50 protein-coding genes (1 of these 50 running past the window's edge) are annotated in these 57,671 nt (G+C 41.3%); 43 read left to right on the forward strand and 7 right to left on the reverse strand.

Going from position 1 to position 57,671, the window contains the following annotated elements; all coding sequences use genetic code 11:
* Positions 1-112 precede the first annotated feature (112 nt).
* The 3 genes from htpG to OCV43_RS03275 form a co-directional block, all read right to left on the reverse strand.
* Positions 113-2,209, reverse strand: a complete 2,097-nt coding sequence (gene htpG / locus OCV43_RS03265; protein WP_262623410.1) for a molecular chaperone HtpG — start codon at positions 2,207-2,209, stop codon at positions 113-115.
* Between the two features lie 216 nt (positions 2,210-2,425).
* A complete protein-coding gene (locus OCV43_RS03270; RefSeq protein ID WP_262623411.1) occupies positions 2,426-3,382 on the reverse strand; it encodes a glycosyltransferase family 2 protein in 957 nt (318 codons plus the stop codon).
* Between the two features lie 7 nt (positions 3,383-3,389).
* Positions 3,390-7,637: a 2-hydroxyacyl-CoA dehydratase gene (locus tag OCV43_RS03275; protein WP_227709417.1), complete on the reverse strand. Its 4,248-nt coding sequence runs from the start codon at positions 7,635-7,637 to the stop codon at positions 3,390-3,392.
* 250 nt (positions 7,638-7,887) lie between these two features.
* On the opposite strand from OCV43_RS03275, the gene OCV43_RS03280 reads away from it, so the two are divergent.
* From OCV43_RS03280 to pdxR, 4 genes are all read left to right on the forward strand, one after another.
* Positions 7,888-8,748 (forward strand): cation-translocating P-type ATPase, encoded by an 861-nt coding sequence (locus OCV43_RS03280; protein ID WP_022243109.1) that lies wholly within the window; start codon positions 7,888-7,890, stop codon positions 8,746-8,748.
* Between the two features lie 120 nt (positions 8,749-8,868).
* Entirely contained in the window at positions 8,869-10,539 is a 1,671-nt protein-coding gene (locus tag OCV43_RS03285; protein WP_022243108.1) for a glutamine--tRNA ligase/YqeY domain fusion protein, read from the forward strand.
* A gap of 15 nt (positions 10,540-10,554) precedes the next feature.
* Positions 10,555-11,406 (forward strand): DUF2225 domain-containing protein, encoded by an 852-nt coding sequence (locus OCV43_RS03290; RefSeq protein WP_262623412.1) that lies wholly within the window; start codon positions 10,555-10,557, stop codon positions 11,404-11,406.
* Positions 11,407-11,418: 12 nt separating this feature from the next.
* Positions 11,419-12,828 (forward strand): MocR-like pyridoxine biosynthesis transcription factor PdxR, encoded by a 1,410-nt coding sequence (gene pdxR, locus OCV43_RS03295; RefSeq protein ID WP_262623413.1) that lies wholly within the window; start codon positions 11,419-11,421, stop codon positions 12,826-12,828.
* A 67-nt stretch (positions 12,829-12,895) separates the two neighbouring features.
* On the opposite strand, the gene OCV43_RS03300 is transcribed toward pdxR, so the two are convergent.
* The gene (locus OCV43_RS03300) at positions 12,896-14,122 is read right to left on the reverse strand and encodes an argininosuccinate synthase (RefSeq protein ID WP_022243105.1); all 1,227 of its coding nucleotides are present in this window, start codon (positions 14,120-14,122) and stop codon (positions 12,896-12,898) included.
* A 315-nt stretch (positions 14,123-14,437) separates the two neighbouring features.
* On the opposite strand from OCV43_RS03300, the gene argC reads away from it, so the two are divergent.
* The 12 genes from argC (at position 14,438) to holA (ending at position 27,997) form a co-directional block, all read left to right on the forward strand.
* On the forward strand, positions 14,438-15,493 hold the full coding sequence (argC, locus tag OCV43_RS03305) for an N-acetyl-gamma-glutamyl-phosphate reductase (protein WP_262623414.1): 1,056 nt from the start codon (positions 14,438-14,440) through the stop codon (positions 15,491-15,493).
* Positions 15,494-15,505: 12 nt separating this feature from the next.
* Entirely contained in the window at positions 15,506-15,967 is a 462-nt protein-coding gene (locus OCV43_RS03310) for a GNAT family N-acetyltransferase (RefSeq protein WP_117696967.1), read from the forward strand.
* Between the two features lie 63 nt (positions 15,968-16,030).
* On the forward strand, positions 16,031-17,254 hold the full coding sequence (gene argJ, locus OCV43_RS03315; protein WP_262623415.1) for a bifunctional glutamate N-acetyltransferase/amino-acid acetyltransferase ArgJ: 1,224 nt from the start codon (positions 16,031-16,033) through the stop codon (positions 17,252-17,254).
* A 66-nt stretch (positions 17,255-17,320) separates the two neighbouring features.
* Positions 17,321-18,220 (forward strand): acetylglutamate kinase, encoded by a 900-nt coding sequence (gene argB / locus OCV43_RS03320; RefSeq protein WP_262623416.1) that lies wholly within the window; start codon positions 17,321-17,323, stop codon positions 18,218-18,220.
* Entirely contained in the window at positions 18,213-19,406 is a 1,194-nt protein-coding gene (locus tag OCV43_RS03325; protein WP_262623417.1) for an aspartate aminotransferase family protein, read from the forward strand. Before argB ends, OCV43_RS03325 begins: the two co-directional genes overlap by 8 nt.
* Before the next feature lie 9 nt (positions 19,407-19,415).
* Entirely contained in the window at positions 19,416-20,561 is a 1,146-nt protein-coding gene (locus OCV43_RS03330; RefSeq protein ID WP_262623418.1) for a type 2 periplasmic-binding domain-containing protein, read from the forward strand.
* Between the two features lie 106 nt (positions 20,562-20,667).
* Complete coding sequence (locus OCV43_RS03335) at positions 20,668-21,243, forward strand: ComEA family DNA-binding protein (RefSeq protein ID WP_262623419.1); 576 nt, start codon at positions 20,668-20,670, stop codon at positions 21,241-21,243.
* An 8-nt stretch (positions 21,244-21,251) separates the two neighbouring features.
* Complete coding sequence (locus OCV43_RS03340; RefSeq protein ID WP_118056793.1) at positions 21,252-21,941, forward strand: response regulator transcription factor; 690 nt, start codon at positions 21,252-21,254, stop codon at positions 21,939-21,941.
* 32 nt (positions 21,942-21,973) lie between these two features.
* The gene (locus OCV43_RS03345) at positions 21,974-23,422 is read left to right on the forward strand and encodes a sensor histidine kinase (protein WP_022243096.1); all 1,449 of its coding nucleotides are present in this window, start codon (positions 21,974-21,976) and stop codon (positions 23,420-23,422) included.
* 10 nt (positions 23,423-23,432) lie between these two features.
* Positions 23,433-24,395, forward strand: a complete 963-nt coding sequence (locus tag OCV43_RS03350; protein WP_022243095.1) for a GerMN domain-containing protein — start codon at positions 23,433-23,435, stop codon at positions 24,393-24,395.
* A gap of 187 nt (positions 24,396-24,582) precedes the next feature.
* Positions 24,583-26,976, forward strand: a complete 2,394-nt coding sequence (locus OCV43_RS03355) for a DNA internalization-related competence protein ComEC/Rec2 (protein ID WP_262623470.1) — start codon at positions 24,583-24,585, stop codon at positions 26,974-26,976.
* Between the two features lie 43 nt (positions 26,977-27,019).
* A complete protein-coding gene (holA, locus tag OCV43_RS03360; protein WP_262623420.1) occupies positions 27,020-27,997 on the forward strand; it encodes a DNA polymerase III subunit delta in 978 nt (325 codons plus the stop codon).
* Positions 27,998-28,071: 74 nt separating this feature from the next.
* Here holA and rpsT read toward each other — a convergent pair whose 3' ends face one another.
* Positions 28,072-28,335 (reverse strand): 30S ribosomal protein S20, encoded by a 264-nt coding sequence (gene rpsT / locus OCV43_RS03365; RefSeq protein WP_022243092.1) that lies wholly within the window; start codon positions 28,333-28,335, stop codon positions 28,072-28,074.
* A 192-nt stretch (positions 28,336-28,527) separates the two neighbouring features.
* Between rpsT and gpr the strand changes: the two genes are divergently transcribed.
* The 15 genes from gpr (at position 28,528) to thiI (ending at position 46,400) form a co-directional block, all read left to right on the forward strand.
* Positions 28,528-29,475, forward strand: coding sequence for a GPR endopeptidase (gene gpr / locus OCV43_RS03370; protein WP_022243091.1), 948 nt, complete (start codon positions 28,528-28,530; stop codon positions 29,473-29,475).
* Positions 29,476-29,535: 60 nt separating this feature from the next.
* Complete coding sequence (locus OCV43_RS03375) at positions 29,536-30,837, forward strand: stage II sporulation protein P (RefSeq protein ID WP_022243090.1); 1,302 nt, start codon at positions 29,536-29,538, stop codon at positions 30,835-30,837.
* A 116-nt stretch (positions 30,838-30,953) separates the two neighbouring features.
* Positions 30,954-32,288 (forward strand): MBOAT family O-acyltransferase, encoded by a 1,335-nt coding sequence (locus tag OCV43_RS03380; RefSeq protein ID WP_117840938.1) that lies wholly within the window; start codon positions 30,954-30,956, stop codon positions 32,286-32,288.
* Positions 32,289-32,300: 12 nt separating this feature from the next.
* Complete coding sequence (locus OCV43_RS03385) at positions 32,301-33,188, forward strand: GDSL-type esterase/lipase family protein (RefSeq protein ID WP_227700189.1); 888 nt, start codon at positions 32,301-32,303, stop codon at positions 33,186-33,188.
* A 4-nt stretch (positions 33,189-33,192) separates the two neighbouring features.
* Positions 33,193-35,004 carry a translation elongation factor 4 gene (lepA, locus tag OCV43_RS03390; protein ID WP_022243087.1) on the forward strand — a complete coding sequence of 604 codons (1,812 nt, stop codon included), beginning with the start codon at positions 33,193-33,195 and terminating at the stop codon, positions 35,002-35,004.
* A gap of 17 nt (positions 35,005-35,021) precedes the next feature.
* Complete coding sequence (gene hemW / locus OCV43_RS03395) at positions 35,022-36,209, forward strand: radical SAM family heme chaperone HemW (protein ID WP_022243086.1); 1,188 nt, start codon at positions 35,022-35,024, stop codon at positions 36,207-36,209.
* 206 nt (positions 36,210-36,415) lie between these two features.
* On the forward strand, positions 36,416-37,459 hold the full coding sequence (hrcA, locus tag OCV43_RS03400) for a heat-inducible transcriptional repressor HrcA (protein ID WP_022243085.1): 1,044 nt from the start codon (positions 36,416-36,418) through the stop codon (positions 37,457-37,459).
* 20 nt (positions 37,460-37,479) lie between these two features.
* Positions 37,480-38,133: a nucleotide exchange factor GrpE gene (gene grpE / locus OCV43_RS03405; protein WP_022243084.1), complete on the forward strand. Its 654-nt coding sequence runs from the start codon at positions 37,480-37,482 to the stop codon at positions 38,131-38,133.
* An 18-nt stretch (positions 38,134-38,151) separates the two neighbouring features.
* Positions 38,152-40,032, forward strand: coding sequence for a molecular chaperone DnaK (gene dnaK / locus OCV43_RS03410; protein ID WP_117840941.1), 1,881 nt, complete (start codon positions 38,152-38,154; stop codon positions 40,030-40,032).
* A 77-nt stretch (positions 40,033-40,109) separates the two neighbouring features.
* Positions 40,110-41,288 (forward strand): molecular chaperone DnaJ, encoded by a 1,179-nt coding sequence (dnaJ, locus tag OCV43_RS03415; RefSeq protein ID WP_262623421.1) that lies wholly within the window; start codon positions 40,110-40,112, stop codon positions 41,286-41,288.
* A 236-nt stretch (positions 41,289-41,524) separates the two neighbouring features.
* A complete protein-coding gene (locus OCV43_RS03420) occupies positions 41,525-42,055 on the forward strand; it encodes a molecular chaperone DnaJ (RefSeq protein WP_022243081.1) in 531 nt (176 codons plus the stop codon).
* A 240-nt stretch (positions 42,056-42,295) separates the two neighbouring features.
* Positions 42,296-43,252, forward strand: coding sequence for a 50S ribosomal protein L11 methyltransferase (prmA, locus tag OCV43_RS03425; protein ID WP_262623422.1), 957 nt, complete (start codon positions 42,296-42,298; stop codon positions 43,250-43,252).
* Between the two features lie 5 nt (positions 43,253-43,257).
* A complete protein-coding gene (locus OCV43_RS03430) occupies positions 43,258-43,998 on the forward strand; it encodes a 16S rRNA (uracil(1498)-N(3))-methyltransferase (protein WP_022243079.1) in 741 nt (246 codons plus the stop codon).
* Between the two features lie 30 nt (positions 43,999-44,028).
* Complete coding sequence (locus tag OCV43_RS03435) at positions 44,029-45,195, forward strand: cysteine desulfurase family protein (RefSeq protein ID WP_227709432.1); 1,167 nt, start codon at positions 44,029-44,031, stop codon at positions 45,193-45,195.
* Between the two features lie 17 nt (positions 45,196-45,212).
* Positions 45,213-46,400, forward strand: coding sequence for a tRNA uracil 4-sulfurtransferase ThiI (gene thiI, locus OCV43_RS03440; RefSeq protein WP_117697007.1), 1,188 nt, complete (start codon positions 45,213-45,215; stop codon positions 46,398-46,400).
* A 106-nt stretch (positions 46,401-46,506) separates the two neighbouring features.
* Here the strand turns inward: thiI and OCV43_RS03445 are convergent, their stop codons facing one another.
* Entirely contained in the window at positions 46,507-46,737 is a 231-nt protein-coding gene (locus tag OCV43_RS03445; protein WP_022243076.1) for an HPr family phosphocarrier protein, read from the reverse strand.
* Positions 46,738-46,826: 89 nt separating this feature from the next.
* Between OCV43_RS03445 and mtaB the strand changes: the two genes are divergently transcribed.
* From mtaB to coaBC, 12 genes are all read left to right on the forward strand, one after another.
* Positions 46,827-48,179 carry a tRNA (N(6)-L-threonylcarbamoyladenosine(37)-C(2))-methylthiotransferase MtaB gene (mtaB, locus tag OCV43_RS03450; RefSeq protein ID WP_227700184.1) on the forward strand — a complete coding sequence of 451 codons (1,353 nt, stop codon included), beginning with the start codon at positions 46,827-46,829 and terminating at the stop codon, positions 48,177-48,179.
* A 136-nt stretch (positions 48,180-48,315) separates the two neighbouring features.
* A complete protein-coding gene (locus OCV43_RS03455; RefSeq protein ID WP_022243074.1) occupies positions 48,316-48,579 on the forward strand; it encodes an IreB family regulatory phosphoprotein in 264 nt (87 codons plus the stop codon).
* 10 nt (positions 48,580-48,589) lie between these two features.
* Entirely contained in the window at positions 48,590-49,021 is a 432-nt protein-coding gene (ruvX, locus tag OCV43_RS03460) for a Holliday junction resolvase RuvX (protein WP_118056782.1), read from the forward strand.
* An 8-nt stretch (positions 49,022-49,029) separates the two neighbouring features.
* Positions 49,030-49,290: a DUF1292 domain-containing protein gene (locus OCV43_RS03465; protein ID WP_022243072.1), complete on the forward strand. Its 261-nt coding sequence runs from the start codon at positions 49,030-49,032 to the stop codon at positions 49,288-49,290.
* A 66-nt stretch (positions 49,291-49,356) separates the two neighbouring features.
* Positions 49,357-51,021 carry a ribonuclease J gene (locus tag OCV43_RS03470; protein ID WP_022243071.1) on the forward strand — a complete coding sequence of 555 codons (1,665 nt, stop codon included), beginning with the start codon at positions 49,357-49,359 and terminating at the stop codon, positions 51,019-51,021.
* A gap of 15 nt (positions 51,022-51,036) precedes the next feature.
* On the forward strand, positions 51,037-51,381 hold the full coding sequence (locus OCV43_RS03475; RefSeq protein ID WP_227709435.1) for a YlbF/YmcA family competence regulator: 345 nt from the start codon (positions 51,037-51,039) through the stop codon (positions 51,379-51,381).
* A gap of 15 nt (positions 51,382-51,396) precedes the next feature.
* A complete protein-coding gene (locus tag OCV43_RS03480) occupies positions 51,397-51,786 on the forward strand; it encodes an endolytic transglycosylase MltG (RefSeq protein WP_022243069.1) in 390 nt (129 codons plus the stop codon).
* The gene (locus OCV43_RS03485; RefSeq protein WP_117697016.1) at positions 51,783-52,424 is read left to right on the forward strand and encodes an O-methyltransferase; all 642 of its coding nucleotides are present in this window, start codon (positions 51,783-51,785) and stop codon (positions 52,422-52,424) included. Before OCV43_RS03480 ends, OCV43_RS03485 begins: the two co-directional genes overlap by 4 nt.
* A gap of 35 nt (positions 52,425-52,459) precedes the next feature.
* Positions 52,460-53,686: a peptidase U32 family protein gene (locus tag OCV43_RS03490; protein WP_262623423.1), complete on the forward strand. Its 1,227-nt coding sequence runs from the start codon at positions 52,460-52,462 to the stop codon at positions 53,684-53,686.
* Between the two features lie 3 nt (positions 53,687-53,689).
* Positions 53,690-54,742, forward strand: coding sequence for a lactonase family protein (locus OCV43_RS03495; RefSeq protein WP_262623424.1), 1,053 nt, complete (start codon positions 53,690-53,692; stop codon positions 54,740-54,742).
* Between the two features lie 246 nt (positions 54,743-54,988).
* Positions 54,989-55,834, forward strand: coding sequence for an ECF transporter S component (locus OCV43_RS03500; protein WP_262623425.1), 846 nt, complete (start codon positions 54,989-54,991; stop codon positions 55,832-55,834).
* Positions 55,835-55,839: 5 nt separating this feature from the next.
* Positions 55,840-57,033, forward strand: a complete 1,194-nt coding sequence (gene coaBC, locus OCV43_RS03505; protein ID WP_262623426.1) for a bifunctional phosphopantothenoylcysteine decarboxylase/phosphopantothenate--cysteine ligase CoaBC — start codon at positions 55,840-55,842, stop codon at positions 57,031-57,033.
* An 87-nt stretch (positions 57,034-57,120) separates the two neighbouring features.
* On the opposite strand, the gene aroC is transcribed toward coaBC, so the two are convergent.
* Positions 57,121-57,671, reverse strand: partial view of a chorismate synthase gene (gene aroC, locus OCV43_RS03510; protein ID WP_262623427.1) — the final stretch only. 553 nt of this gene lie beyond the right edge of the window; 551 of the gene's 1,104 nt are visible here — the last part of the coding sequence; its start codon lies beyond the right edge, outside the window; it ends in the stop codon at positions 57,121-57,123.

The raw sequence follows: 57,671 nt of genomic DNA on the forward strand, positions 1-57,671 counted from the left end.
AAAAATAGAAAAATTCATACAAAGAAACGCCAAAACCGACATTTGCCGGAGTTGGCGTTTCTTAATTAGGGACTTATTTTACAGCCCCTTTTGGGTAGTTCTTCTTGAACTTTTATTTTGCCAGCAACATCATGATATCGTTGCTACGCTGGATGAATTTTGTCATAGCATCTACGGATAATGGCTGGTTGCTTAAAACAGCTAAATCGTAAAGCTGCTGACAGAACATTGGTACATGCTCGGAATCTTTGTGATTTAAGATGTACTGGACCAGAGGATGACTGGTATTTAAGGTCAGTGTCTGGTCTGCCGCAAACATGGAAGTATCCATACCGCCCATGCCATTCATGGCATACATTTTCATCATATCCTGCATACGTCTGCCTTCCTCGGAGAGAGTAATAACAGAAGCAATGTCGGCATTTTTCAGTTTGGCAGCTTTAATCGTAAGCTTATCATTCTTTAAGGTATCCTTGAATACTTTGGACAGGGTTTCTTCTGCCTCTTTGGCATCCTCAGCATTTTCCTCTTTCAGGGAATCGGTAAGGTCTGCATCGATTCGCATGAATTTGAATTTCTCATTACGCTGCTCTAACTGGCTGATGAAGGAGGTATCGATATTGTGATTTAAGATAACTGCATCCATGCCCTGTTCCTTGAACATCTTGATATACTGTCCCTGCTGAACCGGATCGGTAACATAGTAAATCGGTTTTCTTTCATCCTTTTCTTCTGAGTTAGAAGCAGTATCAGCGGTCTTATCAGCATCAGAAGCATTGTCAGAAGCGGTATCTTCGGTACTACCTTCCGTATTTTCATCTGCTTTTTCGTCTTCTTTCAGAAGCTCCGGAAGAGTAAGGTACTTATCATCTAAGTTCTTAAAGAGAATGTAATCATTCATCTTGTCACAGAACTTGGTATCTTTTAAGCAGCCGAATTTGATAAATGGGCTGATGTCATCCCAGTATTTTTCGTAGCTTTCTTTTTCGGTCTTGCACATACCGATTAATTTATCTGCAACTTTTTTGCTGATGTAATCGGAAATCTTCTTTACAAAGCCATCGTTCTGCAGAGCACTACGGGAAACATTAAGCGGAAGGTCAGGACAGTCAATCACGCCCTTTAAGAGCATTAAGAATTCCGGAATCACTTCCTTAATGTTATCTGCGATAAATACCTGATTATTATATAATTTAATAGTTCCTTCGATGGAATCGTATTCCGTATTAATCTTCGGGAAGTACAGAATACCTTTTAAGTTAAATGGATAGTCCATATTCAGGTGAATCCAGAATAAAGGCTCTTTATAATCCATAAATACTTTCCGGTAGAAAGTTTTGTATTCTTCGTCGGTACATTCGCTCGGAGTCTTAGTCCACAGTGGGTTCGTATCATTCAATGGAACCGGACGTTTTAAAATCTTAAGCTTTTCGGTTCTTGGAGATACTTCTACGACTTCTTTTTTGCCATTTTCATTTTCTTTTTCTTCTGTCTTTGCTTCTTCAACGATTGTTTCAATGACAGTATCGGTATCTAATTTATCTTCCGGTTGGATGGTCTCATACTGTGGCTCTGCATTTGCCTTGGTCAGATAGATTGGTACCGGCATGAAAGAGCAGTACTTCTCAATGACTTCTCTTGCACGATATTCGTTGGCAAATTCCAAAGCATCTTCATTTAAGAATAGAGTAATTTTGGTGCCGACTTCGGTACGGTCACTGTCTTTCATATCAAATTCTGTACCGCCATCGCATTCCCAGTGAACAGCAGTAGCACCATCTTTATAAGAAAGGGTATCAATGTGAACCTCATCTGCAACCATGAAAGCGGAATAGAAGCCCAGTCCGAAATGACCGATAATCTGGTCTTCGTTGGCTTTATCTTTGTATTTCTCCAGAAAATCGGTAGCACCGGAGAATGCAATCTGGTTGATATATTCTTCTACTTCATCAGCGGTCATTCCAAGACCGTTATCGATGAAGGTAAGGGTTTTATCGTCTGGGTTGACAATAACGTGGATTTCAGGCTTATAATCGGCTGGAAGGGTATATTCGCCCATCATTTCCAGCTTCTTTAATTTGGTAATGGCATCACAGCCATTGGAAATCAGTTCACGATAGAAAATGTCATGATCGGAATACATCCATTTCTTTATAATCGGAAAAATGTTATCGCTGCTAATTGATAAATTTCCATGTTTATTACTCATTTAAAACACTCCTTTTCTTTCTCTATATAATTTCTTGTTCTATTTTGTAGTGTCAGACTACAAATCCTAATAGAAATATTATACTTTGCAAATTTAAAAGTCAATAGAAAATTAGCACTCTTTAGAAAAGAGTGCTAACAAAAATCCGCAACACCAGTATTTATGGGACGCTGCGGATTTCTTAAAAGTTTATAAACTTTCCGTTTAATCATTTTTTCATTCAGATTTAACAGCTTTATCTGGGCTTAAATTGCTTTCCTGGCAGACATAAATTGGCCGTTTTTTAACCTCCATATAAGTGCGGGAAAGGTAGGAACCTAAGATTCCGATGCACAGAAGCTGGATACCTCCGATAAAGATAACGATACATGCCATGGACGGCCAGCCGAAAGCGGAGCCGCCGAATAAAAGCTGCCTTACAATAATAAAGATAATCGCAAGGAAGGAAATGATACACATAAACATTCCGGTAAAGGATGCAAGCTTTAACGGAGCTGTAGAGAAGGATATCATTCCGTCTAAGGAGTAGCGGACCAGCTGGAAGAAAGACCATTTGGTTTCTCCGGCAATCCGCTCTGTATTTTCAAATTCAATCCATTTGGTACGGAAACCGACCCAGCCAAATAACCCCTTGGAAAAGCGGTTGTATTCATTTAATTCTAACAACGCATCCACAAAAGGACGGTTCATCAACCGGAAATCTCTGGCACCATCTACGATATCTGTATCGGACATTTTGCGGATAAGCTTATAGAACATCCGGGCAAAGAAAGAGCGGACAGGCGGTTCTCCTTTGCGGTTTACCCGTCGTGTGGCAACCGAATCATAGCCTTCTTCCCGGATGGCGTGAAGCATCGAAGGAAGCAGGGAAGGCGGATCCTGTAAATCTGCATCCATAATGGCAGTATAATCACTGGTCGAATTTTTCAGACCGGCATAAATAGCCGCTTCTTTTCCAAAATTACGGGAAAAGGAAATATAATATACACTGTTATCGGAAGAAGCAAGTTTTTTTAGAATGGCAAGGGTATTGTCCGTTGAGCCATCATTGATAAACAGCAGCTTAAGAGAAATCTCTGTAAGCTGTTGTCTGATTTTTGAAATCTCTTCGTAAAAATACGGAAGTGCTTCTTCTTCATTATAGCAGGGTACAATAATCGTCATTGTTTGCATAAAAGAATCAATCCTTTGCAAGGTTCTTGTTGGCAGTAGAGAGCATCAGTTTGATACGGTTCAACTGGTTAACCTCACTGGCACCCGGGTCATAGTCGATAGCCACGATGTTAGAAAGAGGGTACTGGTGACGCAGCTTCTTGATAACACCTTTACCAACCACATGGTTTGGCAGACAGGCAAATGGTTGTGTACATACGATATTATTGGTTCCGGTATGAATCAGCTCTAACATTTCACCGGTTAAGAACCAGCCTTCACCGGTCTGGTTACCCTGTGATACAATCTCAGAAGCATATTTTGCCAGTGTTTCAATGTGGGCAGGTGGATCAAAGTGTTCACTCTTTTCAAATTCGTCACGGGCAGCGGAACGGAGCCATTCGAAAAATCTGATACCGAGGTTTGAGACTCTTGCGGATTTCCTGCTCATGCCAAGGTGTTCTGCTTTAAAGTTCTGGTTATAGAAGCAGTAGAGCAGGAAGTCGGTAAGGTCAGGAACAACAGCCTCAGCACCTTCGGACTCCAGTAAGTCTACCAGATAATTATTTGCGGCTGGAAGGAATTTAACCAGAATCTCACCAACGACACCAACCTTAGGTTTCTTAATGTCTTTCATCGGAAGACGGTCGAAGTCACGGATGATTTCACGGCACATCTTTTTGTATTTCCGGTGGGAGACAAAGCCCTTCCTGGAAATAAATGCAATGACACGTTCCTTCCATTTCTCATGAAGTGCATTGGCAGAACCAGGTACTTCCTCATAAGGTCTGGTGCGGTAGAGACAGCGCATGAAAATATCGCCAAACTCCAGGGCATAAAGACCGTGCTGGATAAGCTGTGGTGTAAATTTAAAGCCTGGGTTCTTCTCTAAGCCGCTTAAGTTGATGGAAATAACCGGAACGTTTTTATAACCGGCTTTTTCCAAGGCACGGCGGATGAAACCGATATAGTTGCTGGCACGACATCCACCACCGGTCTGGGAGATTAAAATAGCAGTCTTTGTCATATCATATTTTCCGGACATAACAGCACTCATAATCTGACCGACAACCATAAGGGAAGGGTAGCAGGCATCATTATTTACATATTTTAATCCTACATCTACAGAGTCACGGTTATCATTGTCAAGTACAACCAGATGATATCCGGCAGCCTGGAAAGCAGGCTCTAAGAGTTCGAAATGAATCGGTGACATCTGCGGACAGAGAATTGTGTAACTGTCACGCATCTCTTCGGTAAATACTACGCGGTTAAAGTTAGCGGGAACGATGGTACGTTTTTCCTGACGTTTTTCTTTGACACGGATAGCAGCAAGAAGAGAACGGATACGGATTCTTGCGGCACCTAAGTTATTTACTTCATCAATTTTCAGGCAGGTATAAATCTTGCCGGATTTGCTTAGAATGTCATTGACGCAGTCTGTTGTAACGGCATCTAATCCACAACCGAAGGAATTCAACTGGATTAAATCAAGGTTATCCTGTGTCTTTACAAAGTTTGCTGCAGCATACAGTCTGGAGTGATACATCCACTGGTCCATAACAATAAGCGGACGCTCTACTTCATGGAGATGTGCTACGGAATCCTCTGTAAGTACAGCTAGACCATAGGAATTAATCAGTTCCGGAATACCATGGTTGATTTCCGGATCCACATGATATGGACGGCCGGCAAGTACAATACCACGTTTTCCAGTCTCTTTTAAATATGCTAAAGTTTCTTCTCCTTTGTGCTTGATATCCTCTCTGGCATTGGAAAGCTCCTGCCATGCAGTTTTCGCGGCAGCTTTGATTTCTTCTGCCGGAATGGAGAACTCTTCGGTAAAGGTATGTACTAACTGCTCGGTCAGAACGTCAAGGTTGGTAAATGCCATAAAAGGATTTAAGAAACGAACCTGACCTGAAGTAATTTCATCTACATTATTCTTGATATTTTCGGCATAGGATGTAACAATCGGGCAGTTGTAGTGATTGTTAGAATCCGGGAATTCATTTCTTTCATAAGGAATACATGGGTAGAAAATGAAATCTACCTGATGCTGAATCAGCCAGGATACATGACCGTGGGCAAGCTTGGCCGGATAACATTCGGACTCGCTTGGAATGGAATCAATACCAAGCTCGTAAATCTTTCTGGTTGACTGTGGAGAGAGTACTACTTCAAATTTTAAAGCTGCAAAGAAGGTTGCCCAGAATGGGTAATTCTCATACATATTTAATACTCTCGGAAGTCCTACGGTTCCGCGGGTGGCTTCTTCTTTCTTCAGTGGAGGATAAGCAAAAAGCCGTTCATTCTTATATTCAAAAAGGTTTGGAATATTTTCTTTATTCTTTTCTTTGCCAAGTCCACGTTCACAACGGTTACCGGTAATGTAGGAACGGTTGCCGGAGAAACGGTTGATGGTTAAAAGACAGTGGTTGGTACATCCCTGACAGCGGGTCAGCTTGGTATCAAAGGTCAGTGCATTGATTTCATCAATGGAAAGCATGGAAGTCTGGTAACCTTCCTCATGACGCTCCCTTGCAATTAAAGCAGCACCAAAAGCACCCATGATTCCTGCAATATCAGGTCTTACCGCTTCACAGCCGGAAATTTTTTCAAAGCTCCGGAGTACCGCATCATTGTAGAAGGTTCCACCCTGAACTACGATATGCTCACCTAAATCCTTTGCATCGGAAAGCTTGATAACCTTGAAAAGAGCATTCTTGATAACGGAATAAGCAAGACCGGCGGAAATATCAGCAACGCTTGCACCTTCCTTCTGAGCCTGTTTTACCTTGGAATTCATAAATACGGTACAACGGGTTCCAAGGTCAATCGGATTTTCAGCAAATAAAGCTTCTTTGGCAAAATCCTGCACACTGTAATTTAATGATTTCGCAAAAGTCTCGATAAAGGAACCGCATCCGGAAGAGCAGGCTTCATTTAACTGAACACTGTCAACGGTCTGGTTCTTAATCTTGATGCATTTCATATCCTGACCACCGATGTCTAAGATACAGTCTACATCCGGGTCAAAGAAAGCCGCTGCATAGTAGTGGGCAACGGTTTCTACCTCACCGTCATCCAGCATAAGGGCAGCTTTTAATAAAGCCTCTCCATAACCGGTGGAGCAGGAGTGTACAATATGTGCATCCGCTGGTAATAAGGAATAGATTTCTTTGATGGATTTGATGGCAGTAGCCAAAGGACTTCCGTTGTTGCTGCTATAGAAAGAGTAGAGAAGAGAACCGTCTTCTCCTGCCAGCGCAATTTTGGTTGTGGTGGAACCGGCATCGATTCCAAGGTAGCAGTTTCCTTTGTAAGTAGAAAGATCCGCTGTCTTTACATTGTGTCCGTTATGACGGGCAGTAAAGGCGTCATAGTCAGCCTGGGTTGCAAAAAGAGGCTCCATACGGGCTACTTCAAATTCCATTTTAATATCAGAAGACAATTTGTCTAAAATATCGGATAAATCGTAAGTGACATCTTCTTTATAATTTAATGCAGAACCAATGGCTGCAAACAGATGGGAATTTTCCGGTGCAATAATGTGTTCATCATCCAGTTTTAAGGTGCGGATGAAAGCTTCCTTTAATTCAGAAAGGAAGTGCAGTGGTCCACCTAAGAAAGCAACGTGACCACGGATTGGTTTTCCACAGGCAAGACCACTGATGGTCTGGTTTACGACTGCCTGGAAAATAGAAGCAGATAAGTCCTCTCTGGTAGCACCTTCATTAATCAATGGCTGGATATCGGTTTTTGCAAATACACCGCATCGTGCAGCAATCGGATAGATGGCATCATAATTTTTGGCATACTCATTCAGACCGGATGCATCTGTCTGGATCAAAGATGCCATCTGGTCAATAAAGGAACCGGTACCACCGGCACAGATACCATTCATACGCTGCTCCACATTACCACCTTCAAAATAAATAATTTTGGCATCCTCACCACCAAGCTCAATGGCAACGTCAGTCTGTGGCGCATAGTCCTGTAAGGCAGTAGATACGGAAATAACCTCCTGCACAAACGGAATGCCAAGATGTTTGGCAAGGGTAAGTCCGCCGGAACCGGTAATCATCGGTGCCAGCTTTAAATTCCCAAGCTTATCAAATGCCTTTTTTAATAAATCCGTTAAGGTTTCACGGATATTGGCAAAATGTCTTTCGTAGTCTGCAAACAGCAGCTCGTTATTTTTTCCAAGAACAGCAATTTTAACGGTTGTGGAACCGATGTCTATTCCCAGTTTGTTAAGATTTTTGTTTTCCATAATAATCACCCTGTATTAGTCTGTTACTTCATATTAATAATGTGTTTCATAAATTCCAAAACAAAATCCATTATACGACAGTATTTTTCAAAAAACAATTCCTAATAAAAGAATTTATGGATTGTTTAGAAATAGTGGGGAATCTGAAATTTTTATGAAGAAATCCCAGTGTCGTTGACAAATCTTTGGGGATACTTCTATAATAGTAGATAGATTGCAATAAACTAATTTATGAAATATGAGGTGTAATATGAATTTTTTGAATAAAATGGAGCGTAAAATTGGAAAATACGCCATCCCGAATCTGATGATTTATCTGATTGCAGCATATTGCATCGGATTTGTGATTTATACGGTAAATCCGAACTTTATGTTGATGCTGACCTTAAGCCCTTATCATATTCTGCATGGACAGGTATGGAGACTGATTACCTGGATTCTGATGCCGACAGACACCAGAGTATTCTCACTGCTGATTATGGCGCTTCTTTATTATCAGCTTGGTTCTGCACTGGAACGGAGCTGGGGCACGTTCCGTTTTAATGTTTATATTTTCGGCGGAATGTTATTTACCGTAATCGGAGCGTTTATTTTATATGGAATATATGCAGCAGCCGGAACAGGAAGCTTAGAAACAATTTCATTGATTTCAAGCCTTACTTTCACTACGAATTATATCAATCTGACCATATTCCTTGCCTTTGCGGTCATGTATCCGGAAATGCAGATTTTACTGTTCTTTATTATTCCGGTAAAAATGAAGTGGATGGCAGTGGTATATGCAGTACTGATTGCAATTAATCTGATTTTAACCAGCTGGGGCGGAAGAATTGCTATCATTATGTCTATTTTAAACTTCCTGATTTTCTTCCTGTCTACCAGAAATTACAGAAGGGTATCCCCGAAGGAAATTCACCGGAAGCAGGTATTTAAGGCTCAGATGCGGGAGCCGAGGAGAGGCAGCATGGTGACAAAGCATAAATGTGCAGTCTGTGGAAGAACTGAGCTGGATGATCCAAACCTGGAATTCCGTTTCTGCTCCAAGTGCGATGGCAATTACGAATATTGTCAGGATCACCTGTTTACCCATCAGCATATTAAGCACAGCTAGAAAAGGAAAACGCGACCGGACAACATTTTGACGGAACTCCAAAAATCGTTATTGATTTAGCGGGCGTTTGACTTTATAATAGATATATTAGTGAAGAAACGAACCCAGGAGGAAGACAAAATGGAAAACGAAGCTGTCTCCAAGAATTTTATTGAGCAGATTATTGACAAAGATTTAGCAGAAGGACATTGTAAAACGGTGCATACCAGATTTCCACCGGAGCCAAATGGCTATTTGCATATCGGACATGCCAAATCTATTCTTTTAAATTATGGACTTGCACAGGAGTATAACGGCTTATTTAATATGCGTTTTGACGATACCAATCCGACCAAAGAGCGAAGCGAATTCGTAGAGTCAATCAAAGAGGATATTAAATGGCTGGGTGCGGATTGGGGCGACAGATTGTTTTTCGCATCCAATTATTTTGACCAGATGTATGAAGCAGCTGTAAAACTGATTAAGAAAGGGAAAGCATATGTTTCTGACTTAAGCGCAGAAGAGATGCGCGAGTACCGCGGAACCTTAAAGGAGCCGGGAAAAGAAGATCCGTCAGCCGGTAGAAGTGTAGAAGAGAACTTAGAACTGTTTGAAGCAATGAAAGATGGCAGGTATGCAGACGGTGAGAAGGTATTGCGTGCCAGAATTGATATGGCTTCTCCAAATATGAATATGCGTGACCCGGTTATTTACCGTGTGGCACATATGACTCATCAGAATACAGGGGATAAATGGTGCATTTATCCGATGTATGATTTTGCACATCCAATCGAGGATGCCATTGAAGGAATTACACATTCTATCTGTACGCTGGAATTCGAAGACCACAGACCTTTATATGACTGGGTTGTCCGTGAGTTAGAGTATGAGAATCCACCAAAGCAGATTGAGTTTGCAAAATTATATCTTACCAATGTGGTAACCGGTAAGCGTTACATTAAGAAGCTGGTAGAGGAGCATATTGTAGATGGATGGGATGACCCGCGTCTGGTATCCATTGCCGCTTTGAGAAGAAGAGGCTTTACACCGGAGTCTATTAAAATGTTTGTAGAGCTGTGCGGCGTTTCCAAGGCAAACAGTTCGGTAGATTATGCAATGTTAGAATATTGTATCCGTGAGGATTTGAAATTAAAACGTTCCCGCGTGATGGCAGTATTAGATCCAATTAAGGTTATTATTGACAATTATCCGGAAGATCAGATAGAATACTTTGATGTGGTCAATAATATGGAAAATGAAGCTCTAGGCAGCCGTAAGGTTCCGTTTGCAAGAGAACTTTACATTGACAGAGAAGATTTCATGGAAGAACCGCCGAGAAAATATTTCCGTATGTTCCCGGGTAACGAAGTGCGTCTGATGCATGCGTATTTTGTGAAATGCAACAGCTTTGTAAAAGACGAGAACGGAAAAGTGACAGAGATTCACTGTACCTATGACCCGGAATCCAGAGGCGGAAACAGCCCGGATGGAAGAAAGGTAAAAGGAACCATTCACTGGGTAGCAGCACCAACCGCAGTGAAAGCAGAAGTAAGATTATACGAGAATATTGTGGACGAAGAGTTGGGCGTATATAACGAAGACGGAAGCCTGAACTTAAATCCGAATTCTCTTACCGTATTAAAAGAGTGCTATGTAGAGCCAGGTCTTGCAGATGCAAAAGGATATGACAGCTTCCAGTTTGTACGACAGGGATATTTCTGTGTAGACGCGAAAGATTCAAAAGAAGATGCACTGGTATTTAACCGCATCGTTTCACTAAAGAGTTCTTATAAACTGCCAGCTCAGCAGTAGAGCGGAGGAATAGATATGAATTTATTTTCTGGATTGGAAAAATTCGGAATAAAGGCAACTGACAGTACAGACCTTTATGCCGATGAGAAAGCAGCAGAAAAGAAAACAAAAGAAAAAGTAGAAACAGCCGTAGTACAGCCAAAGGAAGAGGATTTCCTTTTAGATAAGACCGTGCGCTGCCCGGTATGTGATAAAGAATTTAAGACGAAAATGGTAAAAGTCGGTAAGGTGAAGCGATTGGAGCCGGATGCAGATTTGAGACCGAGACAGCAGTATGTGGATTCTTTGAAATATGATGTGGCATCCTGCCCGAATTGCGGATATACTTCACTGAATCGTTATTTTGAACATATTACCATGGGTCAGATTAAATTGATTAAGGAACAGATTAGCCGGAATTTTCATCCGCAGGCACCATCTGACGATGCAACATGGGATTATGATAAGGCAATTGAAATGCATAAGTTATCCCTGTTTAATTCGATGGTAAAGAAAGCGAGAACCAGTGAAAAAGCATATAACTGTCTGATTCTTGCATGGTTGCTTCGCACCAAAGCAGAGGAATTAGAGACTGCCGGTAAAAAAGAAGAGGCAGCAGCCTGCAGACAGGAAGAGGAATCTTTCTATAAAGAGGCCTATGATGGCATGATGAAGGCAGTAAGTACAGAGATGTTCCCGATTTGTGGAATGGATCAGAGTACTATGGATTATCTTCTTGCAAATATGGCATTCCATTATAAGCGGTATGATGTAACATCAAAATGCTTAAGCCGTGTTTTGAGTTCCGCAAGTGCAAATCGTAAGATTAAGGATAAATCCTTGGAATTAAAAGAAATTATTTTAAAAGAGCTTAAGAAAAACCGATAGGTGGATAACGGGATGAAGGAATTATGGATTGATTTACAGCCGGATTCTCCACGCGCACTTTATGAGCAGATTTACGAATATATTCGTAAGGATATAGCAGACGGTAAGATTTCCCCGGGGGAAAAATTACCGTCTACTCGTTTTATGGCCAAAAATCTGCAAATCAGCAGGAGTACCGTGGAACTGGCATATGAACAGCTTACAGCAGAGGGGTATATTGAACCAAAACCCTGTGCAGGCTATTTTGTATGCGATATCAGCATGCTATATCAGCTGAGCCGTGGACAGGAAAAGCCAGAAGAGGGAAGACTCATGGAGCGGCAGAAAAAGCAGTATGAAATCAGTTTTTCTCCATATGAGATTGACCGGAAGCATTTTCCCTATGGAATATGGTATCGGATGCATAAGAGTGTAGTGCCGGAGGATAACCCGGATTTATTGCTTTCGGGAAATCCGAAGGGAGAACTGAATCTTAGAACGGCAATCAGCCGCTATCTCTATCAGGCGAGAGGGGTAGTCTGCGATGAAAAACAGATTCTTCTTGGTGCCGGTAATGAGTATCTTCTGTTATTGTTAGCTCAGATTATGGGGCGGGATAAGAAAGTGGCAATGGAGAATTATACTTATTTGCAGGCATATTATACTTTCTGTAATATGGGATATCGGGTGCTGGCAGAAGAAATTGATGAAGATGGAATTTGTATGGAGGCTATCCGGAAAGAAAATCCGGATATGGTTTATGTCATGCCATCCCATCAGTTCCCGTTGGGAAATGTCATGCCGCTGCGAAGAAGGCTGGAACTTTTACAGTGGGCGTCTGAAGGAGAAGAACGTTATATCATAGAAGATGACCACGATAGTGAGTTCCGTTATAAAGGAAAGCCGATTCCGGCTTTGTGGGGAAATGATACCGGAGAACATGTGATTTATATAGGAACTTTTTCAAAAAGTATTGCCCCATCTCTTCGAATCAGTTTTATGGTACTGCCCCATTCCCTGATGGAGCGGTACCACAGTTCCTGTGGTTTCTATGCCTGTACGGTGCCGCGGAACAGTCAGGAAGTATTGTGCCATTTTATGGAAGAAGGGCATTTTGAACGGCATCTGAACCGTATGCGTAATAACTATAAGAATAAGCACGATACTTTTATGCGTCTTTTAAAGCAGGAAGACTGGGTCTGCCGCATTTACGGTGATAATGCCGGCTTGCATGTATTGGTAGAACTGGAAGTGAAGTGGAAGGAAGAAGAGGTGGTAGAGCAGGCGAGAGAGCAGCATATTGAAATTCATGGACTGGGTGAATATGTGATTCAAAAGCCAAAGGAAAAGAAAGTTCCGACACTGGTGCTTGGATATGGTAATCTGACAGAAGATGAAATGGAACAGGGTCTTGCTGTATTAAGAGAGATTCTGGATAAATAAAAAAGACATTACATATCGGCGGCTGTCGAATGTAATGCCTTTCTCTTTTGTGTTATGTTAGAAAATACTATTTCTGGTTATTTTTTTCTAATTCCTGCATTTTCATAGCACGAACTTTTAATGGAAGACCAAACAGCGTGATGAATCCATCTGCATCATGGTGATCATAAAGGTCTCCGGTTGTAAAGCTTGCCAGTGACTCACTGTAGAGAGAGTATGGAGAAGTTGTTCCGGCTTTGATGATGTTTCCTTTGTAGAGCTTGAATTTCACTTCACCGGTTACATATTCCTGGGTAGACTCAACGAATGCCTGAACTGCTTCACGTAAAGGTGTGAACCATTTTCCTTCGTAAACAATCTGAGCCATACGATTGCCCATATCTTTTTTAACATCCATAGTAGCACGGTCTAATACGAGTTCCTCTAACTGACGATGTGCTTCCATCAGGATAGTTCCGCCAGGAGTTTCATATACACCACGGGATTTCATACCAACAACACGGTTTTCTACGATATCGATGATACCAATTCCATGTTTGCCGCCTAAACGGTTTAATTCACGGATGATATCGGAAACTTTCATTTTCTTTCCATTAACAGCAGTAGGAACACCTTTTTCAAAGGTCATGGTTACATATTCGCCCTCATCCGGAGCTTTTTCCGGAGAAACACCAAGAACTAAAAGGTGGTCATAGTTTGGCTCATTTGCAGGATCCTCTAACTCAAGACCTTCGTGGCTGATGTGCCATAAGTTACGGTCACGGCTGTAGCTCTGGTCAGTAGAGAATGGAAGATGAATGCCATGTGCTTTGCAGTATTCAATTTCGGATTCACGGGAATCCATTTTCCATTTGTCATCACGCCAAGGAGCAATAATTTTAATATCAGGAGCAAGTGCTTTGATAGAAAGCTCGAAACGAATCTGGTCATTTCCCTTACCGGTTGCACCGTGGCAGATAGCAACAGCATTTTCTTTTCGTGCAATTTCAACTAATTTCTTGGCAATACCAGGACGAGCCATAGAAGTTCCTAAGAGATATTTGTTCTCATATACGGCATCTGCCTGAACACATGGAACAATATAGTCATCACAGAATTCATCTGTAATATCTTCAATATATAATTTGGTTGCACCGGATAATTTTGCTCTTTCATCAAGACCGTCCAGCTCTTCACCCTGTCCGCAGTCAACACAGCAGCAGATTACTTCATAATCATAATTTTCTTTTAACCATGGGATGATAGCGGTTGTATCAAGTCCACCAGAGTACGCTAAAACAACTTTTTCTTTCATAATAATAGGTATCCTTTCTTCAGATGTTTTTTAACTAGGACTAATATACAACAAAAAAATTAAATACGCAAGCGAAAAAATATACATAATATACTTATAAAAATGCATAATTATATACAAAGGGTACATATTTATGTATAAAAAACGGATAATATAATAATAAAAGAAGACTTATAGAATCACAAATTAACTGAAAAAGCGTGAAAACAGAAAATAATACTTGCATAATGTATAAAACGAATGTATAATTATGCACTGTAAATGGCATGCAAATTTCGTGTGTGCCATAATCTTAAGAAGAAAGAAGATGTAAAAATGATTAAAGCAGGAATTATCGGAGCAACCGGATATGCAGGAGCAGAACTGGTAAGGATTCTTATGGGACATCCTTCCGTAGAGATTAAGTGGTATGGCTCCAGAAGTTATATAGATAAGAAGTATGCAGATGTTTACCGTAATATGTTTGAAATCGTAGAGGATACCTGCCTCGATGATAATATAGAAGAGCTGGCAAAGCAGGTGGATGTTATCTTTACAGCAACACCGCAGGGTTTCCTTGGCTCTGTATTGAATGAGAAGATTTTATCCGAGACAAAGGTAATTGATTTGAGCGCAGATTACCGTATTAAAGATGTGGCTACTTATGAAAAATGGTATAAAATTGAGCATAAGAGTCCACAGTTTATTGAAGAAGCCGTTTACGGACTTTGCGAAATCAATCGTGAAAAGGTGAAAAATGCAAGACTGGTAGCCAACCCGGGATGCTATACCACCTGTTCTATTTTAACCGCATATCCGTTGGTAAAAGAGGGACTGATTGATGCCAATACATTGATTGTGGATGCAAAGAGCGGTACTTCCGGTGCAGGACGTGGAGCAAAGGTCAATAATCTGTTCTGTGAAGTAAATGAAAATATGAAAGCATATGGCGTGGCAACCCACAGACACACACCGGAAATTGAAGAACAGTTAGGTTATGCAGCCGGAAAAGAGATTACCATCAGCTTTACACCACATCTTGTTCCGATGAACCGTGGTATCTTAGCAACAGAGTACGCATCACTGGTAAAGAAAGCAGACGGAAGTTATCCAACCAAAGAAGAGATTCGTGCAGCTTATGAAAAATATTATAAGAACGAGAAATTCGTCAGGGTATTAGAGGATGGTGTGTGCCCGGAAACCAAATGGGTAGAAGGAAGCAACTATGTAGATGTGAACTTTGTAGTAGATGAGCGTACCGGAAGAGTGATTATGATGGGTGCGCTGGATAATCTGGTAAAAGGAGCAGCCGGTCAGGCGGTTCAGAATATGAATTTATTATTTGGATTAAAGGAATCGGAAGGTCTCGAACTGGTACCGATGTTCCCGTAAGCAGGAGAGAATATGGCAGAAGCTACATATATATTAAGAACAATGAAAGAAGACGATTTTAATGAAGTCCATGCACTCTGGATGAGCATTCACGGATTTGGCATCCGGAGCATTGATGATTCGGAAGAAAATGTGAAACGTTTTATCCGAAGAAATCCGGACACCAGTATCGTGGCATGTATGGATGGAAAAATCGTAGGAGCTATTCTTTGCGGACAGGATGGAAGAAGAGGATGCTTTTATCATGTATGCGTCCATGAGGATTACCGGAAACATGGTATTGGAAAAGCAATGGCAATGATGGCAATGGAAGCATTGAAAAAAGAAGGCATCAACAAAGTAAATCTGGTGGCATTTACCAGTAATGAGCTGGGCAATGGATTCTGGAAGAATATGGGCTGGACATTCCGGAAGGATATGAATTATTATGAATTTGATTTGAATCCGGAAAATGTAACTGTATTTAATCCATAAATAAATTTGGAAAGCAGACAGCTTAAGATAAAAGACAGAGGAAAGCAGGACAGGAGGCATATTATGAAAAAAGTAGAAGGCGGCGTTACCGCAGCAGAAGGTTTTCAGGCTGCATCCACAGCAGCAGGTATTAAGTATAAAGACAGAACAGATATGGCAATGATTTATTCCACAGAGCCATGTGCAGTTGCCGGAACATTTACCACGAATGTCGTAAAGGCAGCACCGGTAAAATGGGATAAGGACATTGTAAAGAACAGTGCATTTGCACAGGCAGTTGTAGTAAATGCCGGAATTGCCAATGCATGTACCGGAACAGAAGGATTAGGATATTGCAAAGATACCGCAAAGAAAACTTCAGAGTTAATGGATATTCCGGAGGATGCAGTTCTTGTGGCATCCACAGGAGTAATTGGAAAACAGCTTCCGATTGACCGTATATGTGCCGGCGTGGAACAGATGAGTAAAAAATTAAGTGGTGATTTAACTAGTGGGCATAATGCGGCACTTGCTATTATGACAACAGATACCCATGAGAAAGAGGCTGCAGTGGAGGTAGAGCTTTCCGGTAAGAAGATTACCATCGGTGGAATGTGTAAAGGCTCTGGCATGATTCATCCGAATATGTGTACCATGTTAAGCTTTATCACAACAGATGCTGCAATTTCAAAAGAAATGTTGCAGGAAGCACTGAGCAGTACCGTAACAGATACTTATAACATGATTTCCGTAGATGGAGATACTTCCACCAACGACACCTGCCTGGTACTGGCAAATGGCCTTGCAGGCAATGAAAAAATCAAAGAGAAGAATGAAGATTACGAAACATTTTGTGAAGCACTTTATTATGTCAATGAAGCACTGGCTAAGATGATGGCAGGAGATGGCGAAGGCGCAACTGCTTTATTTGAAGTAAAAGTAGTGCATGCGGCATCCAAAGAAGATGCGGTTATCTTAAGCAAATCCGTAGTAACATCAAGCCTTACCAAGGCTGCAATCTTTGGACATGATGCTAACTGGGGACGAATCCTCTGTGCATTGGGCTATTCCGGCGTGGAATTTGATCCGGAGCAGGTTGACCTTTATTTTGAAAGTGCAGCCGGCAAGCTGATGATTATCAAAGATGGTGTTGCCGTAGATTATTCCGAGGAAGAGGCAACTAAGATTTTATCTGAAAATGAAGTAACTGCCATTGCAGATATGAAGATGGGTGAAGCCTGTGCAACAGCATGGGGCTGTGATTTGACCTATGATTATATTAAAATAAATGCGGATTATCGTTCTTAAAAAAGATTTGATTGAAAAAAATATACGAAAAAAGATTTTTTAAGAAAAGGAAAGAGGATTGGACAGATGGAAGAAAACAGTATGCAGGAAATATTGAAAAAAGCTGAGGTATTAATTGAGGCATTGCCATATATCCAGCGTTTCAACCGCAAAATTATCGTAGTAAAATACGGCGGAAGTGCAATGGTAGATGAAGAGTTAAAGCAGAGCGTTATCCAGGATGTAACTCTTTTAAAACTGGTTGGTTTCAAACCGATTATTGTTCATGGTGGCGGTAAAGAAATCAGCAAATGGGTTGCAAAAGCCGGAATGGAGCCGGAATTTATCAATGGACTTCGTAAAACCGATGCACCTACCATGGAAATTGCAGAGATGGTTCTTGGAAAAGTCAATAAATCACTGGTTCAGATGGTAGAAAAGCTTGGCGTGAACGCAGTAGGTATCAGCGGTAAAGATGGTGGACTGCTGAAGGTAAATAAGAAATTATCCAATGGACAGGATATCGGGTATGTGGGTGAAGTTAAGGAAGTAAATCCAAAGATTTTATATGATCTTCTCGAAAAAGATTTCCTGCCGATTATCTGCCCGGTAGGTCTTGATGATAATTATGATACTTACAATATCAATGCAGACGATGCAGCGTGTGCAATTGCCCGTGCCGTACAGGCAGAAAAACTTGCATTCCTTACAGATATTGAAGGTGTATACAAAGATCCGGATGATAAATCTACACTGATTTCCGAACTTAAGATTTCAGATGCACACAAGCTGATTAAAGATGGTTATATTGGTGGCGGAATGCTTCCAAAATTAAATAACTGTATTGATGCCATTGAAAATGGTGTATCCAGAGTACATATCTTAGATGGTAGAATTGCACATTGTCTGTTACTGGAAATCTTTACAAACCGAGGAATCGGAACAGCAATTTTAGGAGATGCGGAGGAAAAGTTTTATCATGAATAAACAGGAATATATGGATTGTGAAGATAAAGCATTATTACATACTTATAATCGTTTCCCGCTGGTATTAGATCATGGTGAGGGCGTATATCTTTATGATACCGATGGAAAGAAGTATCTTGATTTTGCGGCAGGTATTGCAGTAGAAGCGTTGGGATACAGCAATGAAGCGTATAAGCAGGCATTAAAAGACCAGATTGATAAAATTACACATACTTCAAATCTTTATTATAATGTCCCGATTATGGAAGCTGCAGAAAAATTCTTAAAAGTTTCCAAAATGGACAGGGTTTTCTTCACCAACAGTGGAGCAGAAGCCATTGAGGGAGCAATTAAGGCAGCAAAAAAATATGCCTATACCAGAGATGGTCATGCAGACCATGAGATTATAGCCATGAACCATTCCTTCCATGGAAGAACCCTGGGTGCATTATCCGTAACCGGAAATGCCCATTACAGAGAACCGTTTGAGCCACTCTGCGGTGGTGTGAAATTTGCAGATTTTAATGATATTGAAAGTGTAAAAGCTCAGGTAACAGAAAAAACATGTGCCATTATTTTTGAAACCGTGCAGGGAGAGGGTGGAATTTATCCGGCAGAGGAATCCTTTATGAAAGAGATTTCAGCACTCTGCAAAGAGAAAGATATTCTTCTTATTTTAGATGAAATCCAGTGTGGAATGGGAAGAACCGGAGAAATGTTTGCATGGCAGCATTATGGAATCAAACCGGATATTATGACCAGTGCCAAGGCATTGGGCTGTGGAGTGCCGGTAGGAGCATTTGCCATGACAGAACGTGTGGCAGAGAAATCCTTGGCACCGGGTGACCATGGAACCACATATGGAGGTAATCCGTTTGTCGGAGCAGCGGTCAGTAAGGTGATGGACTTATTTGAAGAATTAAAGCTTACAGACCATGTAAAAGAAATCGCAGTTTATCTGGAAAGCGAACTGGATAAGCTGGTAGAAGAATATGATTTTATTACAGCCCGCCGTGGTATGGGACTGATGCAGGGGCTTGTAAGCACAAAACCAGTTGGAACCATCGCAGCAGAAGCATTAAAAGAAGGTTTAATTATTATAACAGCCGGCGCAGATGTAATCCGTATGGTGCCGCCACTTGTGATTGAAAAAGAGCATGTGGATGAAATGATAACGAAACTGAAAAACGTACTGGATTGTATGTAGGCAGGGTATATGAAAAAGAAAACAAAGGAAATCATAGAAACAACAACGCTGGCAGTGGGAGTTATCCTGCTGTCAGCGGCTGCTTTTTACAGCAGCAAAGAAACAGGGAAAACAGAGTTAAAAACAGACAGAAAAGAGCAGATAACATCTGAGCAGGAAACAAAAGAAGCATATGAAGCAGCACAAAAGGAGCTATCCTTTTGGTACAGCGATGCAGACTGCAGGAATTATTTTGAACAGTGTGCAGTGGATTATTATGCCAAAACCGGTATCGCAGTGGGGATCCGTTATGTAGATGAGGAATCTTATCTTGAACAGATTTATGATGCAACGATGACGGAAGAAGACTATCCGGATTTGTATCTTGCCTGGAATGATGCAAAAGATAAGGCGTATTTATATGGTGTTGCAACGGAAGAAGAATACCCATTGTTTTTTGATACACTGGTGATGGTATATCAGAAAGAGAATTTCCCGGAAGCACCGGAGAGTATTTCGGAAATTTTAGACTATGGACAGAATAACCTTTTAGGAGAAGGTGTAGGAAATCTGCTGGAATGGAATGTGGCAGATGGATTTTATGATTATCCATTTGTGGGGACTGAAGTGGAATGGAATGAGACGGACTATACCCTTTTGACGACATATGGAGAAAAATATAATGATGAATTAACTTTCTTTAAAAACCTTTCAGAAACCGTGGGAATTGATACGGATGAAATTGACAGAAATCAGGTGGTGGAGAATTTTAATCAGGGGGCATCTTTGTGTGCAATCATTGATTCTGATGATTTAAATAAGATGACAGCAGAAAATTATGGCGTTTGCGGGCTGCCGATGTTAGACGATACCACACCGATGCAGGGGGTTGCCAGAACGGGGATCCTTTTGGTAAATGAATTTTCGGGGGAAAAAGATATGGCGGCTGATTTTGCTGCTTTTATAGAAAAAGAAGAAGTGGATACCCTGCATGCAATGACTGGTCATATTTCTACAGATGAAGGTGCCAGCCGGGATGAAGCAGAACAGGCAGCTTTTATGCAGTATCAGAACAGCCAGCTGGTACCGGATGCTGCAAATGCAGGTGAGTTCTGGTCAGAATTTACAAGGCAGATGAAGGCATTGTGGAATGGTGGAAGCCTGCCACAGGAATAATTTGAAAATACTACTTGTATAAAGGGCAAATTTTCGTTAAAATAGAAAACAGTAAGCATTAGGGGACTTTCTTACATAACAGAATTTATGTAAGGGAGTGATACGGATGAAAAAAGTCGGGTTATTAGCTCTGGCTTTATATTGTGGGATTATATATACGGCATGTGGAAAAGAAGATACCGTATATTTTGAGCCGGATACGCAAATGGAGAGTGAAGAGGTTACAGAAGCTGTCTTATGCCCGCCGGCTTCTTGTTATGTATATGTCTGCGGTGAGGTAGTGCACCCGGGGGTATATGAAGTGGCAGAGGGAGCCAGGGTCTGCGATGTATTAGAACTGGCAGGAGGCTTAAAGGATACTGCAGCAAAAGAGGCACTCAATCAGGCAGAACCGGTTGTTGACGGACAGATGATAAAGGTGCCGGATCAGGAAACTTACCTTTTGCAGCAGACAGGGAGTGCTGATTCGGCAGCAGAGCCGGAGGATGGCAGAATTAATCTGAATACTGCATCAAAGGAACAGCTTATGACACTTTCCGGAATTGGAGAATCAAAAGCTGAGACAATTATTTCTTACCGGGAAAAAAATGGCGCATTTCAGACTATTGAAGATTTAATGAATATTCCCGGAATTAAAAATGGCGTTTTTGAAAAAATAAAAGATAATATAAGGGTTAACTGAGGTGTAAAATGGCAAAAAAAGTTCTGGTTGTGGACGACGAAAAATTAATAGTGAAAGGAATCCGTTTTTCATTGGAACAGGATGGAATGGAAGTAACCTGTGCGTATGATGGTGAAGAGGCACTGCGTCTGGCACAGGAGAATAAGTTTGATATGATTTTACTGGATATCATGCTTCCGAAGATGGATGGATTTGAAGTGTGTCAGGCAATCCGGGAGTTTTCTAATATGCCAATCGTCATGCTGACAGCAAAAGGCGATGATATGGATAAAATCTTAGGACTGGAATATGGTGCAGATGATTATATCACCAAGCCGTTTAATATTCTTGAGGTGAAAGCCAGAATCAAAGCAATTATGCGAAGAACTGCTGCCAGTGAACCGAAGGAAGAAAATTCCAAAGTGATAGAGAGCGGCGATTTAAAATTAGACTGTGAGAGCCGCAGACTGTTTGTCCAGGGAAGAGAGATTAATCTGACAGCCAAGGAATTTGACTTGTTAGAGCTTCTTGTTATGAATCCGAATAAGGTATACAGCCGTGAGAATCTGCTGAATCTGGTATGGGGTTATGAATATCCGGGCGATGTCAGAACGGTGGATGTTCATGTGCGTAGACTGCGTGAGAAGATTGAACCGAATCCGAGTGAGCCAAAATATGTGCATACGAAATGGGGTGTAGGTTATTTCTATCAGAAATAACAGCGATAAGCAGAGGATGAAGGTACAGACTTATGAATAGAAAAAAAGGTATTCGTAATTTTTTGAAAAGCATGAAATTCCGGCTGATTTGTCTTTTTATGCTGATCGGTATTTTGACCGGAATTTTAATCCGGACCGGGATTTTAACTGCTTATGAGAAACATGCAGTTTCTAACCGGAGTGTAGATGTAATTGGTCAGGCAAAGATTCTTGCAAACCAGATGGTATCCACAGATTATATCAATGGAGCGGAGTCGGAAAGCATCACTTCACAGTTGCAGCAGATGTCACGTATTTATGATGGAAGAATTCTTCTGATAGATTCTTCTTTTCATATTATAAAAGATACTTATGATCTGGATACCGATAAAACAATTATTTCAGAAGAAGTCATAAAGTCATTCCGCGGTGAGGATTCTATGAATTATGATGTGGATAATCATTATGTGGAAATGACTATTCCGCTGACTACAGATAACGTAGAGTCAGGGGAGAAGAGTATTATCGGAGTGCTTCTTATCAGTGTTTCGACAGATAGTATTCTTGCCAATCTGGAATATATGAGAAATGCTGCATTAGTGCTTCAGATTTTCGGGGCAGTTTTACTGTTTGCAGTCAGCGTATTTTTATCCGTTCGTCTGACAAACCCGTTGAAGAATATGGCATCCTCTATTGCTGAGATTCAGAATGGATATGGAACCAGTGATGGGGAGCTGATGATTAAGGATTATTCTGAAACAGTTCAGATTTCGGAAAAATTTAATAAACTTTATAGCAGAATGAAGATGCTGGATGACTCCAGACAGGAATTTGTGTCCAATGTGTCCCATGAGCTGAAAACACCGCTTACTTCTATGAAGGTACTGGCAGACTCACTGAATGGACAGGAAGATGTTCCGGTAGAACTGTATCGTGAATTTATGTTAGACATTGGAAATGAAATTGAACGTGAAAATAAAATTATCAATGATTTGCTCTCGCTGGTTAAGATGGACAAGTCTGCATCAGATTTGAATATCACGTCAGTTAACATCAATGAGATGCTGGATTTAATTTTAAAGAGATTAAAACCGATTGCGGAAAAACAGCATGTAGATCTGGTGTTGGAAAGCTTCCGGCCTGTTACAGCGGAAATTGATGAGGTAAAGCTGACGCTTGCCATTACCAATCTGGTGGAAAATGCAATCAAATACAATAAGGAAGACGGTTGGGTACATGTGTCCCTGAATGCAGATTATCAGTATTTCTATCTTAAGGTAGAGGATTCCGGCATCGGTATTCCGGAGGATTCCTTAGAGCATATTTATGAAAGATTCTACCGCGTAGACAAGTCCCATTCCAGAGAAATAGGTGGAACCGGACTTGGACTTGCCATTACAAGAAATGCAATATTAATGCACCGTGGTGCAATTAAGGTATTTAGTACAGAGGGTGAGGGAACACTCTTTACTGTGCGGATTCCGCTGAATTACATTGCCTAGGAGGTCTGGCATGAAGAAAATTGCAGGATGGCTGAGTTTTATCCTTCTGGTATCGCTGTTCACAGGGTGTGGCAGACAGGAGACGGATGACCCGGCGTATCATATTTATTATCTGAATAAAGAAAAAACAAAAGTGGTAGAGCAGCCATATGATTTAAAAGAGGGCAAGACAGAGGACATGATAGCCACTCTTTTAGATGCGTTGTGCACCAATACGGATAGCGTGGAGTATCAGAAACCGGTTCCTGGTGATGTTACAATTACAGACTGGTCACTGGAAAGCAATCAGCTGTTCCTTTATTTTAATGATAATTATTCCAAAATGCAGTCTACGGATGAGGTGTTGTGCCGGGCAGCAGTGGTAAAGACACTGGTACAGCTTCCGGATGTAAAATATGTATCTTTTTATGTGGGAGATGCACCGTTGGCAGACAGCCGGGATAATGTAATCGGACTGATGACAGAAGAAAGCTTTGTTGAGAATCCGGGAAAACAGATTAATTCCATTCAGACAACAACATTACATTTATATTATGCAAATGCTGATGGGAACGGACTGGTAGAATGCGAAAAAGAAGTACAGTATAGCAGTAACATTTCCTTGGAAAAACTGATTATGGAGAATCTTTTAAAGGGACCGGATGATAAGAATTTGAAAGCACCACTTCCGGAAGGAACAAATCTTGTCAATGTTACGACAACCAATGGAACCTGCTATGTTACATTAGATGAGGCGTTCCTGAATCAGAATTATGAAATACAGGAGCCAATTGTCATTTATTCTATTGTAGACTCTTTATCGGAGATTTCAACCATCAGTAAGGTGCAGATTTCTGTAAATGGAAAGACCAGCGGTGTTTACCGGGATAGTTTTGCATTAGACCAGCTTTATGAACGGAACCTTGACTATGTGGTAAGTGCAGATGAGAACGAGACGGTATCTACAGAAGCACAAATAGAAGAGACACCTTAGGAGAAGGTCTTAAGAAGAAGTATCTTATAAGTAACATATTAAGAAGAAACACCTTAGAAAAATATTTAGGAGGGGTTATATCGAAATTATAAAACGCCCCTTATGCTATGGAACGATATTGTTCCTGTGTGGTATTATTGTCTGCCTGTCTGTTCCGACGGTCATAAAAGTTATCCTTATCAGCTTTGTGGCAGGGTGTCAGATGTATCTGCTGTATGCCCTGCGGCAAAGAAAACGGAGGGTATACCGGTTTACAGCAGTACTTGGAATAGGATTTTTTCTGCTGGGAATTGCAAGAATCTGGTATATGCAGCAGCAAAGCTATACCATTGAGACGATTTTAAAAGAGCAGGAGACCAGCCTTTCTGTAGAAACAGATGCTTCCAGAGGCTGGCAGACGGAAAATGAAAAGACAATTTTACAGGGGAAGATAGAGAAAAAAGAACGAAAAAACAATCAGACAAGATTATATCTTAATCATGTTTTCTTACGGATTGGAGATAAAACCTATAAAACCAATTCTGTCCTGGTTCGACTGAAGCAAGAACCATCTGACCAATCGTGTCGTATTGGAACAACCATTGTATTAGAAGGAAATATCCGACAACTGAATCGCGCTGCCAATGATGGTAATTATGATGAATTTCAATATTATCACAGTCTGAATATGGATTATCATTTTGATGCCGAAAGGATTTGTGGTGAATATGGAAGAGAAGATGTACTGGCAGAGAAATTATTTATGATAAAAGAAAAATTAAAAGAAGATTATATAAATAATTTATCGAAAAGAAATGCTGGGATTCTTGGAACAATGCTTTTAGGAGATAAAGAACTTTTGGAAAAGGAAGTTTCAACAGTCTTTCAACAGGCAGGAGCCAGCCATGTGCTGGTAATCAGTGGAATGCATATTTCCTGCATTGGACTGTTCTGCTATGGACTTCTTAGAAAAAAAGGAAATTCTCTTTGTGCCTGTACGGCAGCGGTTGTATTTTTGCTCTGTTATGTGAAAATGACCGGGATGGGAATATCTGCTATCCGGGCATGGATTATGTTTGCACTTCTTATGGCAGCCAAGCTGTCCGGGCGAAGCTATGATAGCAGAACCGCTCTTTCTGTGGCAGTGCTGGTGCTTTTATGGGAAAACCCGTATCTGGTTGAAAATGCAGGACTCCAGTTTTCGGTAGCTGCAATTCTTGGTGTGGTAGTAGTGGCAAAATGTATTGGACAGTTGTTTCCGAGGGAGCAAAAAGAGCAAACACAGGAACGGAAAACAGGCGATAAGGCGGCAAATAAAATACGGGAAAAATGGAAACGGCAAATCCGGCAGAACTTTTTAGTTTCGCTTTCCGTTCAACTTACAACACTTCCACTGGTGGCATACTATTATTATGAAGTGCCGGTTTATGCTTTACTTCTGAATCTGTTGATAGTTTCTTTGTTAAGTATAGTTTTAATAAACGGAATAACTGCAACATTGCTCATGTGTATGGGAAAAATTGTTGTAGGAAGGCTGTTTGCGGGACCGGTAATCATGATGTTGGAATTATTGCTGGACGGAATTTATGTGGGAGTCAGCTGGTGCAGCCGGCTCCCGGGAGCTACGAAGATAGTAGGACAGTGGCCGATACAGCGCATTATATTCTATTATCTGATGCTTGCAGCCACCTGCTTGCTGATAAAAAACCGGACAAAGAAAAGCGGAAACAGAGATGGGAATAGAAATACAAATATACTCCTTAGAAAGTTTCCGATTGCTTTGATTGGAAGCGTGGTGTTACTTCTGGTTCTTCGTCCGGTAAAGAGTAATCATCTTATGGCAGTTCTTGATGTGGGGCAGGGAGATGGCATCTATGTACGACTGGGGGAAGATACCAATCTTTTCCTGGATGGCGGAAGCACTGATGTGTCTAAGGTGGGAACGTATCGGATTTTGCCATTTCTAAAAAGCAATGGAATCACGAAGATAGATTATTGGTTTATAAGCCATTATGACGAAGACCATGTGAACGGATTGTTAGAAGTTCTTGAGACGGAGTATTCTGTTGAAAATATTATATTGCCTGGAAAACAGCCGGATGTAAAGAATTATCAGAGCATATGTGCACTGGCAGAGCGGAGAAACATTCCCATCGTATATATGAAAGAAGGAGATTGCATAAGAAGTGGCGAGGATACCATAAGCTGCCTCCTTCCGGACGGAGAGTATCAGGCAGAGGATGAGAATGGAAAATCCATGATATTGCTCTATCAGACGAAATATATTTCCGGGATATTTACCGGAGATGCCGGAGAAGCAGAAGAAAATTGGCTCTTAGAAAAGCAGCGGTTGTGGAAAGTAGATTTTCTTAAAGTAGGACATCATGGCTCAAAGTATTCCTCGACAGAAAAATTTTTAAAAGCACTTTCGCCGGAACTGGCATTGATTTCCTGTGGGGAAAACAACCGATATGGACACCCTCATCAGGAGACTATAAATCGATTAAAAGAAGCTTCGGCAGAAATTTTTGATACGATGGAAGGCGGTCAGATTTCGCTGGAAGAGGAAAAGGGAAGGATCACAATTCACAGCTTTCGGTAAGTATACTTTGATAAAGAAGTAAAAATATAGTATAATATCTTTTATGAAAACAATAGATAATGACATTAAAATGGGACAATTAAAAAACGTATATCTTTTATATGGAACGGAAGACTATCTGAAACGGCAGTATCGTGATAAGCTAAAACATGCACTGGTAGAGCCGGACGATACGATGAATTTTTCGGCATATGAGGGAAAGGATATTAATCCAAAGGAACTGATTGATTTATCGGAGACACTGCCATTCTTTAAAGAAAAGCGTATGATTCTGGTGGAAAACAGTGGCTTCTTTAAAAACAGCTGTGATGACCTGGCAGAATATATGAGCCAGGTGCCGGAATCCACCTGCTTTGTTTTTGTGGAAGAAGAAGTGGATAAGCGTTCCAAATTATTTAAAGCGGCATCCAGGGCTGGAAGTGCCGTAGAATTTGAGACCCCGAAGGAAGATATGCTGATTCGCTGGATACTGGGCAGAATCCAGCAGGAAGGGAAGAAAATTACCCAGTCCGTGATGCAGCTTTTCCTGTCAAAGACCGGTTCCGATATGGAAAATATTGATAAGGAATTAGAAAAGCTTATCTGTTATACATTGGATAAGACAGAGATTTCTGCGGCAGATGTAGAGGCAATCTGTACCGGACAGACGGAAAATAAAATCTTTGAAATGATTGATGCCATCTCTGCTAAGAATCAGAAGAAGGCTTTGGACTTATATTACGATTTACTGGCATTAAAGGAAGCACCCATGCGGATTTTATTCCTGATTGCAAGACAGTTCCAGAATCTGCTTTTGATAAAAAGCATGTCAGCAAAAGGATATCCTGCTGTCAGTATTGCAAAGACTGCAGGGATGCCAAGCTTTGCAGTGCAGAAGAACCTTCGGCAGGCAGGAGCTTTTAAAATAAATCAGTTAAAGGAAGCAATAGAAGACTGCGGACAGGCAGAAGAGGATGTCAAGACGGGAAGAATGGCAGACCAGTTAGCCGTAGAACTTCTGATTGTAAAATACAGTGCATAAAAAAAAGAACGTTTCGAATGACGGTACGAAACGTTCTTTTTTATAATCGTTTATAATCTATGCTCTTCCGGCAATTATGCCATTTTGTTCACAGCTTTGTTTAAGCGTGAAATCTTTCTGGAAGAAGTGTTCTTGTGATAAACACCCTTAGTAGCAGCTTTGTTGATTTCAGATGTTGCAGCAACTAATGCAGCAGCAGCAGCCTCTTTATCGTTTGCAGCGATTGCAGCGTCTACTTTCTTAATAGATGTTTTAACTTTTGATCTAATAGCTTTGTTTCTATCAGCTTTGGTCTGATTTACAAGAATTCTTTTCTTAGCAGATTTAATGTTAGCCAACCTGTACACCTCCAATATGATTGTTTTATTGTTTTTGGTTGTTTCATTAAAGCCGGACACGGACGTTCTAATGTAAACATACCATGTTAGTTTATCCCACATATTTGCATCTGTCAATACATATTTGGAGAAAAAATGTAAAAAATAATAAAGAAAATTTATTTGGAAAAATTGTTTACAGGAAGTGAAGCTATGTTTCAGATAAGAACAGACCTCGCATTAGAGACGAGAGAAAAATTTGATGAAGATCATATTGAAGTAAAGGGAGTACGGGTGGATGAGGAGAGAATTTCACCGGAAATCATGATTACAAGAGTGTTCATTGACACAGAAAACGGAGCAAAGGCAATGAAAAAACCGAAGGGAACCTATATTACCATTGAGGCTTCGGACATGATGGAAGAAGATGAGGATTATCATAGAGAAGTGTCCGGGCAGCTGGCAAAAGTGATTGAAACCATGCTGCCGGGGAAAAAAGAAGAACTCAAGATATTGGTAGTGGGTCTTGGCAACCGGGAAGTGACACCGGATGCATTAGGACCTTATGTAGTAGATAATATGATGATTACCAGGCACATTATCAAGGAATATGGACAATATGCCTTTGGAAATAAGGCGACGAGCCAGATAAGCGGAATTGTGCCGGGCGTAATGGCACAGACCGGTATGGAATCAGGAGAGATTGTCCGTGGAGTCATTGAAGAGACGAAACCGGATATTGTAATTGTGGTGGATGCACTGGCAGCCCGCAGCGTGAAGCGTCTGAACCGTACCATCCAGATTACGGATACCGGAATCAATCCCGGTTCCGGTGTGGGCAATCACAGGCACGCCATTAATAAAGAAAGCATGGGAATTCCGGTAATTGCCATAGGAATTCCTACCGTAGTAGATGCCGCAACGATAGTTTCAGATACTATGAGTGACTTAATCGGAGCCATGCGGGAGTCAGCGCAGCTAAAAAGTGTGGGAAATGGGCTGGCAGGTCTGGATGAAATTGAAAAGCATGAGCTGGCAAGAGAACTTTTATCTCCACATTTGAATGCAATGTTTGTAACACCAAAAGATATTGATGAAGCGGTAAAAAGGCTGAGCTATACCATATCAGAGGGACTGAATCTGGCATTCTCCAGGTTCTAAAGGGACAGAAGCTGCATAGAATATAGTGTTTGCTATGGCAGAACAGGAGGTGCTGGCAGCATGAGAGTCTATGGGCAAAGATATCAGGGAAAAACGGAACTGGTCAGGAAACGAAAAAAATGGTACAGGCAGTCTGCTATTGCGCTTTTTCTGTTGTATGCATTTTTTCTTATGGTGAAAGCGGGAACCGGAAGGGAAACACTGGCAAAACGTTTTTTTTTCTATATACAAAATGAGATATCCATGTCCATGACCAGGCAGTATATTCCGACTGTTGCCTATATGGCAGAGGGCAGGCAGGAACAGACACTGAGTGATTTTTTGCTGGAAAAAGTGACAGACCAGATACCACTTATCGGATATGCAGATACCATAAGGACTTATGAAACGACAATTGAGAGCAGTCTTTCAGAAGAAGAGATTGTTGCACTGGAAGGAAAGGATGAAGCGGAAGTAGAGGCCAGGCAGATGGCGGAGGCAGCCAGCAGAGAGAATCAGGACTGCATAGTGGCAGAAATGGAGCAGGAAAATGCGCAGGCAGGAGCAGATGCGGCAGAGCAGCCGGCAGCCCCGGATAATACAGCAGTCAGCTCTCAGCCGTTGGTGGAGATTCCAAGAGAAAAATTAAATGATTTTGATTATCTGATTCAGAATTTTTATCAGGTGGACAATACAACAACCATCAATAGCAGTCAGTTAAATGCAGAAGAATTGTTAAGTATGGATTTAACCATAAAAACGCCGGCAGACCAGCCGCAGATTCTGATTTACCATACCCATTCCCAGGAAATGTTTGCAGATTCCGACCCAAATGATGTAATGACGGGCGTTATGGGAACAGGGGAATATCTTACCAGCCTGTTACAGGAAAAATATGGATTTCAGGTCATGCATCATATGGGACAGTATGATGTGGGAGACAGAGATCACGCCTATGCCAATGCGGAGGGGCCCATTGAGCAGCTGTTAGCAGAGAATCCGAGTATAGAAGTGGTAATAGATTTACATCGTGATGCAGTGGATAAGCATATGGTGCGGGAGGTAAACGGGGTGCAGATGGCACCGATTATGTTTTTTAACGGACTGAGCCGGACAAAGGCATTAGGAGATATTTCTTATCTCAATAATCCAAACCTTACCGGGAATCTTGCTTTTTCCCTGCAGATGCAGATTGCAGCGGCAGAGTATTATCCGAATCTTACCCGCCCGATTTATTTAAAAGGATACCGGTATAATATGCATTTTAAAGAGAAATATCTTTTGATTGAAATGGGTTCCTATACTAACACGCAGGAGGAGGCACGCAATGCCATGGTTCCACTGGCAGACCTTTTGAACAGAGTGCTGCATGGAGAAAATTAGAAAAATATTTCGTAATGAAAATGTAATAACTTTTTGGGAAAAACACATTGAAATCACTTGCATTTCTTATATAATAAAAGAGATGCGTAAAATAAAACGAAAGATATGGAGTTATCATGGAATTTTCAAGCTTAGAATTTTTATTTCGGTTTTTGCCGATTTTTCTTATTATATATTATCTGGTACCGGTAAAGTATAAAAATCCGGTACTTTTCTTTGGTAGTCTGGTATTCTATGCCATGGGAAGCTGGAAGGATGCACTTCTTTTACTGTTTTCCATGAGTCTGAACTACATTCTGGTATTACTGATGGATCATATAAGAAGGAAGAGCAGCAGAAATACCATGCTTGTGATTTTGCTTTGCTATAATATCGGATTATTGTGTATATTTAAGTATACAAGATTGTCGCTTCCGCTTGGAATCAGCTTTTATACTTTTACCATGCTTTCCTATGTGCTGGATGTCTATAAGAAGAAAACAGCAGCGTTGAGGGATTATCTGGAGTATGGAACTTATATCCTTTTGTTCCCAAAGCTGATATCCGGACCGATTGCCCAGTTTGCCAATATGGCAGGGCAGTTAAAGAAACATCCAATCCGTCTGGAGAAAATCGAACATGGTTTGACTCTTTTTATCATAGGATTGGGATATAAAGTAATTATTGCAAATCATCTGGCAATTCTCTGGCGTGATATTCAGGGCATTGGCTTTGAGAGTATTTCCACACCGTTAGCGTGGATGGGAGCATTCGGTTATTCTGCACAGTTATTCTTTGATTTCCAGGGATATTCCCTGATGGCAATCGGAATCGGAGAGATGCTTGGATTTGATTTGCCGAAGAACTTTGACCATCCGTATCGTTCCAGGACAGTGTCTGAGTTTTACCGCCGGTGGCACATTACACTGGGAAGATGGTTCCGTGATTATTTATATATTCCGTTGGGAGGCAACCGGAAGGGAAATGCGTGGACATTTTTCAATCTGCTGATTGTCTGGGTTGTAACCGGAATGTGGCATGGTTCTACCATTAATTTTCCATTATGGGGCTTGATTTTATTTGTATTTATTGCGTTGGAACGATTTGTAATCAGAAATTTTTTGGAGAAACATGGATGGCTGGCACACCTTTACATCTGGTTTGTAATCCCTCTGACCTGGGTCGTGTTTGCAATTACGAAGTTATCTGATTTGAAAGTATATTTTGCAAGACTGTTCCCGTTCTTTGGAACCGGAATCGCAGTCAATGCAGGCGATTATCTGAAATACGGCAGAACCTATGGAGTGTTTTTCTTATTGGCATTCGTGGTATCACTTCCTTTTATGGATAAGATATTAAAAAAATGCTGGAAGAAGTGGTGGATGAAAGCAATTTTGTTTGTTGTATTATGGATTTGTATTTACCAGATTGCAAATGGACTGAACAATCCGTTTATGTATTTTAGTTTTTAATGGGAGGCTGCCATGAAGAAATGGAAGAAATGTCCGCTTCTTATTGTTACGGCAATCAGCATGCTGCTGGTAAGCGGTGTCGCCTTAGCCGGAACAAAGGGCGCATATAAAGAATATAATAAGGACTGGCCGAAGGTTCCGGCGGTGGCTGGAATGATGCAGGCATCCAAAGAGGGCATTCTGCCATGGGATAAGGCAGAACCGGAGGAGGATTTGGAAAGCGTATATGCTGACAAAGAGGAGCCGGCAACGGAAGAAGCAACAGAAGCAGTTGCAGATACGGAGGCAGAAGCGGATAAGACTTATACTTTTACCGATGTAACCCAGGATTATTTTGATGATGCAGTATTTATCGGAGATTCCAGAACCGTTGGCTTAAGGGATTATGGCGGCTGGGATAATGCAACTTATTATGCCAGTATCGGACTTACGGTCTATGATATGTTTGATACGCCGATTGTCGAGGAAAACGGCGCGAAGATTACCATTGAAGAAGCATTAAGCAAGCATCAGTTTGGTAAAGTCTATCTGATGATTGGAATCAACGAAATGGGAACCGGTACAGTAGACAGCTTTATGAAAAAATATGAAGAAGCTGTCAATCATATCCGGGAATTACAGCCAGATGCACTGATTTTCTTACAGGGCATTATGTATGTAAAACAGGAAAAGTCAGAAACCGACCCGATTTTTAACAATCCGGCAATCAAAGAACGGAATGACAGAATTGCAATGCTTGCAAATAATCACGATATATTTTATATTGATGTAAATGAAGTAGTGACTGACGAAACAGGAAATCTGAATCCGGAATATACTTATGATGAGATTCACCTGCTGGGAAAATATTATTCCCTGTGGACGGATTTCCTTTTGAAACATGGAATAAAGAAGGAGTAAATATATGTCAATCGACCAGAGTAAGATTCGTAATTTTTGTATCATTGCCCATATTGACCACGGTAAATCAACCCTTGCAGACCGTATTATCGAAATGACAGGGCTTCTGACCAGCCGCGAAATGCAGGCGCAGGTTTTAGATAATATGGATTTGGAGCGGGAACGTGGAATTACCATTAAGTCCCAGGCAGTCCGTATTATATATCATGCCAAAGATGGAGAAGAATATATTTTCAATCTGATTGATACACCGGGACATGTGGACTTTACCTATGAAGTATCAAGAAGTCTTGCTGCCTGTGACGGTGCAGTGCTGGTAGTAGATGCGGCACAGGGGATTGAGGCACAGACCCTTGCCAATGTATATCTGGCATTAGACCATGATCTGGAAGTGATTCCAGTCATTAATAAAATTGATCTGCCGAGTGCAAGGCCGGAAGAAGTAGTAGAAGAAATTGAAGATGTGATTGGAATTGAGGCACAGGATGCACCACGGATTTCTGCCAAAACAGGGTTGAATGTGGAAGAAGTATTAGAGCAGATTGTGCATAAATTACCGGCACCAAAAGGGGATGCCAAAGCGCCTCTTCAGGCGTTGATTTTTGATTCTGTGTATGATGCTTATAAAGGTGTTATTGTATTCTGCAGAATCCGGGAAGGTTCCGTAAAACCGGGGACAACCATCCGCATGATGGCAACCGGAGCAGAGGCAGATGTAGTAGAAGTAGGATATTTCGGAGCCGGACAGTTCATTCCATGTGATGAGTTAGAAGCCGGAATGGTAGGTTATATTACTGCCAGCCTTAAGAATGTGAAAGAAACCCGTGTGGGTGATACCATAACAGAAGCAAAGCGTCCTTGTGATGCACCATTGCCGGGATATAAGAAAGTTAATCCGATGGTGTACTGTGGATTATATCCAACAGATGGAGCCAAATATCCGGATCTTCGTGATGCTTTGGAAAAATTACAGTTAAATGATGCAGCATTACAGTTTGAACCGGAGACTTCCATTGCATTGGGCTTTGGTTTCCGCTGTGGTTTCTTGGGACTGCTTCATTTGGAGGTAATTCAGGAGCGGTTAGAGAGAGAATTTAATCTTGATTTAGTAACGACAGCACCAGGCGTTGTATACCGGGTACATAAGACTGATGGTACCATGATAGAATTGACAAACCCATCCAATCTTCCGGATCCATCCGAAATCGAATATATGGAAGAGCCGATGGTTGCAGCAGAAATTATGGTGACATCCGAATATGTAGGTGCCATTATGGATTTGTGCCAGGAACGCCGTGGTATCTATAAGAGTATGGAATATATTGAGCAGACCCGTGCAGTTATTAAATATGACCTTCCGTTAAATGAAATTATTTATGATTTCTTTGATGCATTGAAATCCCGTTCCAAAGGATATGCGTCCTTTGATTATGAGATGAAGGGTTATGAGCAGTCAGAGCTTGTGAAACTGGATATTCTTATTAATAAAGAAGAAGTGGATGCTCTTTCCTTTATTGTATTTAAGGATACCGCCTATGAGCGTGGAAGAAAGATGTGTGAGAAGTTAAAGGAAGAGATTCCGAGACATTTATTTGAAATCCCGATTCAGGCAGCCGTTGGAAGCAAGGTAATTGCCCGTGAGACAGTAAAAGCAATGCGAAAAGATGTGCTGGCAAAATGTTACGGCGGTGACATCAGCCGTAAGCGTAAACTGTTAGAGAAACAGAAGGAAGGTAAGAAACGTATGCGTCAGGTGGGAAATGTAGAGATTCCACAGGAAGCATTTATGAGTGTACTGAAGTTAGATGAGAAATAGATGACAGGAGAACATAGATGGAACTTTATGTGCATATTCCTTTTTGTGTAAGAAAATGTGAATATTGTGATTTCTTATCAGCACCTGCGGACGAGCGGTTACAAAACCGCTACGTGGGTGCTCTTTTGCATGAAATCAGATATTACGGACAGACAATGGGACGTCCGGTTCTTTCTACTATATATATAGGGGGCGGAACACCGTCTCTTTTAGCACCGGAATATATCGCACTTCTTTTAAAACAGATTCAGGTAAGCTTTGAGGTGGAAGCAGATGCAGAGATTACCATAGAATGTAATCCCGGAACTTTAAATGAGGAAAAACTTCTTACCTATAAAGAAGCAGGCATTAACCGTCTCAGCATAGGGTTACAGTCTGCCTTTGATGATGAATTAAAGATATTAGGAAGAATCCATACTTACCGGCAGTTCTTGGAGAATTATGAATGTGCCAGAAGATGTGGCTTTGAAAATATCAACGTTGATTTGATGAGTGCCCTGCCTTATCAGAGTACGGAGAAATTTGTCACCAGCTTAAAGCGTGTCATAGCATTAAAACCGGAGCATATTTCGGCCTATTCCCTGATTATCGAAAAGGGAACACCATTTTATGAAAAATACAAATTCGAGGCAGTGCTCCGGGAAGCCGGAAAGCCGACAGAGCATCTGCCATCTGAAGAGACGGAGTATGAAATTTATAAAAAGACTCAGGAGATTCTTGCAGAGGCAGGTTATGAGCATTATGAAGTATCCAATTATGCAAAGCAGGGGAAAGAGGCAAGGCATAATATCGGATACTGGAAGCGGGTACCGTATCTTGGGGTAGGACTTGGGGCAGCTTCCCTGATTGGAGAAGTACGCTACAGTAATATAAGAGAGATTGAAGCGTATATCAAAGCATGCGGTAATATTTCGGCGAAGGAAATAGATGGAGTACCGGCATTGAATCTCCATGAGAGTGCAGATGCAATCAGCCGCCATGCCCAGATGGAAGAATTCATGTTTTTAGGCCTGCGTATGTTAAAGGGAGTTACAAGAACAGAATTCAAAGAGACTTTTGGCGTGGAAATAGAAGCAGTATATGGCGAAGTCTTAAACCAGCTTCAGGAAGAGGACTTAATCGAGAAAAAAGCCGGTGTAATAAAGCTCAGCGACCACGGTATGGACATCAGTAACTATGTACTCGCCCAGTTTTTACTGGATTAAGTAGTGCGGTGTTGAACAGCATTAAATCAGAACAAATCTAAAGAAATTATAAAATTATAAAATGCTGTTGACAAAAAAAACGAATGGTGCTATCTTAAGTACATAGAAATTAGCACTCTTTCGAGTTGAGTGCTAACAACAAAGAAAAAGCAGTACAAAAAGCTTTTTCAAATACCTATAAAAGTTTCATTTTCAGGAGAACGTGAATGAACGAGAACGAATTAGATGAAAGAAAAACAAAAATCTTAAATGCAATCATTCGCAACTATCTGGAAACGGGTGAGCCGGTTGGTTCAAGAACCATTTCCAAGTATACGGATTTGAACTTAAGTTCCGCAACAATCCGGAATGAGATGTCGGACTTGGAAGAGATGGGATATATTTTGCAGCCACATACATCGGCAGGAAGAATTCCATCCGATAAGGGATATCGCTTCTATGTAGATAATCTGATTGCAGAGAAGGACAAAGAAGTATCCGATATGAAAGAGTTTGTAATTGAACATACGGAGAAGATGGAACAGGTATTGCAGCAGGTGGCAAAGCTGTTGGCAAACAACACGAATTACACCACCATGATAACAGCACCGCAGTATCACCACAACAGCCTGAAGTTCATCCAGTTATCCAATGTGGATGATGAACATATTCTGGCAGTTGTCGTATTGGAAGGCAATCTTGTGAAAAATAAGATGATTCCGATAGAAGAGCCGATAGATAATGAGCATATGTTAAAACTTAACATGCTTTTGAATACACATTTAAATGGATTGTCATTAGATCAGATTAATCTGGGTACCATAGCAGTGTTGAAAGAGAAAGCCGGTATCCATTCCAAAGTCATCAGTGATGTATTGGATGCAGTAGCAGAAGCAATCAGCGAAGACGAGGATTTGGAGATATATACCAGCGGTGCAACGAATATCTTAAAATATCCGGAGTTATCGGATTCGCAGAAAGCAGGAGAGCTTTTAGATGCGTTAGAAGAGAAGAAACAGTTAGTAAGTCTGGTGACGGATAACCTCAGCAATGAGGAGAACGGCATACAGGTTTATATAGGAGATGAATCTCCAATTCAGACCATGAAGGACTGCAGTGTGGTAACAGCTACCTATGAACTTGGTAAAGGCGTGAAGGGAACGATAGGAATTATCGGACCGAAGCGTATGGATTATGAGAACGTCATGGATAATCTGAAAAATTTGAAATCACAACTAGAAGGCATATTTGATAAGCCGAAGAAAGAATAGCATAGAAAGGTGGTAAGAAAGTGGCAGAAGAAAAGAAAGAAGAAGTGCTTGAAGAAGTATTAGAAGACTTAGAAGCAGAGGATGCAAAAAAGCAGGAAGAAGCACAGAATACCGCCTCAGAAGAAAAAGAGGTTGAGGCAGAAGAAAAAACGGAAGATACCGAATCTGAACCGGAAGAAATAGAGAAAGAAGATGAGGAGAAAAAGAAAGGTATCTTTAAAAAGAAAGACAAGAAAGATAAGAAGGACGAACAGATTGAAGATTTAACCGACCGGCTGAAACGTCAGATGGCAGAATTTGAAAACTTCCGTAAGAGAACGGAAAAGGAAAAGAGCCAGATGTATGACATGGGAGCCAGTGCAATCTTAGAGAAAATCCTTCCAGTTATCGACAATTTTGAAAGAGGGCTTGCAGCTGTACCGGAAGAAGACAAAAACAATGGCTTCGTAGAAGGTATGGATAAGATTTATAAGCAGATGATGACAGTGCTGACAGAAGTTGGTGTAACACCGATTGAAGCAGCCGGTCAGGAGTTTGACCCGAATCTCCATAATGCAGTAATGCATGTGGAAGATGAAGAACTCGGTGAGAATGTAGTAGCCGAGGAGTTACAGAAAGGTTACAAGTACAAAGAAAATGTAATCAGACATAGCATGGTAAAAGTAGCGAATTAAGCATAGGAGGATAAGAACATGAGTAAAATTATTGGTATTGATTTAGGAACAACAAACAGTTGTGTGGCAGTTATGGAAGGTGGAAAACCTACCGTTATAGCAAACCAGGAAGGTGCAAGAACAACACCATCTATCGTAGCATTTACAAAAACAGGTGAGCGTCTGATTGGTGAACCAGCAAAACGTCAGGCAGTAACCAACGCAGAGAAAACAATCTCTTCCATTAAGAGACATATGGGAACCGATTACAAAGTAAGCATTGATGACAAACAGTATTCTCCACAGCAGATTTCTGCAATGATTTTACAGAAATTAAAAGCTGATGCAGAAGGATATTTAGGAGAAAAAGTATCAGAAGCAGTTATTACTGTACCGGCATACTTCAATGACGCACAGCGTCAGGCAACCAAGGATGCAGGTAAGATTGCAGGACTTGATGTAAAACGTATCATCAACGAGCCGACAGCAGCAGCACTTGCTTATGGACTGGACAACGAAAAAGAACAGAAAATTATGGTATACGACTTAGGTGGTGGTACATTTGATGTATCTATCATTGAAATCGGTGACGGAGTCATCGAAGTATTATCTACAAATGGTGATACCAGATTAGGTGGAGATGATTTCGATAACAAGATTACACAGTGGATGATTGACGAATTCAAGAAAGCAGAAGGCGTTGACTTATCTACCGATAAGATGGCTCTTCAGAGATTAAAAGAAGCTGCAGAGAAAGCTAAGAAAGAGTTGTCTTCTGCAACAACAACCAATATCAACCTGCCTTTCATTACTGCAACAGCAGAAGGACCAAAGCACTTTGATATGAACTTGACAAGAGCAAAATTCGATGAGTTGACACATGACTTAGTAGAAAAAACAGCAATCCCGGTACAGAACGCTATGAAGGATGCAGGCGTAACCAATGCAGACTTAGGCCAGGTATTATTGGTTGGTGGTTCTACACGTATCCCGGCTGTTCAGGATAAAGTAAGACAGTTAACAGGCAAAGAGCCAAGTAAATCCTTAAACCCGGATGAGTGTGTAGCACTTGGTGCTTGTATCCAGGGTGGTAAATTAGCAGGAGATGCCGGCGCAGGTGATATCCTTCTTCTGGATGTTACTCCATTGTCACTGTCTATCGAGACCATGGGTGGAGTTGCAACAAGACTGATTGAGAGAAATACAACAATTCCTACAAGAAAGAGCCAGATTTTCTCAACAGCAGCAGATAATCAGACAGCAGTAGATATCAACGTAGTACAGGGTGAGCGTCAGTTCGCAAGAGATAACAAATCCCTTGGACAGTTCCGTCTGGATGGTATCCCACCAGCACGTCGTGGGGTTCCTCAGATTGAAGTTACTTTCGATATCGATGCAAACGGTATTGTAAATGTATCTGCAAAAGACTTAGGAACCGGAAAAGAACAGCATATTACAATTACTGCCGGATCTAACATGTCTGATGCAGATATCGATAAAGCAGTAAAAGAAGCAGCTGAATTTGAAGCACAGGACAAGAAGAGAAAAGAAGCAATCGACACCAGAAATGATGCAGATGCCTTCGTATTCCAGACACAGCAGGCATTAGACCAGGTTGGAAATAACCTTGATGCGGCAGATAAATCTGCAGTAGAGGCTGACTTAAATGCACTGAAAGCTTTAGTAGATGCAAATCCACAGGCTGAAAACATGACAGATGATCAGGTTGCTGAGATGAAAGCAGCAAAAGAGAAACTGATGGAAAGTGCACAGAAAGTATTTGCTAAGATGTATGAGAACGCTCAGGCAGCTCAGGGAGCCGCTGGTGCAGGTCCTGATATGGGAGCAGGTGCAGCCGGTGGAGCAGCTGCAGGTTCCGCAGATGATGATGTGGTAGATGCTGATTACAAAGAAGTATAATTCTACAGATAAAAAGCAGTAGAAAGGGTTGGCAGTTTTACTGTCAACCCTTACAAACGGTAAAGAGGGAATAGATTATGGCAGAACAGAAAAGAGACTATTACGAGGTCTTAGGCGTTGATAAAAACGCAGATGACGCAGCAATAAAAAAAGCATATCGTGTCCTTGCCAAAAAATATCATCCGGATATGAACCCGGGGGATAAAGAAGCAGAAAAGAAATTTAAGGAAGCATCTGAAGCATATGCAGTACTGAGCGACCCGGAGAAGAGAAAACAGTATGACCAGTTTGGCCATGCAGCCTTTGATGGAGGTGCCGGCGGAGCAGGCGGATTTGATTTCTCAGGTATGGATATGGGAGACATTTTTGGAAGCTTTGGAGACATTTTCGGAGATTTCTTTGGCGGCGGAAGACGCAGCAGCAGCAGCAACGGACCGATGAAGGGAGCCAATGTACGTGCCAGTGTCAGAATTACATTTGAAGAGGCAGCATTTGGCTGTGAGAAAGAAATTGATTTAGTATTAAAGGATGAATGTAAGACCTGTCATGGTACAGGAGCGAAGCCGGGAACCAGTCCGGAGACCTGTAGCAAATGTCAGGGAAAAGGAAAAGTGGTATATACCCAGCAGTCCTTATTTGGTATGGTACAGAATGTACAGACCTGTCCGGAATGTAACGGAAGCGGTAAAATTGTTCGTGACAAATGTCCGGACTGTCGTGGAACCGGATACATTGCCAGCAAGAAGAAGATTAAGGTCAGCATTCCTGCCGGAATTGATAACGGTCAGAGTGTAAGAATCCGTGAAAAAGGTGAGCCGGGTGTAAATGGCGGACCAAGAGGAGATCTTCTGGTAGAAGTAGTAGTATCCCGCCATCCAATCCTTCAGAGACAGGGCATGGATGTATATTCAACAGCACCAATCAGTTTTGCACAGGCAGCACTGGGCGGAGAAGTAAGAATTACAACCATCGACGGCGATGTGGTCTACGAAGTAAAACCTGGTACACAGACCGACACCAGAATCCGTCTGAAAGGAAAAGGAATCCCATCCCTGCGTAACAAGGCAGTCCGTGGTGACCAGTATGTTACACTTGTGGTTCAGGTTCCGACCGGATTAAATGAAGCTGCAAAAGAGGCACTGCGCCAGTTTGATGCAGAGACCGGTAATTCATTAAAGACACAGAATGGTGCGGCAGGCACGAAAAAGAAAAAGGGATTTATGGGAAAAATTAAAGAGTCCTTTGATGATTTATAAAAATGATAAAGCTGTTTCCTGAAAAATGGAGGCAGCTTTTTTTACGCGAGTAGCGAGAAAAATCGCATGCTTGCATGCAGATTTGGCGAGCACCGCGATAACTCGGGAAACCTGCAAAAGTGAGTTTCTCGTTGTTGCATTTTGTGACAACATATTGTATACTATTCCTGATTCATAAGTTTTTTGTAACCATATGTTGATTTAGGCAACCGTTTATGAGACAAGGAGAGAGATTTATGAAGCAGCATAACAGCGCTGTGATTAAGAAGGATGCAGCACAGTTTGAAAAATGGTGTTTTCAGCAGACTGTGGAACTGGAACATACAAGGAGAGAACTGGAAAATTCCAAACGCGAGATGGAACGCCATCAGAGGGAGTTAGAATTCCAGAAGCGGAAATTCGAGATGGAGAAGAATCTTGAACAGGAGCGGATGAAGCGGGAACAGCATCTTTTTGACATGAAGTGGAAAATATTAGAAAGTGAACTTCAGAAACTTGCTGCCGAAAAGCAGAAAATGGAGCGTCAGAGAGACTTTTACAGCAGAGTACATGAATTTGAACAGGAGAATAGAAGCCAATCATCCAATGTGGTGAAGGGAGAAATGTTCTTTATGGGCGTAGGCAATGAAAAATCATTGCGGAAGCGTTATAAGGATTTGATTAAAATATATCATCCGGATAATCTCAATGGAGACACCGGTACCATTCAGGAAATTAACCGGGAATATCAGGTACTGATGCAGAAACTGGAAGTAAAATATCAGTAATAAGATTGCAATAATAGCACAGCAATGACATAGCAATAAACAGGAAAATCAGCGGGCAGAAGAAATATGTTCCGCTGTTTTTGTGTTACCAGACATGCGTAGGCGTCGCTATGTATCTAAAGAAGCTGTCTGCTGGTTACCGTTGATTCCCTTACAGTTGCGAAAAATAAAAAGCTATGTTAAGATTAAAATGTTTGCTTTTTATAATAGAAGGTTAAGATAAGAACAGGAGCAGAAACTATGAAATGGGATAAATATACAATAGATACAACAACAGAAGCTGAGGATTTTATCAGCATGATGTTATCAGAAAATGGCATTGAAGGAATTGAAATCGAAGACAATGTACCATTGACGAAAGAAGAAACAGGAGAAATGTTTATTGATTTTCCGCCGGAACTTCCACCAGACGAAGGAAAAAGCAAAGTCAGCTTTTATTTAGAGGCAGGCGAAGACCATACCGAGACTTTAAAGGCAGTCCGCATTGGTTTAGAGCAGTTAAGAAGCATGGTAGAAATCGGAAGCGGAGATATTACCTCCAGCCAGACCGAGGATATCGACTGGATTAATAACTGGAAACAGTTTTTTCAGTCTTTTTATATCGATGATATTTTAATCAAACCAACCTGGGAACCATTAAAGGAAGAGGATAAAAATAAATTCTTAATCGAGATTGACCCGGGTATTTCCTTTGGAACCGGAAAGCATGAGACAACACAGCTTTGTATCCGACAGATTCGTAAATATTTAAAAGAGGGCGAGCGTGTTCTGGATGTAGGATGCGGCAGCGGAATCTTATCCATTGCAGCATTAAAGCTTGGTGCAGGCAGCGTAGTGGGCACGGATGTGGATGGAGATTGTATCACATCAACTCATGAAAATATGACAGTCAATCATCTGGCAGAAAATTCAGGTGAATTTTATGTTGGAAACCTGATTGACGATAAAGCATTTCAGGAAAAGATTGGCACAGGTTATGATCTGGTCGTAGCGAATATTTTAGCGGATATTATTATTCCGATGGCACCGGCACTTTATCAGTGTACGAAAGAGCAGGGAGTGCTTATTACTTCTGGAATTATTGATTTTAAAGAAAACGAAGTAAAAGAAGCTTTAGAGCAGGCAGGTTTTGAAATCTTAGAAGTCAACCATCAGGGCGAATGGGTCAATGTAACTGCACGGAAAAATCAGAGGTAAAATAGATGCATCAGTTTTTTGTTGAAAAAAGCCAGGTGGGCAAAGAATATGTTACCATAACCGGAAGCGATGTAAATCATATCCGGAATGTGCTGCGTATGAAAATCGGAGAGACGATTCGCATCAGTGACCGTGAAGGTGGCAATTATTTTTGTAAGATTGCAGAAACCGGAGAAAATTTCGTGCAGGCAGACATAGTATCTGTGGACGAAGAAGGAACCGAGCTTCCGTCTAAAATCTATTTATTTCAGGCACTGCCGAAGGGAGATCGGATGGAAACGGTGATTGAAAAGGCAGTAGAACTTGGTGTCTATGAAATCATTCCGGTAGCCATGAAATACTGTGTGGTAAAGCTGGAAGGAAAAAAGGCAGCACAACGGGTACAAAAATGGCAGGCGCAGGCAGAGACTGCAGCAAAACAGTCAAAGCGCAGTATCATTCCAAAGATTCATGAAGTAGTATCTTTCAAGGAAGCCTTAAAGCTGGCAGAAAACTGTGATATCCGCTTAGTGCCTTATGAAAATGAAAATGGCATGGAAGGAACCAGGACAGTATTAGAGCAAATCGAACCGGGGAAGAGTATCAGCATTATGATAGGACCGGAAGGCGGATTTGCAGAGGAAGAGATTGCAAAAGCAAGAGAGACCATGCAGTCCATTTCCTTAGGAAGAAGAATACTTCGGACAGATACAGCAGGTATCTGCATGATGTCCATGCTGATGCTGCAATTAGAGAGCCGTATATAACGAAAAAACAGTAAGAAAGTGTAGAAAAGTATGGAAGCATATCTGGATAATTCTGCGACCACCCGCTGCAGTGACCGGGCGTGTCAGTTAATGGTAGACCTTCTGACGAAGGATTATGGCAATCCATCTTCCCTTCATATGAAAGGAATTGAGGCAGAACGATTTGTTGAGACTGCAAAGAAGAAAATAGCAAAAACATTAAGAGTATCAGAAAAAGAAATCATCTTTACATCCGGTGGAACGGAGTCAAATAACCTTGCGATTATCGGTGCTGCAATGGCAAACCGCAGAGCGGGAAATCATATTATAACCACATCCATTGAACATGCATCCGTAGAGAATCCAATGGAATTCTTAAAGGAGCAGGGCTTTGACATTACTTATCTTTCTGTGGATGAGAATGGAATTATTTCACTGGAAGAATTAGAAGAAGCAGTAACGGAACAGACCATTCTTGTTTCCATGATGCAGGTAAATAATGAAATCGGAGCCATCGAGCCGGTTGCAGAAGCTGCAGAGCTTATTAAGAAAAAGAATCCGGATACACTGATTCATGTAGATGCAATCCAGTCTTATGGAAAAATGTATATCTATCCAAAGAAGCTTGGCATAGACATGCTTTCCGTCAGCGGACATAAGATTCACGGTCCAAAGGGAAGCGGATTCCTCTGGGTGAAGGAAAAGACGAAATTAAAGCCGCTGATATTAGGCGGTGGACAGCAGAAGGGAATGCGTTCCGGAACGGAAAATGTACCGGCAATTGCAGGTCTTGGAGAAGCAGCAGAAGAAATCTATGAGAATCTCGATGAAAAGAGAGCGCATCTTTACGGATTAAAGCAGCGTTTTATCGACGGAATCGAAAAGCTGGAAGGAACCCATGTAAATGGAAAGACCGGAGAGGATTCTGCACCACATATCGTCAGCGTCAGCTTTGAAGGAATCCGAAGTGAAGTATTATTACATTCACTGGAAGACAGGGGGATTTATGTATCTTCCGGTTCTGCCTGTTCTTCCAATAATCATGCAGGCAAACAGAAGGGAAGCAAGACCCTTAGAAATATTCATTTAAAGGAAAACCTTCTGGATTCCACACTGCGTTTTTCCTTCAGTGTGCATACAACGGAAGAAGAGATTGATTACGCATTAGAAGTACTGGGAGAGCTGCTTCCGGTATTGAAGAAATATACAAGACATTAAAAGAGAAAGGAAATCATATGTATAAATCATTTCTGGTAAAATATGGAGAAATCGGAGTAAAGGGAAAGAACCGCTACATTTTTGAAAATATGTTAATGGAGCAGATCCGTCATGCGTTAAAGACAGCAGAGGGCGAGTTTGAAGTAACCAAAGAGCAGGGAAGAATCTATGTCAATGTAGTATCCGATGACTATGATTATGACGAGACCGTAGAAGCATTAAGCCGTGTATTTGGTATTGTAGGATTCTGTCCATTACTTCAGGTAGAGGATGAAGGCTTCGATAAATTAGCGGAGACAGTGGTAGATTATCTGGGTAAAGAATATCCGGAAAAGAACTTTACCTTTAAAGTAAATGCAAGGAGAGCAAGAAAGAATTATCCTCTTGATTCCATGGAAATCAATGCTGAACTGGGTGGAAAAATTTTAGATGCGTTCCCGGAGAGCAAGGTAGATGTGCATAACCCGGAGGTTATGGTCTGCATTGAAATCAGAAGCCTTATCAATATTTATTCCAAGGAAATTCCGGGACCGGGTGGAATGCCGGTAGGTTCTAACGGAAAAGCAATGTTATTATTATCCGGCGGAATCGACAGCCCGGTAGCAGGTTATATGATTGCAAAACGTGGAGTAGCGTTGGACGCAACTTATTTTCATGCACCGCCATATACTTCAGAACGTGCAAAACAGAAGGTAGTGGATCTGGCAAAACTGGTAGCAAGATACAGCGGACCTATCAATCTTCATGTAGTGAATTTTACCGATATCCAGCTTTATATTTATGAGAAATGTCCACATGAGGAGCTTACCATTATCATGCGCCGCTATATGATGAAACTGGCAGAGCATTTTGCTAAAGAAAACCGCTGTTTAGGACTGATTACCGGAGAGAGTATCGGACAGGTCGCAAGCCAGACCATGCAGTCATTAGCGGCAACCAATGAAGTATGTACCATGCCGGTATACCGCCCATTGATTGGATTTGACAAGCAGGAAATCGTAGAAGTGTCAGAAAAAATTGATACCTATGAGACATCTATCCAGCCGTTTGAAGACTGCTGTACCATTTTTGTGGCAAAGCATCCGGTTACCAAACCGAACATTGAATACATCAAGAAATCTGAAACAAAGTTAGAAGAGAAGATTGATGAACTGATGCAGACTGCAATTGATACGGTAGAAGTGATTCACGTAGAAGCAGAGTAGTGCGCATCCTTGCGGAGCGTTTTTTACTTTACAGGAAAGCAATTTCCTGTAAAGTAAAAAAAGGGATTGCTTTCGCAATCCCCTCAATTCATTTACATCAATTCAATTATACAAGATAAGGTTTTAATGCTTCCATAATCTCATCCAGATTAGACTCTGCATGAATTGCTAAGTCGATTGGTTTGGATAAATCTAAGCTGAAGATACCCATGATAGATTTAGCATCGATAACGTATCTTCCAGAGATTAAGTCGAAATCAAATTCGAACTGTGTGATTGCGTTTACGAAGGATTTCACCTTATCGATTGAGTTTAATGAAATTTGAACTGTTTTCATAGTAAGACCTCCTTGGTTGCTATAAATACTTTTTCTTAATAGTAACTTCTTTGGAGGTAAAAGTCAACTAGAAGTGAGGAAAAAATCGAATGAAAAAAGCAGCATTGCACAATTTGGGATGCAAGGTGAACGCATATGAGACGGAGGCTATGCAGCAGTTATTAGAACAGGCAGGTTATGAGATTGTTCCTTTTACGGAACAGGCGGATGTCTATGTGATTAACACCTGTTCGGTAACCAACATGGCAGACCGGAAATCCCGCCAGATGCTTCATAAAGCAAAAAAAGAAAATCCGGACAGTATCGTTGTCGCTGCCGGCTGTTATGTCCAGACTTCATCGGAAGAAGCAGCAAGGGATTTATCCGTGGATATCATTATCGGAAATGACAAGAAACATGAACTGGTGGAGCTTATTGAAAACTGTATGAACCAGAAGAAAAATGCAAACGAAGAAACCGAAGGAGTGGATGACTGGAAGGAAAATATCTGCGATATTAATGAAAAAGGCAGAGCATATGAAGCACTGTCTATCAGCCGGACGGAAGAACATACCAGAGCTTTCTTAAAGGTGCAGGATGGCTGCAACCAGTTCTGCACATATTGTATTATTCCATATGCGAGAGGTAGAATCAGAAGCCGTAAGGCAGAAGAGGTCGTGCGTGAAGTGGAGACACTTGCAGCAAATGGCTGTAAGGAAGTAGTATTGACCGGAATCCATTTAAGTTCCTATGGATTAGACCATGGAGATAATCTTTTACATCTGATTCAGGAAGTGCATAAAGTAGAAGGTATCCGCCGGATTCGTCTGGGTTCCTTGGAGCCTGGAATCATCGATGAGAATTTTGTGAAAGAGCTGGCAAAATTAGAAAAAATCTGTCCGCATTTTCACCTGTCCCTGCAGAGCGGATGTGATGCAACCTTAAAGCGGATGAACCGGAAATATGATACAGCCACTTATGAAGCAGGCTGTAAGCTGATTCGGAAATATTTTACCCATCCGGCAATTACCACAGATGTTATCGTAGGATTCCCGGGAGAAACAGAGGAAGAATTTGAGGCAACGAAGGAATTCTTAGAGCGGATTCATTTTTATGAGATGCATATTTTCAAGTATTCCAAGCGCAAAGGTACGAAGGCAGCAGTGATGCCGGATCAGGTGCCAGAACAGGTGAAGACAGAACGCAGTAAGGTGCTTTTGGCACTGGCACAGGAAATGTCAGAAGAATTCCGGGAGTATTATGTTGGCAGACCGGAAGAAATATTATTAGAAGAAACCGATGAAATCGCAGGAAATGTATATTTTACCGGATATACCAAAGAATATGTAAAGATAGCAGTGCCGGAGGCAGAAGGGGAAGAAAATATTTTGGTGAAAGGTGTAGTGACCGGACGGATTTCAGCGGATGTATACCGGATGGAAAATATTGAAAAAGCAGAGTAGAATTATCGGGAAAAGATAAGTGTATGAGAAGTGTATTTTGAATAATGGTTGAATTTTGCAGTACTTTATATTAGAATAGATTTAGCGATGCTTTTTCATTAGGAAGAACAAAAGAGCAAAATAAGGGCGTGAAAAAATGCAGAACATGAATAACACACAATATTTTAGAGTTGAAAAAGAACCGGAAATCAGGGTACATGATGTACTTAAGATTGTATACGAGGCATTATCCGAGAAAGGGTACAATCCGGTCAATCAGATTGTTGGATATATTATGTCTGGTGATCCGACTTATATTACCAGTCACAATAATGCAAGAAGTCTGATTATGAAAGTAGAACGTGACGAACTTGTAGAAGAGATATTAAAGGAATATATCCATACAAATTCATGGAAGTAGGAGGCAGTTGATGCGGATAATCGGTCTTGACTTCGGTTCTAAAACCGTTGGAGTTGCCGTTAGCGATGAACTGCTTATTACTGCACAGGGAATTGAGATTGTGCGCAGAAAATCAGAAAATAAGCTGCGTCAGACATTGGCACGTATTGAAGAATTAATCAAAGAATATAACGTGGAGAAAATTGTTCTCGGCTTTCCGAAAAATATGAATAATAGTGAAGGCGAGCGTTGTGAAAAAACCTTAGAATTTAAAGAAATGTTAGAAAGGCGTACCGGACTTACAGTAGAGCTGTGGGACGAACGCCTTACTACTGTTGCGGCGGATAATCTTATGATGGAAGCCGGAATCCGAAGAGAGAATCGCAAAGAATATGTGGATCAGATAGCGGCATCCTTTATTTTACAGGGATACCTTGACTATCTGCAGAATGAAAAGAATTAGGAGTAAATATGGAAAAAGTAAATTTTACAGACCCGGATACCAATGAGTCAGCAGAATTTTATGTATTAGAGCAGACAACCATACGGGGAATCAATTACCTTCTTGTCACAGTAGACGAAGAGGGTGATTCGGATGCATTTATTTTAAAAGAAACACAGAATGAAGATGATCACAATACCATCTATGAAATGGTGGAAGATGATAAAGAGTTAGAAGCACTTGCAAAAATTTTCGCAGAATTAATGGAAGATGTAGACATTGAATTCTAGGAGAACTTATGTAATTGCGGACAAATGCAATGAGCGCGAAAAGAAAGAATTTATGGAGGTAATATTTTGAAAAAAGAAGCAAATTCAAAATTGAAAATCATTCCATTAGGCGGATTAGAGCAGATTGGAATGAACATAACTGCCTTTGAATACGAAGACAGTATTATTGTTGTGGACTGCGGTTTATCATTCCCGGAGGATGACATGTTTGGTGTAGACCTTGTTATCCCGGATGTGACTTATTTAAAAGATAATATTGACAAAGTAAAGGGATTTTTTATTACCCATGGTCACGAAGACCATATCGGAGCAATCCCTTATATTTTAAAAGAAGTCAATGTGCCGATTTATGCAACCAAGCTTACGATTGCAATTATCGAACACAAGTTAGAAGAGCATAATATGCTCAAGAAAGTAAAACGTAAGGTAGTAAAATACGGACAGCATATTAACTTAGGCTGCTTCCGCGTGGAATTTATCCGTACCAACCATAGTATTCAGGATGCGGCAGCTCTTGCCATTTATTCACCGGCAGGAACAGTTGTCCACACCGGAGACTTTAAAGTGGATTATACACCGGTATATGGTGATGCTATCGATTTACAGCGTTTTGGTGAGATTGGTAAGAAGGGTGTACTGGCATTGATGTGTGACTCCACCAATGCAGAGCGTCCTGGCTTTACCATGTCGGAGCGTACCGTAGGAAAGACCTTTGATAATATTTTTGCTGACCATAAGAACACACGAATCATTATTGCAACTTTTGCATCCAATGTAGACCGTGTACAGCAGATTATGAACTCTGCCAATAAGTATGGCAGAAAAGTAGTGATTGAAGGACGAAGCATGGTAAATATCATTACGATTGCGTCTGAACTGGGATACCTTACCATCCCGGAGCAGACCCTGATTGATATTGAACAGCTGAAGAATTATCCGGATGAGCAGACGGTTATCATTACAACAGGAAGCCAGGGAGAATCCATGGCGGCATTATCCCGTATGGCATCCGGCATGCATCGTAAGATAACAATTAAACCAAAGGATACCATCATTTTTAGTTCCAACCCGATTCCGGGTAATGAAAAAGCAGTGTCCGGTGTCATTAATGAACTGACCATGAAAGGTGCAGAGGTTATTTTCCAGGATGTTCATGTTTCCGGTCATGCCTGTCAGGAGGATATCAAACTGATTTACTCACTGGTAAAACCGAAATATGCAATTCCGGTTCATGGAGAATACCGTCATTTGGTTGCCCAGGCTAAGATTGCAGAAGAACTTGGCATTGATAAAGAAAATATTTTCCTCTTGTCTTCCGGTGATGTATTAGAACTGGATGAGGAAAGCGCAGCAGTTACCGGACATGTACAGGTAGGCGATGTCATGGTAGACGGACTTGGTGTTGGTGACGTAGGAAATATTGTATTGCGTGACAGACAGCATCTGGCAGAAGAAGGAATCATTATTGTTGTAATGACATTGGAAAGTGGCTCCGGAATGGTGCTGGCAGGACCGGACATCGTATCCAGAGGATTTGTCTATGTACGTGGGGCAGAAAGCCTGATGGAGGAAGCTCGTCATGTATTAGAGGGAACCATGGAACACTGCATGGATAAGAATATTACAGACTGGAGCAAGATTAAGACAGAAATCAAAGATGCTTTAGGTGATTTTGTCTGGAAAGAGACAAAGCGCAGACCGATGATTATTCCAATTATTATGGAAGTTTAATGTGGGTGGATGAACATGAGCGTAGTAGAAGATAAGGTAACAGAACTTGTAAATGCAATTCAGGATACCAATGAATATAAGCGTTATCAGGAAGCAAAGAATAAGCTGCATGCGAATCCGGAATTAGAGCAGATTGTATTTGCATTCCGCCAGAAGAATTACCAGATCCAGAACAGTAAAAATGTGGATCTGTTCTGGGAAGTAGACCATCTGGAGCGGGAAAATATAGATATCCGCAAGAATCCGGTTGCAGAAGAATTTATGACAGCAGAGCTTGCATTCTGCCGTCTGCTGCAGAAAATTAATTTCAGACTGGTTGGTGGCCTGAATTTTGAAGTAGGTTTTGTAAACGAAAGATAATGGAGAGGTTGTGCGATGAGTGCCAGTAAGATTGTGATGAAAATTGTCCGAATCAGTTTTTCTGTTCTTGTTGTTGTACTGGTGATTTTTGTACTTTTTAAGGCAGGAAGCTATGCATATGATTTCGGATATCGCGTGTATACAGAGCAGCCGGTGTCATCCGGTGATGGCAAGGATATTGTGGTTCAGATAGAGGCTGGAATGTCCGGTAGTGATATTGGAAGTATGTTAGAGGAGAAAGGACTTATCCGTGATGCCAGGCTTTTTGCAGTGCAGTTAAAGCTTTCTGCGTATTCTAAAAAAATCAAACCGGGAATATATACGCTGAATACTTCCATGACAGCGAAAGAAATGATGGAAGCCATGTCACCGGTTTCGGAAAAAGATACAGAGGGTACAACGTGATAGTAGAGGAACGATTAGTAACGTATATCAATTCCTTAGACAGTGGAAATACACCGCTTTTAGAGGAAATTGAGGCAGAGGCAAAGAAGAATTATGTGCCGGTTATCCGTAAGGAAATGCAGAGCTTTTTAAAATCCATGCTGGCATTAAAGCGGCCGGAGCGGATTTTGGAAGTGGGAACTGCAGTAGGATTTTCTGCACTTCTGATGGAAGAATATAATCCGGTGCCATGCCGGATTACAACTATAGAAAATTACGAGAAAAGAATTCCTATTGCACAGGCAAATTTCAAACGTGCCGGAAAAGAGAAAGAAATCACACTGATTCCGGGAGATGCCACAGAGGTGTTAAAGACGTTAGAAGATCCTTATGATTTTCTTTTTATGGATGCGGCAAAGGGACAGTATATCAATTTCCTGCCGGATATTCTTCGGCTGATGAAGCCTGGTGCATTACTGGTATCTGACAATGTGCTGCAGGAGGGAGATATTATCGAATCCCATTATGCAGTAACCAGAAGAAACCGGACCATTCATAAGAGAATGCGGGAATATCTTTATGAACTGACACACAATGACAGTCTTACCACATCGGTGCTTCCGATTGGAGACGGTGTTACCATTAGTATTAAGAAATAGATGATACAGATTGAAATATTAGGAGAAATAAATCAATGAGACCGGTAGAATTACTGATTCCAGCCAGCAGTCTGGAAGTATTAAAAATTGCAGTCATTTATGGAGCAGATGCCGTATATATCGGCGGAGAAGTATTTGGACTTCGTGCGAAGGCAAAAAACTTTTCCATGGAGGATATGGCAGAGGGCATCCAGTTTGCCCATGAGCATGGCGTAAAAGTTTATGTAACAGCAAATATACTGGCTCACAATGGGGATTTGGAAGGTGTAAGAGAGTACTTTACCCAGTTAAAGGAAATCAAGCCGGATGCACTGATTATTTCCGACCCGGGTATTTATACCATTGCAAAAGAAATCTGCCCGGAAATCGAGCGTCATATCAGTACCCAGGCCAATAATACCAACTATGGAACGTATCAGTTCTGGTGGAACCAGGGCGCAAAGCGTGTGGTAACAGCAAGAGAGCTTTCTTTAAAAGAGATTGCTGAGATTCGCAAAAATATTCCGGATGAAATGGAAATCGAGACATTTGTGCATGGAGCAATGTGTATTTCCTATTCCGGAAGATGTCTTTTAAGTAATTATTTTACCGGAAGAGATGCCAACCAGGGAGCCTGCACTCATCCGTGCCGCTGGAAATATGCAGTGGTAGAGGAAAAACGTCCGGGAGAGTATCTGCCGGTTTATGAAAATGAACGTGGTACCTATATTTTTAACTCCAAGGATTTGTGCATGATTGAGCACATCCCGGAACTGATTGAGGCAGGTATTGATTCCTTTAAGATAGAAGGACGTATGAAGACAGCACTTTATGTTGCTACTGTAGCACGTACTTACCGGAAAGCCATTGATGATTATCTTACCTCACCGGAGAAATATAAAGAAAATATGGACTGGTATTTAGAACAGATTTCTAACTGTACTTATCGCCAGTTTACCACCGGATTTTTCTTTGGAAAGCCTTCGGAAGAGAGCCAGATTTACGATAATAACACTTATATCAAAGAGTATACCTACCTTGGAATTGTAGGAGAACGCAACGAAGAGGGATTATATCGAATTGAACAGAGAAATAAATTCTCCGTAGGGGAACAGATTGAAGTCATGAAACCGGATGGAAGAAATATTCCGGTTACCGTAAAACGGATTGTGGACGAAGATGGAAACGAAATGGAATCAGCACCACATCCAAAACAGGTGCTTTACATTGATTTAGGACAGGAACTGGAGATGTATGATATTTTACGCAGACAGGAGGAATGACCTATGGAAGAAAAGTATGTTGTTTATGTCGGAACGTATACCCATGAGAACAGTATCGGAATCCATTTATATGATTTGGATGCAAAAAGCGGAGAAATGAAGGAACGGAAAGTGGTTCCCATCAATAATCCTTCCGATTTGCTGGTATCGAAGGATGGCAGATTCTTATATTCCATCGCAGATGAAGGCGTGGAAGCATTTCACATTCTGCCGGACGGAGACCTTGAGCCAATGAACAAGCAGTGGATTGGCGGTATGCGTGGCTGTTATGTGGAAGTGGACAGTAAGAACCGTTATCTTTTCGTAGGCGGTCATCATGATGGCAGAGTGACCATGATGAAGTTGGAAGAAGACGGCAGCATCGGAGAAATCGCAGACGGTATCTTTCATAAGGGAATGGGACGGACCATTGCAGAGCGAAGCTCCAAGCCACATGTAGACTGCGTGAAGCTGACACCGGACGAGAAGTTCTTGTGTGCAGTGGATAATGGATTAGATCATGTAAAGATTTACCGGATTGACTATGAGAATGGCAGGATGAAGCTTGCAGATATCATCCGTTGTCCGTTGGAATCTGCACCGCATATGATTCGCTTCAGCCGTGATGGAAGATTTGCTTATATTCTCTATGAGCTGTTGAATCAGATAGAGGTATTTTCCTATACGTTAGAAAATGACCAGCCGCATTTCGAGAAGGTTCAGACCATTACAACGACCACACCGAAGGAAGCTGATGTCTGTGCTGCATCCGGTCTGGAAGTGACAATGGATGGTGAATATTTATTCTGCAGTAATGCAGGTGCAAACTCCGTATCGATTTATGAAATTGATAAAGAGAGTGGATGTCTTACCATGATGTGTAATTCGAAAATCAGTGGTGATTATCCGAAAATGATTGGTATCTGTCCGGACAGAATGCATTTCATGAGCCTTAATAATGAGACCAATGAGATTACCATGTTTAAGGTGGATTATGAGAAGAAATACATTCTGATGGAAGAGAAGCCGATTCCGGTAGACAAGCCGAATTGTATTTATATCCATAAACTAAGTTAAAAGCGAACTGCAGAAAACATGCTTTAACCAGGCATTTTTCGGTATTCATGTAAAAAGGGTAAAAAGATGTCGTTTGTTAAAAAAATAACAGACGACATCTTTCTTTTTTGGAAAAATTATGATAGAATAACACGGTTGAAGCCTACCGGTCCGGAGGCTATCAATGGAAGTGCTTGGCCGCAAAGCCTTAAAATGCGGAGAAAAAAGAAAATAGAAAAAGAAAATTCAAGAAAAGAGGAAGAGACTATGAGTGAAAAAAACGTAGCTTTTACCAGGGACAGAAGTATCCCAAAATCTTATGAGCTGGTTCTGACAGCTTTATTTACCGCCATTATTGTCGTAATGGCATTTACCCCGTTAGGATTTATTCCTTTAGTAGTAATTAATGCAACGATTATCCATATACCGGTTATTTTAGGTGCAATTTTCTGCGGACCGAAAAAAGGTGCCTTTTTGGGATTTGTATTTGGATTAACCAGTTTTATTAAAAATACATTGATGCCAACTTCAATGTCAGCATTTGTATTTTCACCGATACTGGCAAGCAGCATCGATGGCGCAGCAGGAGTGGTAAAGAGTACCATTATCTGTTTTGTACCACGAATTTTAGTAGGTATCATCCCATATTTCGTATATCGTGGAATTGTAAAATTAACCACATCCAGCCATGCAAAGGCTGCAAAGGTAATCAGTAATCTTGTAATCAGCGTACTTTTACTGGTTGGTATCCATGCGTTCTTTGCTAAAATGCTGACAACAGATTCGAAGGAAATGATTGGCTGGGTATCAGGTGCAGCTGCAGCAGTTATTTATTTTATTGTAATGGAATTGACCGGAAGAAAGAAGGATGGTAGATTCTTGGGTTATGTCTATGCCGGCGTGACCGGTGCATTGACCAATACACTGCTTGTAATGCCGATGATTTATATTTTCTATAAAGAGGCATATGCCAATGCATTGAGTATTGAACCGGGCGCAGTTATGGGTGTAATCCTTGGTGTTATCAGCTTTAATGGAATTATAGAAGCGATTGTAGCAGCCGTTCTGGTAGCCGCAATTGGAATGGTATTGAATAAAGTACACAGGAGGTAATTCATATGTTAAAGGGCAGGAATATATTACTGGCAGTGACAGGCAGTATTGCAGCATATAAAGCGGCTTCGCTTGCCAGTATGCTGGTAAAGCAGCACGCAGATGTGCATGTAATTATGACGAAAAATGCAGAGCAGTTTATATCACCGGTTACCTTTGAGACACTGACCGGAAATAAGGTAATTGACGATACCTTTGACCGCAACAGCGGATATCATGTGGCACATATTGCCATGGCACAGGAAGCAGATGTGGTGATGATTGCTCCGGCTTCTGCAAATGTCATTGCAAAGCTGGCACACGGAATTGCAGATGATATGCTCACTTCTACCATGTTAGCCTGTGAGGCTCCGATATATCTTGCCCCGGCAATGAATACACATATGTTTGACAATCCGGTAACACAGGATAATCTTAAGAAGCTAAGAGAATATGGTTATCACATCATTGAGCCATCCTCAGGCTATCTTGCCTGCGGCGATACCGGAAGGGGAAAACTTCCGGAACCGGAAGAATTGTTAGAATATATTCTGCAGGAAGCTGCCTGTGAGAAAGACCTGACAGGAAAGAAGGTTCTCATCACAGCAGGAGCCACCCAGGAGGCAATTGACCCGGTACGTTATGTGACCAACCATTCCACTGGAAAAATGGGTTATGCACTGGCAAAGAATGCGGCAAGAAGAGGGGCAGAGGTAACACTGGTCACCGGACCGACCAGCCTTGAAAAGCCTTTTTTTGTAAATACAATTTCGGTGGTTACGGCAGAAGAGATGTATCAGGCTGTTACAGATGCATTTGCAGAACAGGATATTGTAGTCATGGCTGCAGCAGTAGCAGATTACCGCCCAAAGACCGTTGCGGATGAGAAAATAAAAAAAGCCGATGGTGGACTGGCGCTGGAAATGGAACGCACGAAAGATATTTTGGGAACCATTTCTGCCCGGAAGGAAAACCAGTTCCTGTGTGGATTTTCCATGGAGACACAGCATCTGAAAGAAAATTCCAAAGCCAAGTTAGAAAAGAAGAAGCTTGATATGATTGTTGCCAATAATCTTAAGATAGCGGGAGCCGGATTTGGTACCGATACCAATGTGGTAACTTTGATTACAGAATCAGAAGAAAAAGAGCTTCCGATTATGTCGAAGGATGAAGTGGCTTCAGCTATCTTTGATGAGATTCTAATCAAAATGCAGGCGTAGAAAATAATAATAATCCCTGTCAGCGGAAGGTCACCTGAGTTTGTGACTTGTAGCAGACAGGGATTTTGCTATTTCTGATAGAAACCTTTATTTCTGGTAGAAATCTTTGATGCCATCCATCCGGGCACTCATGTTAGAAAGCATGGCATCGAAAATAGTAATGGCAGCCATGGATTCGACAACCACAACAGCTCTTGGAACGATAATCGGATCGTGACGTCCCTTGATATTGATTTCGATTTCCTCGCCGTTTTTATTTATGGTCTTCTGGGTGGAAGCAATGGAAGGAGTCGGCTTGATGGCAGCACGGAATACAATCGGCGAGCCATCACTCATGCCGCCTAAGATACCGCCGGCGTGGTTGGTTTCTTTTGTGACAGAACCGTTTTCATCCGTTACAAAGGCATCGTTGTTGGTAAGTCCGGTAGCAGCAGCAACTGCAAATCCATCACCGATTTCAAAGCCTTTTACAGCACCAATGGAGAAAATTGCTTTGGCTAAATTTGCATCGATTTTTTCGAATACCGGGTCACCGATTCCGGCAGGAACACCGGTAATAACACATTCGATAATACCGCCGGCAGAGTTCTGCATGGCTTTGCATTCTTCCAGATAGGAAGCAGCTTTTGCAGCAGCAT

Origin of the sequence: Roseburia amylophila (assembly GCF_025567465.1) — a bacterium.
GTDB classification, from domain to species: Bacteria; Bacillota; Clostridia; order Lachnospirales; family Lachnospiraceae; genus Roseburia_C; species Roseburia_C amylophila.

What these genes read in the sequence shown, in the direction of transcription:
- OCV43_RS03345 (WP_022243096.1), top strand. Translation starts at nt 21,974, where the DNA reads ATGAATAGAAAAAAAGGTATTCGTAATTTTTTGAAAAGCATGAAATTC.
- argB (WP_262623416.1), top strand. Translation starts at nt 17,321, where the DNA reads ATGGAAGAAAACAGTATGCAGGAAATATTGAAAAAAGCTGAGGTATTA.
- thiI (WP_117697007.1), top strand. Translation starts at nt 45,213, where the DNA reads ATGTATAAATCATTTCTGGTAAAATATGGAGAAATCGGAGTAAAGGGA.
- OCV43_RS03455 (WP_022243074.1), top strand. Translation starts at nt 48,316, where the DNA reads ATGCAGAACATGAATAACACACAATATTTTAGAGTTGAAAAAGAACCG.
- OCV43_RS03475 (WP_227709435.1), top strand. Translation starts at nt 51,037, where the DNA reads ATGAGCGTAGTAGAAGATAAGGTAACAGAACTTGTAAATGCAATTCAG.
- holA (WP_262623420.1), top strand. Translation starts at nt 27,020, where the DNA reads ATGAAAACAATAGATAATGACATTAAAATGGGACAATTAAAAAACGTA.
- argJ (WP_262623415.1), top strand. Translation starts at nt 16,031, where the DNA reads ATGAAAAAAGTAGAAGGCGGCGTTACCGCAGCAGAAGGTTTTCAGGCT.
- OCV43_RS03420 (WP_022243081.1), top strand. Translation starts at nt 41,525, where the DNA reads ATGAAGCAGCATAACAGCGCTGTGATTAAGAAGGATGCAGCACAGTTT.
- OCV43_RS03480 (WP_022243069.1), top strand. Translation starts at nt 51,397, where the DNA reads ATGAGTGCCAGTAAGATTGTGATGAAAATTGTCCGAATCAGTTTTTCT.
- OCV43_RS03285 (WP_022243108.1), top strand. Translation starts at nt 8,869, where the DNA reads ATGGAAAACGAAGCTGTCTCCAAGAATTTTATTGAGCAGATTATTGAC.
- OCV43_RS03280 (WP_022243109.1), top strand. Translation starts at nt 7,888, where the DNA reads ATGAATTTTTTGAATAAAATGGAGCGTAAAATTGGAAAATACGCCATC.
- OCV43_RS03495 (WP_262623424.1), top strand. Translation starts at nt 53,690, where the DNA reads ATGGAAGAAAAGTATGTTGTTTATGTCGGAACGTATACCCATGAGAAC.
- OCV43_RS03325 (WP_262623417.1), top strand. Translation starts at nt 18,213, where the DNA reads ATGAATAAACAGGAATATATGGATTGTGAAGATAAAGCATTATTACAT.
- OCV43_RS03375 (WP_022243090.1), top strand. Translation starts at nt 29,536, where the DNA reads ATGAGAGTCTATGGGCAAAGATATCAGGGAAAAACGGAACTGGTCAGG.
- prmA (WP_262623422.1), top strand. Translation starts at nt 42,296, where the DNA reads ATGAAATGGGATAAATATACAATAGATACAACAACAGAAGCTGAGGAT.
- OCV43_RS03300 (WP_022243105.1), bottom strand. Translation starts at nt 14,122, where the DNA reads ATGAAAGAAAAAGTTGTTTTAGCGTACTCTGGTGGACTTGATACAACC.
- gpr (WP_022243091.1), top strand. Translation starts at nt 28,528, where the DNA reads ATGTTTCAGATAAGAACAGACCTCGCATTAGAGACGAGAGAAAAATTT.
- pdxR (WP_262623413.1), top strand. Translation starts at nt 11,419, where the DNA reads ATGAAGGAATTATGGATTGATTTACAGCCGGATTCTCCACGCGCACTT.
- ruvX (WP_118056782.1), top strand. Translation starts at nt 48,590, where the DNA reads ATGCGGATAATCGGTCTTGACTTCGGTTCTAAAACCGTTGGAGTTGCC.
- OCV43_RS03330 (WP_262623418.1), top strand. Translation starts at nt 19,416, where the DNA reads ATGAAAAAGAAAACAAAGGAAATCATAGAAACAACAACGCTGGCAGTG.
- OCV43_RS03445 (WP_022243076.1), bottom strand. Translation starts at nt 46,737, where the DNA reads ATGAAAACAGTTCAAATTTCATTAAACTCAATCGATAAGGTGAAATCC.
- hemW (WP_022243086.1), top strand. Translation starts at nt 35,022, where the DNA reads ATGGAACTTTATGTGCATATTCCTTTTTGTGTAAGAAAATGTGAATAT.
- OCV43_RS03500 (WP_262623425.1), top strand. Translation starts at nt 54,989, where the DNA reads ATGAGTGAAAAAAACGTAGCTTTTACCAGGGACAGAAGTATCCCAAAA.
- OCV43_RS03380 (WP_117840938.1), top strand. Translation starts at nt 30,954, where the DNA reads ATGGAATTTTCAAGCTTAGAATTTTTATTTCGGTTTTTGCCGATTTTT.
- argC (WP_262623414.1), top strand. Translation starts at nt 14,438, where the DNA reads ATGATTAAAGCAGGAATTATCGGAGCAACCGGATATGCAGGAGCAGAA.
- OCV43_RS03340 (WP_118056793.1), top strand. Translation starts at nt 21,252, where the DNA reads ATGGCAAAAAAAGTTCTGGTTGTGGACGACGAAAAATTAATAGTGAAA.
- hrcA (WP_022243085.1), top strand. Translation starts at nt 36,416, where the DNA reads ATGAACGAGAACGAATTAGATGAAAGAAAAACAAAAATCTTAAATGCA.
- OCV43_RS03335 (WP_262623419.1), top strand. Translation starts at nt 20,668, where the DNA reads ATGAAAAAAGTCGGGTTATTAGCTCTGGCTTTATATTGTGGGATTATA.
- lepA (WP_022243087.1), top strand. Translation starts at nt 33,193, where the DNA reads ATGTCAATCGACCAGAGTAAGATTCGTAATTTTTGTATCATTGCCCAT.
- coaBC (WP_262623426.1), top strand. Translation starts at nt 55,840, where the DNA reads ATGTTAAAGGGCAGGAATATATTACTGGCAGTGACAGGCAGTATTGCA.
- OCV43_RS03490 (WP_262623423.1), top strand. Translation starts at nt 52,460, where the DNA reads ATGAGACCGGTAGAATTACTGATTCCAGCCAGCAGTCTGGAAGTATTA.
- OCV43_RS03350 (WP_022243095.1), top strand. Translation starts at nt 23,433, where the DNA reads ATGAAGAAAATTGCAGGATGGCTGAGTTTTATCCTTCTGGTATCGCTG.
- dnaJ (WP_262623421.1), top strand. Translation starts at nt 40,110, where the DNA reads ATGGCAGAACAGAAAAGAGACTATTACGAGGTCTTAGGCGTTGATAAA.
- dnaK (WP_117840941.1), top strand. Translation starts at nt 38,152, where the DNA reads ATGAGTAAAATTATTGGTATTGATTTAGGAACAACAAACAGTTGTGTG.
- OCV43_RS03385 (WP_227700189.1), top strand. Translation starts at nt 32,301, where the DNA reads ATGAAGAAATGGAAGAAATGTCCGCTTCTTATTGTTACGGCAATCAGC.
- OCV43_RS03275 (WP_227709417.1), bottom strand. Translation starts at nt 7,637, where the DNA reads ATGGAAAACAAAAATCTTAACAAACTGGGAATAGACATCGGTTCCACA.
- OCV43_RS03270 (WP_262623411.1), bottom strand. Translation starts at nt 3,382, where the DNA reads ATGCAAACAATGACGATTATTGTACCCTGCTATAATGAAGAAGAAGCA.
- OCV43_RS03465 (WP_022243072.1), top strand. Translation starts at nt 49,030, where the DNA reads ATGGAAAAAGTAAATTTTACAGACCCGGATACCAATGAGTCAGCAGAA.
- OCV43_RS03430 (WP_022243079.1), top strand. Translation starts at nt 43,258, where the DNA reads ATGCATCAGTTTTTTGTTGAAAAAAGCCAGGTGGGCAAAGAATATGTT.
- htpG (WP_262623410.1), bottom strand. Translation starts at nt 2,209, where the DNA reads ATGAGTAATAAACATGGAAATTTATCAATTAGCAGCGATAACATTTTT.
- OCV43_RS03290 (WP_262623412.1), top strand. Translation starts at nt 10,555, where the DNA reads ATGAATTTATTTTCTGGATTGGAAAAATTCGGAATAAAGGCAACTGAC.
- OCV43_RS03310 (WP_117696967.1), top strand. Translation starts at nt 15,506, where the DNA reads ATGGCAGAAGCTACATATATATTAAGAACAATGAAAGAAGACGATTTT.
- mtaB (WP_227700184.1), top strand. Translation starts at nt 46,827, where the DNA reads ATGAAAAAAGCAGCATTGCACAATTTGGGATGCAAGGTGAACGCATAT.
- OCV43_RS03435 (WP_227709432.1), top strand. Translation starts at nt 44,029, where the DNA reads ATGGAAGCATATCTGGATAATTCTGCGACCACCCGCTGCAGTGACCGG.